Source organism: Bradyrhizobium sp. BRP19 (assembly GCF_020194195.1).
Lineage (GTDB): Bacteria > Pseudomonadota > Alphaproteobacteria > Rhizobiales > Xanthobacteraceae > Bradyrhizobium > Bradyrhizobium yuanmingense.
In genome coordinates this window covers 224233-278466 of sequence record NZ_JADYVZ010000007.1, presented here as the reverse complement: position 1 = coordinate 278466, position 54234 = coordinate 224233, and the positions used below count along the sequence as shown (strand labels likewise).

At 65.6% G+C, this 54234-nt stretch carries 60 protein-coding genes and 1 riboswitch (2 of these 61 cut by a window edge); of the genes, 28 read left to right on the top strand and 32 right to left on the bottom strand.

Annotation, left to right across the window (positions count from 1 at the left end):
- The 5 genes from I6F36_RS22965 to I6F36_RS22945 form a co-directional block, all read right to left on the bottom strand.
- Nucleotides 1-179: the start of an outer membrane protein gene (locus tag I6F36_RS22965; RefSeq protein ID WP_036009512.1), read on the bottom strand. The gene continues 709 nt to the left of window position 1, outside the view; the window shows 179 of its 888 coding nt (coding positions 1-179); it begins with the start codon at nucleotides 177-179; its stop codon lies off the left edge, out of view.
- Nucleotides 180-345: 166 nt separating this feature from the next.
- Nucleotides 346-1176 carry an outer membrane protein gene (locus I6F36_RS22960; RefSeq protein WP_036009511.1) on the bottom strand — a complete coding sequence of 277 codons (831 nt, stop codon included), beginning with the start codon at nucleotides 1174-1176 and terminating at the stop codon, nucleotides 346-348.
- A gap of 237 nt (nucleotides 1177-1413) precedes the next feature.
- The gene (locus I6F36_RS22955) at nucleotides 1414-2658 is read right to left on the bottom strand and encodes an MFS transporter (protein ID WP_276573734.1); all 1245 of its coding nucleotides are present in this window, start codon (nucleotides 2656-2658) and stop codon (nucleotides 1414-1416) included.
- A gap of 247 nt (nucleotides 2659-2905) precedes the next feature.
- A complete protein-coding gene (glmM, locus tag I6F36_RS22950) occupies nucleotides 2906-4249 on the bottom strand; it encodes a phosphoglucosamine mutase (RefSeq protein WP_036009507.1) in 1344 nt (447 codons plus the stop codon).
- A 221-nt stretch (nucleotides 4250-4470) separates the two neighbouring features.
- Nucleotides 4471-4638 (bottom strand): hypothetical protein, encoded by a 168-nt coding sequence (locus I6F36_RS22945; RefSeq protein WP_225172209.1) that lies wholly within the window; start codon nucleotides 4636-4638, stop codon nucleotides 4471-4473.
- 129 nt (nucleotides 4639-4767) lie between these two features.
- Here I6F36_RS22945 and I6F36_RS22940 point away from each other — a divergent pair, with 129 nt between their 5' ends.
- Entirely contained in the window at nucleotides 4768-5904 is a 1137-nt protein-coding gene (locus I6F36_RS22940; protein WP_036009502.1) for an alpha-hydroxy acid oxidase, read from the top strand.
- 227 nt (nucleotides 5905-6131) lie between these two features.
- Here the strand turns inward: I6F36_RS22940 and I6F36_RS22935 are convergent, their stop codons facing one another.
- The 7 genes from I6F36_RS22935 to I6F36_RS22905 form a co-directional block, all read right to left on the bottom strand.
- The gene (locus I6F36_RS22935; RefSeq protein WP_225133859.1) at nucleotides 6132-6758 is read right to left on the bottom strand and encodes a hypothetical protein; all 627 of its coding nucleotides are present in this window, start codon (nucleotides 6756-6758) and stop codon (nucleotides 6132-6134) included.
- A gap of 64 nt (nucleotides 6759-6822) precedes the next feature.
- Nucleotides 6823-7662 (bottom strand): shikimate dehydrogenase, encoded by an 840-nt coding sequence (locus I6F36_RS22930; protein WP_225172208.1) that lies wholly within the window; start codon nucleotides 7660-7662, stop codon nucleotides 6823-6825.
- A 66-nt stretch (nucleotides 7663-7728) separates the two neighbouring features.
- Complete coding sequence (locus tag I6F36_RS22925; RefSeq protein ID WP_225172207.1) at nucleotides 7729-9471, bottom strand: SulP family inorganic anion transporter; 1743 nt, start codon at nucleotides 9469-9471, stop codon at nucleotides 7729-7731.
- 105 nt (nucleotides 9472-9576) lie between these two features.
- Nucleotides 9577-9849: a helix-turn-helix domain-containing protein gene (locus I6F36_RS22920; protein WP_008566993.1), complete on the bottom strand. Its 273-nt coding sequence runs from the start codon at nucleotides 9847-9849 to the stop codon at nucleotides 9577-9579.
- A 366-nt stretch (nucleotides 9850-10215) separates the two neighbouring features.
- Nucleotides 10216-12264, bottom strand: a complete 2049-nt coding sequence (locus I6F36_RS22915) for an elongation factor G (RefSeq protein WP_225172206.1) — start codon at nucleotides 12262-12264, stop codon at nucleotides 10216-10218.
- 155 nt (nucleotides 12265-12419) lie between these two features.
- Nucleotides 12420-12899 carry a DUF992 domain-containing protein gene (locus I6F36_RS22910; protein WP_036030909.1) on the bottom strand — a complete coding sequence of 160 codons (480 nt, stop codon included), beginning with the start codon at nucleotides 12897-12899 and terminating at the stop codon, nucleotides 12420-12422.
- A 385-nt stretch (nucleotides 12900-13284) separates the two neighbouring features.
- Nucleotides 13285-14487: a pyridoxal phosphate-dependent aminotransferase gene (locus tag I6F36_RS22905; protein ID WP_225172205.1), complete on the bottom strand. Its 1203-nt coding sequence runs from the start codon at nucleotides 14485-14487 to the stop codon at nucleotides 13285-13287.
- Nucleotides 14488-15080: 593 nt separating this feature from the next.
- On the opposite strand from I6F36_RS22905, the gene I6F36_RS22900 reads away from it, so the two are divergent.
- From I6F36_RS22900 to I6F36_RS22880, 5 genes are all read left to right on the top strand, one after another.
- Nucleotides 15081-15731, top strand: coding sequence for a glutathione S-transferase family protein (locus tag I6F36_RS22900; protein WP_025032208.1), 651 nt, complete (start codon nucleotides 15081-15083; stop codon nucleotides 15729-15731).
- A 153-nt stretch (nucleotides 15732-15884) separates the two neighbouring features.
- Entirely contained in the window at nucleotides 15885-16061 is a 177-nt protein-coding gene (locus I6F36_RS22895; RefSeq protein ID WP_162832045.1) for a hypothetical protein, read from the top strand.
- A gap of 73 nt (nucleotides 16062-16134) precedes the next feature.
- On the top strand, nucleotides 16135-16284 hold the full coding sequence (locus tag I6F36_RS22890) for a hypothetical protein (protein WP_036009463.1): 150 nt from the start codon (nucleotides 16135-16137) through the stop codon (nucleotides 16282-16284).
- A gap of 229 nt (nucleotides 16285-16513) precedes the next feature.
- Complete coding sequence (locus I6F36_RS22885; protein ID WP_225172204.1) at nucleotides 16514-17326, top strand: PAS-domain containing protein; 813 nt, start codon at nucleotides 16514-16516, stop codon at nucleotides 17324-17326.
- Nucleotides 17327-17412: 86 nt separating this feature from the next.
- On the top strand, nucleotides 17413-17868 hold the full coding sequence (locus I6F36_RS22880) for a GNAT family N-acetyltransferase (protein WP_036030968.1): 456 nt from the start codon (nucleotides 17413-17415) through the stop codon (nucleotides 17866-17868).
- Between the two features lie 177 nt (nucleotides 17869-18045).
- On the opposite strand, the gene I6F36_RS22875 is transcribed toward I6F36_RS22880, so the two are convergent.
- The 3 genes from I6F36_RS22875 to I6F36_RS22865 form a co-directional block, all read right to left on the bottom strand.
- Nucleotides 18046-18369, bottom strand: a complete 324-nt coding sequence (locus I6F36_RS22875) for an antibiotic biosynthesis monooxygenase (protein ID WP_036030903.1) — start codon at nucleotides 18367-18369, stop codon at nucleotides 18046-18048.
- A 167-nt stretch (nucleotides 18370-18536) separates the two neighbouring features.
- Nucleotides 18537-19754, bottom strand: coding sequence for a DUF1501 domain-containing protein (locus I6F36_RS22870; protein ID WP_225172203.1), 1218 nt, complete (start codon nucleotides 19752-19754; stop codon nucleotides 18537-18539).
- Nucleotides 19755-19756: 2 nt separating this feature from the next.
- Nucleotides 19757-21298, bottom strand: a complete 1542-nt coding sequence (locus I6F36_RS22865; RefSeq protein ID WP_225172202.1) for a DUF1800 domain-containing protein — start codon at nucleotides 21296-21298, stop codon at nucleotides 19757-19759.
- A gap of 118 nt (nucleotides 21299-21416) precedes the next feature.
- On the opposite strand from I6F36_RS22865, the gene I6F36_RS22860 reads away from it, so the two are divergent.
- On the top strand, nucleotides 21417-21632 hold the full coding sequence (locus I6F36_RS22860; RefSeq protein ID WP_036009451.1) for a cysteine-rich CWC family protein: 216 nt from the start codon (nucleotides 21417-21419) through the stop codon (nucleotides 21630-21632).
- A gap of 63 nt (nucleotides 21633-21695) precedes the next feature.
- On the opposite strand, the gene I6F36_RS22855 is transcribed toward I6F36_RS22860, so the two are convergent.
- From I6F36_RS22855 to I6F36_RS22845, 3 genes are all read right to left on the bottom strand, one after another.
- Nucleotides 21696-22394: a glutathione S-transferase family protein gene (locus I6F36_RS22855; RefSeq protein WP_225172201.1), complete on the bottom strand. Its 699-nt coding sequence runs from the start codon at nucleotides 22392-22394 to the stop codon at nucleotides 21696-21698.
- Nucleotides 22395-22509: 115 nt separating this feature from the next.
- Nucleotides 22510-22740, bottom strand: a complete 231-nt coding sequence (locus tag I6F36_RS22850) for a hypothetical protein (protein WP_225172200.1) — start codon at nucleotides 22738-22740, stop codon at nucleotides 22510-22512.
- Complete coding sequence (locus tag I6F36_RS22845; protein ID WP_109145303.1) at nucleotides 22737-23516, bottom strand: sulfite exporter TauE/SafE family protein; 780 nt, start codon at nucleotides 23514-23516, stop codon at nucleotides 22737-22739. The genes I6F36_RS22850 and I6F36_RS22845 overlap by 4 nt, the downstream gene beginning before the upstream one ends.
- Nucleotides 23517-23823: 307 nt before the next feature.
- On the opposite strand from I6F36_RS22845, the gene I6F36_RS22840 reads away from it, so the two are divergent.
- From I6F36_RS22840 to uvrB, 4 genes are all read left to right on the top strand, one after another.
- A complete protein-coding gene (locus I6F36_RS22840; RefSeq protein WP_225148094.1) occupies nucleotides 23824-24738 on the top strand; it encodes a LysR substrate-binding domain-containing protein in 915 nt (304 codons plus the stop codon).
- 104 nt (nucleotides 24739-24842) lie between these two features.
- The gene (locus I6F36_RS22835; protein ID WP_036009439.1) at nucleotides 24843-25067 is read left to right on the top strand and encodes a hypothetical protein; all 225 of its coding nucleotides are present in this window, start codon (nucleotides 24843-24845) and stop codon (nucleotides 25065-25067) included.
- Between the two features lie 52 nt (nucleotides 25068-25119).
- Nucleotides 25120-25347, top strand: coding sequence for a hypothetical protein (locus I6F36_RS22830; RefSeq protein ID WP_109145304.1), 228 nt, complete (start codon nucleotides 25120-25122; stop codon nucleotides 25345-25347).
- Between the two features lie 93 nt (nucleotides 25348-25440).
- The gene (gene uvrB / locus I6F36_RS22825) at nucleotides 25441-28398 is read left to right on the top strand and encodes an excinuclease ABC subunit UvrB (protein ID WP_225172199.1); all 2958 of its coding nucleotides are present in this window, start codon (nucleotides 25441-25443) and stop codon (nucleotides 28396-28398) included.
- Nucleotides 28399-28435: 37 nt separating this feature from the next.
- Here the strand turns inward: uvrB and I6F36_RS22820 are convergent, their stop codons facing one another.
- Nucleotides 28436-28822: a hypothetical protein gene (locus tag I6F36_RS22820; RefSeq protein ID WP_225140461.1), complete on the bottom strand. Its 387-nt coding sequence runs from the start codon at nucleotides 28820-28822 to the stop codon at nucleotides 28436-28438.
- A gap of 346 nt (nucleotides 28823-29168) precedes the next feature.
- On the opposite strand from I6F36_RS22820, the gene I6F36_RS22815 reads away from it, so the two are divergent.
- From I6F36_RS22815 to I6F36_RS22795, 5 genes are all read left to right on the top strand, one after another.
- The gene (locus I6F36_RS22815; RefSeq protein WP_057027692.1) at nucleotides 29169-29609 is read left to right on the top strand and encodes a nuclear transport factor 2 family protein; all 441 of its coding nucleotides are present in this window, start codon (nucleotides 29169-29171) and stop codon (nucleotides 29607-29609) included.
- 200 nt (nucleotides 29610-29809) lie between these two features.
- On the top strand, nucleotides 29810-30250 hold the full coding sequence (locus tag I6F36_RS22810) for a nuclear transport factor 2 family protein (protein ID WP_109145308.1): 441 nt from the start codon (nucleotides 29810-29812) through the stop codon (nucleotides 30248-30250).
- 371 nt (nucleotides 30251-30621) lie between these two features.
- Complete coding sequence (locus I6F36_RS22805; RefSeq protein ID WP_225172198.1) at nucleotides 30622-31530, top strand: hypothetical protein; 909 nt, start codon at nucleotides 30622-30624, stop codon at nucleotides 31528-31530.
- Nucleotides 31531-31747: 217 nt separating this feature from the next.
- Entirely contained in the window at nucleotides 31748-32170 is a 423-nt protein-coding gene (locus I6F36_RS22800; RefSeq protein ID WP_036040066.1) for a hypothetical protein, read from the top strand.
- A gap of 327 nt (nucleotides 32171-32497) precedes the next feature.
- The gene (locus I6F36_RS22795) at nucleotides 32498-32635 is read left to right on the top strand and encodes a hypothetical protein (protein WP_007614812.1); all 138 of its coding nucleotides are present in this window, start codon (nucleotides 32498-32500) and stop codon (nucleotides 32633-32635) included.
- Nucleotides 32636-32673: 38 nt separating this feature from the next.
- Here the strand turns inward: I6F36_RS22795 and I6F36_RS22790 are convergent, their stop codons facing one another.
- From I6F36_RS22790 to I6F36_RS22780, 3 genes are all read right to left on the bottom strand, one after another.
- Nucleotides 32674-32820, bottom strand: a complete 147-nt coding sequence (locus I6F36_RS22790; protein ID WP_036009412.1) for a hypothetical protein — start codon at nucleotides 32818-32820, stop codon at nucleotides 32674-32676.
- Between the two features lie 197 nt (nucleotides 32821-33017).
- A complete protein-coding gene (locus I6F36_RS22785; RefSeq protein WP_057027689.1) occupies nucleotides 33018-33497 on the bottom strand; it encodes a MaoC family dehydratase in 480 nt (159 codons plus the stop codon).
- Nucleotides 33497-33949 (bottom strand): MaoC family dehydratase, encoded by a 453-nt coding sequence (locus tag I6F36_RS22780; RefSeq protein WP_057027688.1) that lies wholly within the window; start codon nucleotides 33947-33949, stop codon nucleotides 33497-33499. The genes I6F36_RS22785 and I6F36_RS22780 overlap by 1 nt, the downstream gene beginning before the upstream one ends.
- Nucleotides 33950-34128: 179 nt before the next feature.
- Between I6F36_RS22780 and I6F36_RS22775 the strand changes: the two genes are divergently transcribed.
- Complete coding sequence (locus tag I6F36_RS22775) at nucleotides 34129-34425, top strand: DUF4282 domain-containing protein (RefSeq protein WP_028134403.1); 297 nt, start codon at nucleotides 34129-34131, stop codon at nucleotides 34423-34425.
- A 115-nt stretch (nucleotides 34426-34540) separates the two neighbouring features.
- Here I6F36_RS22775 and ychF read toward each other — a convergent pair whose 3' ends face one another.
- The 4 genes from ychF to I6F36_RS22755 form a co-directional block, all read right to left on the bottom strand.
- The gene (ychF, locus tag I6F36_RS22770; RefSeq protein WP_225172197.1) at nucleotides 34541-35638 is read right to left on the bottom strand and encodes a redox-regulated ATPase YchF; all 1098 of its coding nucleotides are present in this window, start codon (nucleotides 35636-35638) and stop codon (nucleotides 34541-34543) included.
- Nucleotides 35639-35786: 148 nt separating this feature from the next.
- A complete protein-coding gene (pth, locus tag I6F36_RS22765) occupies nucleotides 35787-36392 on the bottom strand; it encodes an aminoacyl-tRNA hydrolase (protein WP_225172196.1) in 606 nt (201 codons plus the stop codon).
- A gap of 58 nt (nucleotides 36393-36450) precedes the next feature.
- A complete protein-coding gene (locus I6F36_RS22760; protein ID WP_057027685.1) occupies nucleotides 36451-37167 on the bottom strand; it encodes a 50S ribosomal protein L25/general stress protein Ctc in 717 nt (238 codons plus the stop codon).
- 339 nt (nucleotides 37168-37506) lie between these two features.
- Nucleotides 37507-37770 (bottom strand): accessory factor UbiK family protein, encoded by a 264-nt coding sequence (locus tag I6F36_RS22755; RefSeq protein WP_057027684.1) that lies wholly within the window; start codon nucleotides 37768-37770, stop codon nucleotides 37507-37509.
- A gap of 198 nt (nucleotides 37771-37968) precedes the next feature.
- Between I6F36_RS22755 and lgt the strand changes: the two genes are divergently transcribed.
- The 5 genes from lgt (at nucleotide 37969) to I6F36_RS22730 (ending at nucleotide 42669) form a co-directional block, all read left to right on the top strand.
- A complete protein-coding gene (gene lgt / locus I6F36_RS22750; protein WP_036027175.1) occupies nucleotides 37969-38814 on the top strand; it encodes a prolipoprotein diacylglyceryl transferase in 846 nt (281 codons plus the stop codon).
- A 20-nt stretch (nucleotides 38815-38834) separates the two neighbouring features.
- The gene (locus I6F36_RS22745; protein ID WP_225172195.1) at nucleotides 38835-39953 is read left to right on the top strand and encodes an SAM-dependent methyltransferase; all 1119 of its coding nucleotides are present in this window, start codon (nucleotides 38835-38837) and stop codon (nucleotides 39951-39953) included.
- A complete protein-coding gene (gene pgeF, locus I6F36_RS22740) occupies nucleotides 39950-40717 on the top strand; it encodes a peptidoglycan editing factor PgeF (RefSeq protein ID WP_225126825.1) in 768 nt (255 codons plus the stop codon). Before I6F36_RS22745 ends, pgeF begins: the two co-directional genes overlap by 4 nt.
- 186 nt (nucleotides 40718-40903) lie before the next feature.
- Entirely contained in the window at nucleotides 40904-41521 is a 618-nt protein-coding gene (locus I6F36_RS22735) for a hypothetical protein (protein ID WP_225172194.1), read from the top strand.
- A 194-nt stretch (nucleotides 41522-41715) separates the two neighbouring features.
- A complete protein-coding gene (locus I6F36_RS22730) occupies nucleotides 41716-42669 on the top strand; it encodes a ribose-phosphate pyrophosphokinase (RefSeq protein WP_036009398.1) in 954 nt (317 codons plus the stop codon).
- Between the two features lie 123 nt (nucleotides 42670-42792).
- Here I6F36_RS22730 and I6F36_RS22725 read toward each other — a convergent pair whose 3' ends face one another.
- A complete protein-coding gene (locus I6F36_RS22725) occupies nucleotides 42793-43350 on the bottom strand; it encodes a 6,7-dimethyl-8-ribityllumazine synthase (protein ID WP_036027167.1) in 558 nt (185 codons plus the stop codon).
- 78 nt (nucleotides 43351-43428) lie between these two features.
- Nucleotides 43429-43588: riboswitch (FMN riboswitch) on the bottom strand.
- A gap of 430 nt (nucleotides 43589-44018) precedes the next feature.
- Between I6F36_RS22725 and I6F36_RS22720 the strand changes: the two genes are divergently transcribed.
- The 3 genes from I6F36_RS22720 to I6F36_RS22710 all read left to right on the top strand — a co-directional run bounded on the left by I6F36_RS22720 (nucleotide 44019) and on the right by I6F36_RS22710 (nucleotide 46987).
- Nucleotides 44019-44519 carry a YbjN domain-containing protein gene (locus tag I6F36_RS22720; RefSeq protein ID WP_036009392.1) on the top strand — a complete coding sequence of 167 codons (501 nt, stop codon included), beginning with the start codon at nucleotides 44019-44021 and terminating at the stop codon, nucleotides 44517-44519.
- A 214-nt stretch (nucleotides 44520-44733) separates the two neighbouring features.
- Complete coding sequence (gene proC, locus I6F36_RS22715; RefSeq protein ID WP_225172193.1) at nucleotides 44734-45558, top strand: pyrroline-5-carboxylate reductase; 825 nt, start codon at nucleotides 44734-44736, stop codon at nucleotides 45556-45558.
- 67 nt (nucleotides 45559-45625) lie between these two features.
- The gene (locus tag I6F36_RS22710; RefSeq protein WP_225172192.1) at nucleotides 45626-46987 is read left to right on the top strand and encodes a flagellar biosynthesis protein FlgA; all 1362 of its coding nucleotides are present in this window, start codon (nucleotides 45626-45628) and stop codon (nucleotides 46985-46987) included.
- Nucleotides 46988-47005: 18 nt separating this feature from the next.
- Here the strand turns inward: I6F36_RS22710 and I6F36_RS22705 are convergent, their stop codons facing one another.
- From I6F36_RS22705 to I6F36_RS22685, 5 genes are all read right to left on the bottom strand, one after another.
- On the bottom strand, nucleotides 47006-47398 hold the full coding sequence (locus I6F36_RS22705; RefSeq protein ID WP_036009365.1) for a thioesterase family protein: 393 nt from the start codon (nucleotides 47396-47398) through the stop codon (nucleotides 47006-47008).
- A 185-nt stretch (nucleotides 47399-47583) separates the two neighbouring features.
- Nucleotides 47584-47838 carry a tautomerase family protein gene (locus tag I6F36_RS22700; protein ID WP_275498569.1) on the bottom strand — a complete coding sequence of 85 codons (255 nt, stop codon included), beginning with the start codon at nucleotides 47836-47838 and terminating at the stop codon, nucleotides 47584-47586.
- 67 nt (nucleotides 47839-47905) lie between these two features.
- Entirely contained in the window at nucleotides 47906-49426 is a 1521-nt protein-coding gene (gene hisS / locus I6F36_RS22695) for a histidine--tRNA ligase (protein WP_225172191.1), read from the bottom strand.
- Nucleotides 49427-49465: 39 nt separating this feature from the next.
- The gene (locus I6F36_RS22690) at nucleotides 49466-49990 is read right to left on the bottom strand and encodes a YegJ family protein (RefSeq protein WP_225172190.1); all 525 of its coding nucleotides are present in this window, start codon (nucleotides 49988-49990) and stop codon (nucleotides 49466-49468) included.
- A gap of 304 nt (nucleotides 49991-50294) precedes the next feature.
- On the bottom strand, nucleotides 50295-51377 hold the full coding sequence (locus I6F36_RS22685) for a branched-chain amino acid aminotransferase (RefSeq protein WP_057027674.1): 1083 nt from the start codon (nucleotides 51375-51377) through the stop codon (nucleotides 50295-50297).
- A 337-nt stretch (nucleotides 51378-51714) separates the two neighbouring features.
- Between I6F36_RS22685 and I6F36_RS22680 the strand changes: the two genes are divergently transcribed.
- The 3 genes in view from I6F36_RS22680 to I6F36_RS22670 are tightly spaced (at most 20 nt apart) and all read left to right on the top strand, a layout consistent with a single transcriptional unit that may run on beyond the window.
- Nucleotides 51715-52257 (top strand): MarR family winged helix-turn-helix transcriptional regulator, encoded by a 543-nt coding sequence (locus I6F36_RS22680; protein ID WP_057027673.1) that lies wholly within the window; start codon nucleotides 51715-51717, stop codon nucleotides 52255-52257.
- Nucleotides 52254-52985, top strand: coding sequence for a response regulator (locus I6F36_RS22675; RefSeq protein ID WP_036009315.1), 732 nt, complete (start codon nucleotides 52254-52256; stop codon nucleotides 52983-52985). Before I6F36_RS22680 ends, I6F36_RS22675 begins: the two co-directional genes overlap by 4 nt.
- Nucleotides 52986-53005: 20 nt before the next feature.
- Nucleotides 53006-54234: the 5' portion of an ATP-binding protein gene (locus I6F36_RS22670; RefSeq protein ID WP_036009312.1), read on the top strand. The gene runs 160 nt beyond the window's last position; only the first 1229 of its 1389 coding nucleotides appear in the window; the start codon lies at nucleotides 53006-53008; the stop codon falls past the right edge of the window.

Below are 54234 nucleotides of genomic sequence, written 5' to 3'. Positions count from 1 at the left end.
TCCGTGGCATCTGCGGTATAACCGCCATGACCGCCGACATAGAAGCCATTCCAATTGACGGAGGTCTTCGACAGACCGTCCGCGAAGCCGCCGCGCAGCACGGGCAGGTCCGGCATGTCGGCCGCTTGCGCGGCAGACACCGTCCCCAACATCGCCGCTGCCAACACCAGCCTACGCATCACCACGCTCCATCGGACTCGAACTGTTGCGATGATCATCGCCTGTTAACCTTAACCAATGGTTGCGCCGGGCGCCTTCGCCGCACCTCGCCATGAAAAATACGCAAAGCAAAACGGCGCGGGATGATCCCGCGCCGTTAAGGAGACCTAACCGATCAGGTTGCGATCAGCCCTTGGTGACCAGCGGCGGCGGCACGTAGGCCGGCGGGCTGTTGAGATCCCAGCGCACGCCGAGCTTGACGTCGTGCGAGGTGATGTCCCTGACCTTGATCGAGGTCGGGCCGGAAGCGCTGTTGTCGAACAAACGGTAGTTGCCGGGCGCGGCATCGCCGAGGTTCATGTAGCTGTAGGCCAGTTCGACGGTGAAGCCGGGATTGACCTTGTAGGCAAGACCGGCGTGAGCGGCCCAGGCGAGGTTCCACTTTCCGTTGTCGGCAAAGTAGGCGACGCTGTTGTTGAGCAGCGGGCTGTAGGACACGCCGTCGTCGCGGAAGCCGCTGAGCTTGTTGTAGGAGCCGCCGACGCCCGCGCCGATGAACGGAGTGACGCACCACCAGGTGCCGAGGTCGACATAGGCGTTGGCCATCACGAGCCACTCGGACTTGCTGCCGCTGTAGTTGTTGACGCCGACGAAGCCGGGTCCCACGACATTGTCGCTACCGTGCAAATTGGCCTTGCCCCGGTACTGGCCGATGACGTCGGCGCGGAACCAGTTGTTGAAACGATAGCCGACGCCGAGGCCGAACAGCGGCGAGGAGTCGAAGCCGAGGCCTTCCGTCGTCTTCGAGTACCCGGCCGGCAGGGCGCTCTCGATGCGCTTCGCGCTCTGGTTGGTCATGCCGATGTCGCCGCGCAGATACCAGCCGCCGAAGTCGGCGGGCGGAGCCGGCGGCGCGTACATCGGAGGGGGGGCGGCGATCGGCATATCGGCGGCGAACGCCATCGACGAGATCAGGGTTGCCGCACCCGCGGCAAGGAGAGACTTAACGCTACGCATTGGCTTCGTCCTTATGGCCGGTGAGGCTGAATACGAGCGCCTCACGTTCTGGAAACTCACGGGGGGACGATGCCAGCAAATGTTTAAGCGCCACTTAACCCTAATTTTTAAGGTTGATTTTTTCTCACCCTACACGCGCGCGCCGTGCGAGCGTTGCAAAAATGCCGCGCCAAATGCGACATCGGCGCCGCATTCCCTAACGATGTGTGAAGCCGCAACGCGGCAAGAGAGGATGCGTTAACGCGCGTTTCGCGGCAGTTTGGGCAGGAACACCGCGAGCAGCCCGATCGCCGGCAGCCAGGCGCAGACCTGGTAGACGAACTCGATCGAGGTGTGGTCGGCGAGCTTGCCGAGCACGGCCGCGCCCAGGCCCCCGATGCCGAAGGCGACGCCGAAGAACACGCCGGAGATCATGCCGAAGCGGTGCGGCACCAGCTCCTGCGCAAACACGATGATTGACGACGTCGTCGAGGAGATGATCAGGCCGATGGCGACGCTGAGCACCGCGCTCGCAACGAGCCCGGCATAGGGCAGCGCCAGCGTGAACGGCAGCGCGCCGAGGATCGAGATCCAGATCACGATCTTGCGGCCGAAGCGGTCGCCCAGCGGACCGCCGAGAAACGCACCCACGGCGTTCGCCGCGAGAAAGACGAAGAGATAGATCTGGGCTGCCTGCGTCGAGACGCCGAAACGGTCGATCAGGTAGAAGATGTAATAGCTCGACAGGCTCGAAACGTAGAGCTGCTTGGAAAACAACAGCACGACGAGCACTGCGAGCGCTACCGCGACACGGCGCGAGCTCGGCGCGCCGGGCTGGCTGTGGACGGGCGCCGCTTTCTTCATCGCGATCTGCGGCGCGTACCAACGCCCGATGCGCCAGAGAATCAGGATGGCGAGAAACGCGATCGAGGAGAACCAGGCGATGCTGCCCTGCCCGAACGGCACCACGATCAACGCGGCGAGCACCGGCCCCATCGAGGTGCCGAAGCTGCCGCCGAGCTGGAACACCGATTGCGCAAAGCCGTAGCGTCCGCCCGAGGCGAGCCGCGCGATGCGCGCCGATTCCGGGTGAAACACCGCCGAGCCGAGGCCGACCAGCGCGGCGGCGACGAGGATGACGAGATATTGGTGCGCGACGCTGAGCAGCAGCAGGCCGAAGAAGGTCGAGGCCATGCCGACCGCGAGTGAATAGGGCTGCGCCTTCTTGTCGGTGTAGTGCCCGACCACCGGCTGCAGCAGCGAGGCCGTGAACTGGAACGCCAGCGTGATCATGCCGATCTGCGCGAAGTCGAGCGCGTAGGCGTCCTTCAGGATCGGGTACACCGAGGCGATCAGCGACTGCATGGTGTCGTTGAGGAAGTGCGAGACGCTGATGCCGGCGAGCACGATATAGGCCGGCCCCTTGGCGGCGGCCGGCGCCAATTCGGCGACGACGACGGGCTCGGTCAGCGTTTCCTCTGAGACGACGACAGGCTTGTTCAAGGCGGCAATCCGGCGCGGCAGATTGCCGCGAGGTGCTGATTACGACGCAAGCGACGGTGGGACCAGCGTCAATCGCAAATGGCTGGGATGCGCCTCTTACCCTCTCCCCTTGTGGGAGAGGGTGGCTCGCCGCGTTAGCGGCGAGACGGGTGAGGGGTTTCGATCCTCACGAGCTGTGTTGCGAGCGGATAGAACCCCTCATCCGGCGCTTCGCGCCACCTTCTCCCGCAAGGGGAGAAGGAAGGACTCAAGCCGCGGCCTGCCCCAATGCCGAAACGATGGTGTCGACGACGTCCTCGACGAGGTGACGGTCCTCGCCTTCGCCCATGACGCGGATCACGGGCTCGGTGCCGGAGGAGCGGATCAAGAGGCGGCCGTGGCCGTTGAGGCGCTTCTCGCCGTCGGAGATCGCCGACTTGACGTCGGAATCATCGAGCGGCTTGCCGCCCTTGTGGCGGACGTTCTTGAGGATCTGCGGCAGCGGATCGAAGCGGTGGCAGACTTCTGACACCGGGCGGCGCAGCTTCTGCACCACGGCGAGCACCTGCAATGCGGCGACGAAACCGTCGCCGGTCGTGGCGTAGTCGGACAGGATGATGTGGCCGGACTGCTCGCCGCCGAGATTGTAGCCGCCGTTCAGCATCTGCTCGAGCACGTAGCGGTCGCCGACCGGCGTGCGCACGAGCTCGAGGCCCTGCCCTTGCAGGAAGCGCTCCAGCCCGAGATTGGACATCACGGTGGCGACGATGCCGGGACGCGAAAGGCGTCCGTCCTCCTTCCAGCTCTGCGCGATCACCGCGAGCAGCTGGTCGCCGTCGACGACATGGCCGCGCTCGTCGACCAGGATGACGCGATCGGCGTCGCCGTCCAGCGCAATGCCGATGTCGGCGCGCATCTCGCGCACCTTCTTCGACAGCGCCTCCGGCGAGGTCGAGCCGCAATCCTTGTTGATGTTGAAGCCGTCGGGCTCGACGCCGATCGGCACCACGTCGGCGCCCAATTCCCACAGCGCCTCGGGCACCACCTTGTAGGCGGCGCCGTTGGCGCAATCGATCACGACGCGCAGGCCCTCGAGCGAAAGGTCGCGCGGCAGCGTGCGCTTGGCGAATTCGATGTAGCGGTCATGCACGCCGTCGATGCGGCGGGCGCGGCCGAGGCTCGCGCTCTGGGCGAGCCGCTTGTCGAGGGATTCGTCGAGCAGCTGCTCGATCTGCCGCTCGACATCGTCGGAGAGCTTGAAGCCCTGCGGGCCGAACAGCTTGATGCCGTTGTCCTCGAACAGATTGTGCGAGGCCGAGATCATCACGCCGAGATCGGCGCGCATCGACTTGGTCAGCATCGCGACCGCCGGCGTCGGCATCGGGCCGACCAGCAGCACGTCCATACCGACCGAGGTGAAGCCTGCGACCATGGCGTATTCGATCATGTAGCCGGACAAACGGGTGTCCTTGCCGATCACGACGCGGTGGCGGTGGTCGCCGCGCTGAAACGCAAGGCCCGCGGCCTGGCCGACCTTGAGCGCGAGCTCCGGCGTGATCAGTCCGTTGGCGCGGCCCCTAATCCCGTCCGTCCCGAAATATTTGCGGCTCATATCGTCCCCCAAGCAGCAACCAGGGACTCCCCTCTACAACCACGGGCTGCCCCAACGGGACCCGCATCCCTGATTTGCCGAGGTCTTATAAAGCTATCGCGGCTAACTTGGCTTCAAAAAATATGATGAATCATTACGGAACCGGCGCCGCGACCGCCCCCGATAACACATTGTTAACATTGCAATTCCGGCGTGACCAGCGAAAAGCGGTGGAACTCGCCTTAATCCGAGCGCTTCACATGGCCGTCCGCGCGGCTGGGCGCCGGCTGGGTGACATTGACGGGATCGGAGCCCGGGAAGGTCTCCTCCAGCCCCTCTTCGAGCGCCTCCTCGAGATCATGCTTCTCCTTGATCTCTTTCGGCGAAGGTCCTGCGTGCGGCTTCGTCATGACGCTCTCCTTGGCACTCTCCTTCCAAAACGTTCTGCAAACGATTTGGCTGTGCATCCAACCATGCTAGATGACCCCGAAATCTTCCGATGCAAGACTGTTTGGTACGTGACGGGCCGGGGAAACGACATGAAGCATATTACCTGTATCGACGATCTTCGCACGCTGCATCGGCGCCGCGTGCCGAAGGCATTCTTCGACTATTGCGACCGCGGCTCCTACGCCGAGGAGACGCTGCGCGCCAACCGCGAGGACATGCAGGCGATCAAGTTCCGCCAGCGCATCCTGGTCGACGTCTCCAAGCGCGACACCTCGACCACGATCCTCGGCGAGCCGTCGACGATGCCGCTGATCCTCGCGCCGGTCGGCCTGCTCGGCATGCAGCACGGCGACGGCGAGATCCACGCCTGCCGCGCCGCGCAGGCCGCCGGCATCCCGTTCACGCAATCGACCATGTCGATCTGCTCGATCGAGGACATCGCCGCCAGTGTCGAGAAGCCGTTCTGGTTCCAGCTCTACGTCATGAAGGACCGCGGCTTCATCAAGGAATTGATCCAGCGCGCGATGGCCGCCAAGTGCAGCGCGCTGGTGCTCACGGTCGACCTGCAGGTGATCGGCCAGCGCCACGCCGACATCAAGAACGGCATGACGGTGCCACCGGAATGGTCGCTGTCGAAGCTGCTGGACTTCGCCAGCAAGCCCGCCTGGGTCTCCGGCGTGCTGCAGGGCAAGCGCCGCACCTTCGGCAATATCGCCGGCCACGTGAAGAACACTGAAGATCTCAACCGCCTCGCCGAATGGACGGCCTCGCAGTTCGACACCTCCTTGAATTGGAAGGACGTCGAGTGGGTCCGCAGCATCTGGCCGGGCAAGCTGATCATCAAGGGCATCCTCGACGTCGAGGACGCCGAGGAAGCCGCCAAGACCGGCGCGCAGGCGCTGGTGGTCTCCAACCACGGCGGCCGCCAGCTCGACGGCGCGCCGTCCTCGATCGAGGTCCTGCCCGAGATCGCGGACGCGGTGGGCGACAGGATGGAGATCATGTTCGACGGCGGCATCCGCTCCGGCCAGGACGTGATGCGCGCGCTGGCGCTCGGCGCAAAGTCGTGCATGATCGGCCGCGCCTATGCCTATGGCCTCGGTGCCGGCGGCCAGGCCGGCGTCGCCAAGGCGATCGACATCATCCAGAAGGAGCTGCTCACCACGATGGGCCTGTGCGGCGTCAACCGGGTGGACGAGATCGACGATCACGTGATTGCGGTGTGAGTGCGTCTGCCGGGATGCCGCAGCAATAATCACTGTCGTCGGACAAGCGCGCCCAAAGCGCGCGCCGATCCGGGACCCATAGCCACAGGCGGGTGTGGCTACGGGGACTCGGAGTAACCAGCTTCGCGTAACAACTTTTCCCTGTGGTTATGGGACCCGGACCTGCGCTGACGCTTGTCCGGAACGACGGCGGCATTTGAGGCGGCAGGTGCGCGTCTCACAGCCCCTCACATCGGCGGCGTCAGGCCGTCGCGGCCGACGCTGACGCGGTTGGTCTCGAACGAGCCGTCGGGCAATTGCTTCATGAAGGCGATCACCTTGGCGCCGGGCTTCAGCTCGGATTTGTCGCCGGGCACGAAGGTCACGACCGGCGTGTCGTCGGCGACGAACACCTTCTTCTCGCCGTCCTTGTACTTGACCAGCAGCGTGTGACCGTCATTGCCGACGACGCTCTCCGCCACGGTCGCATTGGTCATGCTGGAGTTGGGCTTGAGGTCCCAGGGTCGCGAGCCTTCGCCAGTGCCGCGCATGCTTTCCGGAAACACGTGCACCTCGACGGCGTTCTGGCTGCCATCCGGTCCCGGCACGGTGGTGGCGCCGATGAACGAGCCCGGCTTGATGTCGGCGAGCGAGATCTTGGTAACGCCCGACACGTTCACGTCGGAGGCAAGGCGAAGCTTGACCTCTTCACCGCTGCGCGACTTGACCTGCATGGTGTCGCCATTGACGCTTTCGATGGTGCCGCGCACGCGCGTCGGCACCGGCGCTCTCTGGGCGAAGGCGCAGTAGGTCGAGACGATCACCATCGCGACGGCGATCAGGGGGCGTGTGAAAGTTGCACGTTGAACAGGCATGACGGTCTCCGATTGTCCCACGACGTAGAACTCCAGAGATGGTGTGCTATTCGCCGCGCCCCTCTCAAGTCTTCGTGAGATCGGCTTCGACCAATGCGCGCAGCTCGGCGGTGACCTCGGGCCGCCGCCCGAACCACAGCTCGAAGCCGCGCACCGCTTGATGCAGCAGCATGCCGAGCCCATCGGCGGTCTTCAGGCCGCGCGCCGTCGCCGCGGCGAGCAGCGGCGTCACCAGGGGAACGTAGACGAGGTCGGCGACGACGGCATCTTGCGGCAAGCGCGCGAGGTCGACGTCGAGTGAAGGCTGGCCATGCATGCCGAGCGAGGTCGTGTTCACGAGAAGCTTTGCGCGCGGCAGCACCTCGCCGATCGCGTCCCACGGCAGCGGATGCACGTTCGATCCGAACTGTTGTGCCAGGGTCTCGGCCCGCGCGATGGAGCGATTGGCGACATGCACGCAGCTGATGCCGCGTTCCAGCAGGCCGAACACGACCGCGCGCGAGGAGCCGCCGGCGCCCAGCACCAGCGCCGCCTCGGCCATGTTCCAGCCGGGCGCGCTGGCATCGAGATTGTTGATGAAGCCTTCGACATCGGTGTTGGTTGAGCGCAGCTCGCCGTCGGCGAACCACAGGGTGTTCGCGGCGCCGACGGCCCCGGCGCGCGCGTCGGGCGTCGACAGCGCCAGCACGGCTTCCTTGTGCGGGATGGTGACGTTGGCGCCGACGAAGCCGCGCAGCGACAGCCGCAGCACGAAATCGCGCAGATCCTCGGGCGGCACCGCCTCGATGACATAGCCGCCCTCGATGCCGAGCGTGCGCAGCCAGTGATGGTGGATCAGCGGCGAGCGCGAATGCGCGGCCGGCCATCCGATCAGACAGGCTGCAGGGGGCTTGGGCGCGGTCATCTTTCCCTCGGGTCGTTTCCGAGGCGATCCATTTCGCGTCGCGCCCGCTCTGTCAAGCGCGCGCGGTCAGCTCGCAGCTGTCTCGTCGGCGGCCCGGCCCTTGATGTCGGCGATGGCGCGCTCGAGGCTCGTGCGGTAACGCGCGCGCGGCGGCGTGACGCCATGGGTGAGCAGCGCGCGGCGGACCGTGGGCGAGGCCCCCGTGATGAACAGCCGGATTCCCTGGCGGTGCGCCTTGGCGGCGACGCGGCCGAGCACGTTGGCCGCGGTCGAATCCAGGAACGGCACCGCGGCGAAATCGACCACGAAGGCCTTGCGCCGGTCGGCGATGCCGTCGAGCACGCTGCCGATCGCCGAGGCCGCGCCGAAGAAGAACGCGCCGGTGATGCGATAGACCAGCACGTCGCGGTCGACCGCAAGCGCGGGATCGTAACGCACACGGTCGCCGTTGCCGTCGTCGGGGCGATCATCCGCAACCAGTGGCGTGCGCTCCTCGATGCCCGTCATCTCCGCCATGCGATGGATGAACAGGACCGCGCCCAGCGCGAAGCCGACCAGGATGCCCTCGGTGAGATCGCGAAAGATCGTGAGCAGGAAGGTCGCGAGCAGCACCACCGCATCGCCCCATGACGAGCGCAGCAGAGTTGCGAATTCATGCTTCTCCGCCATGGTCCAGGCCACCACCACCAGCACCGCGGCGAGCGCGGCCAGAGGGATGTAGCTTGCAAGCGGCGCCGCGACCAGCATGAACAGCAGCAGGAACACCGAATGCAGCATGCCCGCGAGCGGCCCGCGCGCGCCGGCGCGGATGTTGGTCGCGGTGCGCGCGATCAGCCCGGTGACGCAGATGCCGCCGAACAGCGCCGAGCCGATATTGGCCGCACCTTGCGCCACCAGCTCGCAATTGGAACGATGACGGCGCCCGGTCATGCCGTCGGCCACCACCGCCGACAGCAGCGATTCGATCGCCGCCAGCAACGCAAAGGCGATCGCATCCGGCAGCACCGCCCTTGCCTTCTCCAGCGAGAATGCGGGCAGCGCCGGCGATGGCAATTCGCGCGGGATGCCGCCGAAGCGCGAGCCGATGGTCTCGACCGGCAACGACAGCACCGCGCTGGCGACGGCTGCAAACACGACCGCGATCAGGATCCCGGGCCAGGACGGCCGCCAGCGGCGCAAGGCGGCGATAATGCCGATGCTGACGAGGGCGACCGCGACGGCGGACGGATTGATCGTGTTGAGGCCGCCGGCGAGCGCGACGAGCTTGGGCACGAACTCGCTGGGCTCCTTGCCCACGAGCGTGATGCCGGAGAGATCGCGGAGCTGGCTGGCAAAGATGATGACGGCGATGCCGGCGGTGAAGCCGACGGTGACGGGATAGGGAATGAACTTGATGTAGGTGCCGACCCTGAGCAGCCCTGCGCCGATCAGGAACAGGCCCGCCATCATGGTCGCGAGGATGACTCCGTCGACGCCATGCCGCTCCGCAGTCGCCGCGACCAGAACGATGAACGCACCGGCCGGCCCGCCGATCTGGAACCGGCTGCCGCCGAGCAAGGAGGCGATGAAGCCGCCGGCGACGGCGGTGTAGAGGCCGCGGTCCGGCGTCACGCCCGAGGCGATCGCGATCGCCATCGACAGCGGCAGCGCGACGATCGCGACCGTGAGGCCTGCGAAGACGTCGGCGCGGAAATCCGCGAGGCCGTAGCCTTCGCGAAAGACGGTGACGAGCTTCGGCAGATACAGTTCGGCAAAGGTCGGCTGACGCAGCTGGTGCAGCCGTCCTGCCTGATCGCTCGTGATGCTCATGTCAGCAAGGTGCTCCGCTGGCCCCACAATGCTCCGAAGCATCGTGCGTCCTAAGGTGCGACGATGCGCTAGCCCATCTTGATCCCGGGCATGATCAACGCGCGATCATGCTCCGACACGGCGCGGCGGCCCCGGCTCCTTCAAGCGAACGCCACGTCCGCCGCTGTCGCTGCGGGCCTGCTCGCCGATCAGCTCGACGCCGGCCCGGTCGAACGCCTCGACCACCTTGATCAAGGTCTCGACCACGCCACGAACATTGCCGGTGGAGGCCTCCATCCGCTGGATGGTCGGCAGCGACACGCCGGCGAGCTCGGCCAGGGTTTTCTGGTCGATGCCGAGCAACGCGCGGGCTGCCCGCATCTGGAACGAGGTGATCACCTTGGCCTCACTTACGAGCAGTTATAAGTGATATCTAGAACATATACAATGATGTAAAATACATCATCCGGTGGCGAAAGCAAGGGAGGCGTCGTCCATAGCCTCCGTCATTGCGAGCGTAGCGAAGCAAATCCAGAATCTTTCCGCAGAGGGATTTCTGGATTGCTTCGCTGCGCTCGCAATGACGGAGTGTGGTGCGGTGGCATACGAGAATCTCGTGTCCCGGACGCGCTGCAACGCTCTTGGCGTTGCTGCGCAGAGCCGGGACCCGGAAATTCCGAGCACGCTGATACGTGGGCCCCGGCTCTGCAGCGCACCGCTGAAGGAGCGCTGCGCTGCGTCCGGGGCACGAGATCGCCTACCCGATCACGCCGCGTGCTGATGTGCGGCGATGATCTGGTCGGCGGCGCGGCCGGTGACTTCGGCCATGTGGTCGAACTGGCGCGTGAAGCTGCCGGCGCCGGCGGTGGCCGAGCGCAGCTCCACGATCAGCTCGCCGATCTCCGCTTCCGGCATCATGGCGCGGACACAGTCCCAGCCGGTCCAGCCCTCGCGGGTGTCAAAGCCGAGAATCTGGCCGCGCCGCGCCGACAGGATCGCGTTGATCTTGGCGGTGGCGTCGGTCGGGCAGACGATCTCGACCATGTGGATCGGCTCCAGCAGCACCGGCTGGCATTGCGGCAGGCCTTCGTTGAGCCCGACCCGCGCGGCCGTGCGGAAGGCGAGATCGGAGCTATCGACGCTGTGATAGGAGCCGTCGGTCAGCGTCACCTGCACGTCGGTGACGGGGAAGCCGAGCGGACCGCGCGCCAATCCATCGACGACGCCCTCCTCCACCGCCGGGATGTAGTTGCGCGGCACCGCGCCGCCCACCACCTTCTCGGCGAACTTGAAGCCGTCGCCGCGCGGCAGCGGCGTGATGTCGAGCACGACATCGCCGAACTGGCCGTGGCCGCCGGACTGCTTCTTGTGACGGCCGCGCTGGGTGATCGGCTTGCGGATGGTCTCCTGATAGCCGATCGCAGGCGGATGCGAGGTGATCTTGACGCCGAAGCGGTCGCGCAAGCGCTCGCTGGCGACGCGCAGATGCATCTCGCCCTGGCCCCACAGCACAGTGTCGTGAGTCTTGGCGTTCTGCACGATCATGAGCGAGGGATCCTCCTCATGCAGGCGCGTCAGCGCCTGGCCGAGCTTGACGTCGTCCTTGCGGTCGGTGGCCGCGACCGAGATCGCGAGCACCGGCGGCGTCGGCTCGATCGTGATCAATGCCGCGGGCGCCGTCTTGCCGCTCGAAACCGTGTCACCGGTCTTGACCGGATCAAGCTTGGCGAGGGCCACGGTCTCGCCGGCTTCGGCCGAGGCGCGCTTGGTGTCGTAGGCGCCGTTGACGGCGAGGATGCCGGAGATGCGCCCGGCACCGCCGGATGAGGATTGCAGCGTGGCGCCGTCGTCGAGATGGCCGGCGAGCAGCCGCGTCAGCGACAACTTTCCGCCGTGCTGCGAATGCAGCGTCTTGAAGACATAGCCGAGCGCGTCCCTAGCCTCGGGTACGCCAAGACGCTTTGCGGTCTCCGCAACCCCGGGCGCCTCGTGACGCAACGCCTTCATCAGGCGCAACACGCCGTTTTCGCGCACGGCGGCGCCCAGCAGCACCGGGCAAATCAGCCCTTCCCGCAATTCGCGGGCGAGATCGTCGAAGACGGCATCGCGCGGCGGCTGGATGTCCTCGAGCAACTGCTCCATCAGCGCATCGTCGTGGTCGGCGAGCTTCTCCAGCATCGAGAAGCGGGCTTCCTTCTCGCGATCGAGATTGCCGCCTTCGAGCGCGATCACCTCGGAGGCCTTGTGCTCGCGATAGATGAAGGCGCGCTCCAGTGCGAGATCGACGAAGCCCTCGATCAGCTCGCCCTTCCAGATCGGGATCTGGCGCAACACCAGCGGCACGCGCGAGGCGGGCTGCAGCATCGCCAGCGTCTCGCGGATGCGCTGGCTGGCGCGGTCGATCTTGTTGAGGAATAGGAAACGCGGAATCTTCAGCTCTTCCAGCTCGCGCAGGATGATCTGAAGCTGCGGCAGCTTCTTCTCGTCGGCCTCGCAGACCACGATTGCGGCGTCGACCGCCGGCAACGCGGCGCGCATGTCGTGGGCAAACTCGACGGAACCGGGACAATCGAGGAAGGTGTAGCTGTCGCCCATGAAACTCGTGGTGGCGGCAGTGAGGCCGACGGTCATTTTGTGATGACGGGCCTCGGGCGTGGCGTCGCCGACGGACGTTCCGGCATCGACGCTGCCGGCGCGCGGGATTGCACCCGTTCGCGCCAATATTGCTTCCAGAAGTGTGGTTTTACCGCTTTGGAAAGGGCCCACCAGCGCGATGCACCGTGGACCTCGGGGACTTCTGACGTCTTGTCCCATTTCGCCGCCTCCTTGGTGTGGAGCTCGGCCCGTGATTGGGTCGGCAAACGCCGATGCTCTGCCCCTCCCCGAGATTTGGCAAGCATCAAACGTCGCTGCGGTGCGTCGTCAGCAAAATCGCGCCGCTTCGCGCGGCGCGATCACACGCAGAAGTGTCAACGGCCCGGACGGAGTTCCAGGCTCTCGAGGCCGGCGGCGATGTTGAGGCCGACTTGGCCCTGCACGCTCAGCGGCTGCAGCGCGATCGAATTGTTGGAGCCGCCGACCAGCACGTTGCCCCCCAAGCCGACACCGACCGAGGCGCTGCCCTGCGCGCCGACGTAATTGCCGGAGAGGTCGCCGGGGCCGAGCCGGTCGACCGGCGCGAACACGCCCCAGGCCAAAGCCGTCTCCTGGGTGATGCCGATGTCGAGGCCCACTTTCCGGATGGTCGCGACGTAGCGGTCGTCGGGCAAGCCGTCGGCGCGCAGCACGCAGCCGAGATGAGTCACCGATCCCACGATGAAGCCGACGCTGGCGCCGCCGCGGCATTCGAGAACGCCGACCCGCGCCATCCGCTGCTGCGCGCCGGTGTTCACGACGGAGGCGATGAGGCCGGCAGCGGTGAGTGCGGCGAAGAGGAACGAACGGCGCATGAATGTCTCCGGCAAAAAATGTGATGCGAGCAGAGAGAGCGCCCCACCCGTGTTGCGGGTCTATGCCACAAGAGCCGCGGCCGTGCCAGCTCGCGCGCGTTTAGAATCGAACTTGCGGAGAGACCCCTCACCCCACCCTCTCCCCGTAAGAACGGGGCGAGGGAGTGAGAGAGCCGTGCGTCCCTCACAATGCAACGTCGCCGGCCTTGCTTAACCTCTCCCCGCTCTTCCGCGGGGAGAGGTCGGATCACATCGCAGATGTGATCCGGGTGAGGGGCCGGGCACAACGCCGACCAGAAACAAAAAGTCCATCCGACTCCTCTTATCGAAAAACAACAAAAAAGGCCCGCCGAAGCGGGCCTTTCCGATTCTTGTCGCGACCGTCTTACCGCAGATTGCCGCAGAAGCGCTGGATGCGCTTGCAGGCGTCTTCGAGGTCCGAGGTCTTGGTCGCGTAGGATATGCGGAACGCCGGTCCAAGGCCGAAGGCCGACCCCTGCACCACGGCGACGCCTTCGGTCTCCAGGAGCTCGGTGACGAAGTCCTCGTCATTGGCGATCACCTTGCCCGACGGCGCGGTCTTGCCGATCGTGCCGGCGCACGACGGATAGACGTAGAACGCGCCTTCGGGACGCGGGCACTCGATTCCCTTGGCCTGATTGAGCATGGAGACGACGAGGTCGCGCCGCTCCTTGAACACCTTGTTGTTGGCGGAGATGAAGTCCTGCGGACCGTTCAGCGCCTCGACCGCGGCCCATTGTGCGATCGACGACGGGTTCGAGGTCGACTGCGACTGGATCGTCGACATCGCCTTGATGAGCTGCGCGGGACCGCCGGCGTAGCCGATGCGCCAGCCGGTCATGCAATAGGCCTTCGAGACGCCGTTCACGGTGAGCGTGCGGTCGTAGAGTTTCGGCTCGACCTGCGCGACCGTGGTGAACTGGAAGTCGTCATAGACGAGATGCTCGTACATGTCGTCGGTCATCACCCAGACGTGGGGATGCTTCACCAGCACGTCGGTGAGCGCTTTCAGTTCCGAACGCGTGTAGGCAGCTCCGGTCGGGTTCGACGGCGAGCACAGGATGACCCATTTGGTCTTCGGCGTGATCGCGCGCTCGAGCGCCTCGGCCTGGAGCTTGAAGCCGGTCGCGGCGGTGCAGACCACCGGCACCGGCTCGCCGCCCGCGAGCGCGACCATCTCGGGATAGCTGACCCAATAGGGCGCGGGAATGATCACCTCGTCGCCCGGATTGATGGTCGCCATCAACGCGTTGTAGAGCACCTGCTTGCCGCCGGTGCCGACGATGATCTGGTTCGGCTTGTAGGCGACGCCGTTCTCGCGCTGAAATTTCGCGATGATGGCTTCCTTCAGCTCGGGGATGCCGTCGACCGCGGTGTACTTGGTCTTGCCGGCCTCGATGGCGCGGATCGCCGCCAGCTTGATGTTGGCGGGCGTGTCGAAGTCGGGCTCGCCGGCACCGAGGCCGATGACGTTGCGGCCCGCCGCTTTCAGCGCGCGTGCTTTATCCGTGACCGCGATGGTCGCGGACGGCTTCACACGGTCGAGCGCAGCGGCAAGGAAGGACATCATCATCTCCTGGCGAGCGTCGTGAAGCCCTTCGCCTCACGACTCCAATTGTGGGAATGAGCCACCCTAAAACGTGTGCCGCTGGGCCGCAAGAAACTTCGGCCCGATCCCGGAAAAGTTTACGATTTGGAGCGCTGCGAGGCGCGGTTTCCCGCAATATTCCGTAACTTTTGCCTCCGGAATTGCTCATATCCGACAAGGCCTGTCCTCGGAGCAATTCTGGATGGTGCACGTCTCCAGGAAACCGCTCGTCGTCATGCCCGGGCTTGTCCCGGGCATCCACGTTCTTCGTGCGGCAAGTGAGACGTGGATGGCCGGGTCAAGCCCGGCCATGACGATGCGGAAACACTGGCGTCCTAATCTCGATCGTCTATGCGGTAGCCTACGTAGAGCGATGTGTCCGCAGATTGACGTACATGTGAACTGAACTGCATCGTCGCGAAAATGATCTTCCCCTCCTTTGCAGTGCGGTAGGGTTTTCGAGTTTTTCTATCGGCCGGCACTTGCGGCGGATTCGCATCGGCATCATTGTTTAACCGCCTCGCGGGGCAACGGGCGCCGCGTCTTCTCGTCCTCGGATTTCGAACGCCAGAATGTACAAGCTCTATTCGATGCAACGCTCGGGCAACAGCTACAAGGTCCGCCTTGCGCTGGCGCTGCTCAACCTGCCTTACGAAGCGGTGGAGGTGGACATTCTGCGCGGCGAGAGCCGCACGCCGGATTTCCTGTCCAAGAACCCGTCGGGGCAGGTGCCGCTGCTCGAGGTCGGCGAGGACCGCTACCTCGCCGAATCCAACGCCATCCTCTGGTACGTTGCCGTCGGCACGCCGCTCGCGCCGGAAAACCGCATCGACCGCGCCGAGGCGCTGCAATGGATGTTCTTCGAGCAGCACGCGCTCGAGCCGAACATCGGCGCGGCCTATTTCTGGCTGTCGCTGGTCAAGGGCGGCCGCGACCTGCAGACCCATTCGCTGGAGGACTGGATGGAGCGCGGCTATGGCGCGCTCCAGGTGATGGAGAATCACCTCAAGACCAATTCCTATTTCGCCGCGCGCCAGCTCACGGTCGCCGACATCGCGCTGTACGGCTACACCCACCTCGCCGACCGCTGCGACTTCGACCTCCAGGCCTTCCCGGCGATCCGGGACTGGCTCAAACGCGTCGAAGCCGCGCCCGGCTTCGTGACCATGGACTGGCGCCCGGCCGACATCGACGACCCCGCCAGCATCGCCGCGAGCGCCTGAGGCGCGTCCGCTCCGGCGAATAGCGGGCATAAGGGCCGCCTCTGCCGCAATCCCGCCACTTTCCGCGCGGTCGCCGCCGCAATATTGCCGGTTGAAACTGGGAAATTCTGGAAAGTCGCGGGTGATTCGCTCGCGTGTTGAAGGATTTAGACCATGATGCGGGCGTCCGGCACAGCGGGGTTTCAGAGCCCATCCGCTACCGTCGCGTCTTCCCGGCTCACCCATGCGGTCGCGGCTTCGCTCGCCGTCGCCGCGCTTTCGCTGTGCCTGATCGTCACCCTGACGGTGTTGTCGACCAAGGCGACCATGGCGATGGGCCTGCCGGTCTGATTCCCGTTTCATCCTGGACCAGCCTTCAGGGCGCCGTGCGGCCCGCGCCGACCGGCATCGCGACAGGACGTCGATGAAATCACCTGTGGTAGTCGTTGCAATCACCCTGACTGCGGCCATCCTGGTCGCGGCCTCGCTGCTGATCATCGTCGGCACGCGCAAGGGCACGGGCACGTCGACGCTGCATGCGCCGACGCTGCAGCAGCGCGCGCACATGGTCTAAAGCGCGATGCGATTAGGATGAATCGTCATCGCGCTTTAGGTTATTGTTTGAGCATGATCTTTTCGGAAAACCGCTTCACACTTTTCCGGATCATGCTTTAAAATCATCCGAAAGCCTTACGCTTCCACGCAACCGCGCCTTAAGCACGCCGCACGAAATCGCATCGCAGTCACGCAACAATCAGCCAGTGTTGCGGCCTTACCTCTTTCGGGAGGAGCGAGACAGGTCCATGCGGTTCGGATGGCGTGCGATCTCCGGTCCGGCGCTGACGGCAGCGACCCTGCTGCTGGCGATGCTGCTCGATCGCTTCGTCCCCGCGCCCTCGCCCGCCCCGCTGTTCGTCGCCATCGTGGCTCTCGCCGGCGCGCTCGCAGGTCTCGCCTCCGCCGTGACGACCGCGATTGTCGCGGTGATCGGCGCGGCGCTGTTCTTCCTCAATCGCCACGGCGTCTCCGGCCATGGCGCCGCCGATCTGGCGCCGCTCGGCCTCCTGGCCGTCACCGTTTTCGGAACCGCCGGCATCACCGGGCTGATGCGCGAGCGGCTGCTCGGCAGTTTCGCGGCCGAGCGCCGCAGCCACGCCATTGCCGCGCGGCTGTCGGCCGCGCTCGACAAGGTCGATATCGGCATCGTGCTGCTCGATGCCGAGACCCGGGCCGAATTCATCAACCGCGCGTTCCGCGACTATTTTGCGGTGCCGGACGAGGTCGCCGAGGCGAAGCCACCCTTCATCGCGCTGATGTATCACGGCCGCGACACCGGCGCGTTCGCGCTGCCCGAGGACGAGCTCGGCACTTTCATCGCGCAGCGCATGGAGATGGTGCGGGTCGGCGATGCCACGCCGATCAACGTCGCGCTGCGCAACGGCGAGGTGCTGCGCTTCGTCTGCGCCGCACTGCCGGACGGCGGGCGGATGCTGAGCTACACGCCCGTGACCGACCTCGTGCGCCACACCGATGCGCCGGCGCGCGCCGACTACTACCGCTCGCTGCGCGATCCGACCGGCCGCAAGCTGATCCAGTACTTGCGCGTTGCGGAGTGAGGCGAGTGTGCGATTGATCGGCAATACGATCATCACGTATGAAGGACATCCCTTCATCGCGCACCTCCGAGATCGCGGAAATTCACATGTCGCTCATCATTCGCGCCGTCACCAGGCAGGATTACGATCAATGGCTGCCGCTGTGGGACGGCTACAACGCCTTTTACGGCCGCTCCGGTCCGACCGCGCTCGCGCCCGAGATCACTGCGATGACGTGGCAGCGCTTCTTCGATGCTTATGAGCCGATGCATGCGCTGGTCGCCGAGGACAACGGCCGCCTGCTCGGGCTGACGCATTATCTGTTCCATCGCAGCACCACCGCGATCGAGCCGTCCTGCTATCTGCAGGACCTGTTCACCTCCGAGGCCGCGCGCGGCAAGGGCGTCGGCTCGGCGCTGATCCATGGCGTCTACGAACGGGCGAAGCTGGCGGGATCGCCGCGTGTCTACTGGCAGACGCACGAGACCAATCTCACGGCGCAGCGCCTGTACGACAAGGTCGCGGAGCGCTCCGGCTTCATCGTCTATCGCAAGATCTTCTGAGGCGTGCCGGGAGCCTGTGGATAACTCCACCTGTCACCCGCGCGTAACACAGCAAGGCTAGGCTGCCCCTGCGTCTGGTCAGGCCCCCCGTCACCGATCATGCGCCCCAGCGGTCCCCGTCAGTCGCCGCGTCTGACAGGGGCCGCATTTTTTTGCTGGCAGCGCTACTTGGCAGCGTTACTTGGCGCCGCGCCCCACGGTCTGCATCACCTCGAAACCTTCGAACTGGGGATGGCCGAGATAAAGCGGCTTGTTGTCGCCGGCCTTATGATGCGCGGCGCGAAACGCTTCCGACTTGGTCCAGGCCTCAAACGCCGCATAATTCGCCCACACGGTGTGCGAGGCGTACAGCGTGTGGTCCTCGGCTTCCGGCCCGCGCAGCAGGTGAAACTCGATGAAGCCGGGCACCTTGTCGAGATGGGTGTCGCGCGTGAGCCAGACCTGCTCGAAGGCAGCCTCGGAGCCCTTGGCGACGCGGAAGCGATTCATGGCGATGTACATGGGGTGGTGTCTCCTGATACTGCGCCATTATCTCGTCATTCCGGGACGCGCCGCAAGGCGCGGGCCCGGAATCCATAACCCCGATCGGGAGTATGGATTCTCAGATGCGCAATTGCGCATCATAGCTCGCGCCAAGAGGCGCGCCCTGGAATGACAGCATCTGTGGGTTAGGTAACCAGTCCCTTCATCGGCCTTGCGCTTGCGCTGTCGGGGAACACCGTCTCGGCCAGCGTGCGATCGGACAGGCCGAACTGATCTTGCAGCACGCCCTTGATCACCGAGCGCAGATCCGTGGTCGGCTTGAGGTCACGGCCCTCATACAGGTTCGCGAGCTTGAGGCCGGGCCAGTCCGCGATCACCCGGCCGCCTTGCACCGCGCCGCCGGCAAGCAAGGCGACCGTAGCCGTGCCGTGATCGGTGCCCTCGGTGCCGTTGATGCGCGCGGTGCGGCCGAACTCGGTGGCGACGACCACGACGGTGTCGCGCCAGCGATCCCTCAGGCTGCTCTCGACTTCCGCGAGCGCGCCGTCGAGGCCGCCGAGCAGGAAAGCGAGACGCCCCACAGGGCCGCCTTCATTGGCATGCGTGTCCCAGCCGTCGAAGGCGAGCGCGGCGATGCGCGGGCCATCATCAGCCGCCATCAGCTTTGCGGCGCCGCGCGCGACCTGGCGCATCTGCGCGACCGCATTGCCGCGCGTCGCTTTCATGTCGTCGCCGCTCGCGACCTTGTCGAGCTGGAGGCCTTGCGACAGCGCGGAGGCCAAAGCGGGATCGCGATGGCGGTAGAGCTCGACGAGGCGCATGGCCGTGTCGTCGTCGGCCTGCGGCAGCGCGACCGGCGCCCAGCCGACGGTCGGCGCATTGCCGCGCAGCACCAGCGGCGTAGTGGGCCCGACCGCAAGCCCGCTCGACACGCGCTCGCCGCTCGGCAGCGCTTCCAGCGCGCGGTTGAGCCAGCCGGACTGCACGCGGCCAGGGCCGGCATAGCCGCTTTCGAGCACGTCCTGGCCGTCGAAATGCGAGCGGTCGCGATAGGGCGTCGCAACCGCGTGGATCACGGCAGCGTGCTTGTCGCGATACATGCGCGCAAACTCCGGCATCGCCGGATGCAGGGCGAAGAACGAGTCGAGCATGATTGCGGGATGGGCACCGTCGGCGCTGAGCGCGATCGATCCATGCAGGCCGGGATAATCGGGATCGCCCAGCGGCGCGACGGTCGAGAGCCCGTCCAGCGCCCCGCGCAGGATCACCACGATCAATCGCGGATCGCGCCCGTCGGCCGCGCGGGCGAATTTCGGCAGGTAGGCCCAGGCTGCAAAGGACGCGCCGCCGAGCAGGAGACCGCGGCGGGACGTGAGGAGCCGGTTCTCGACGCAGTCGGTCATCATCATCTCCTCTGCATTTCCGGCGACATCAGCAGCAGCGCCAGCGCCTGCTGCCGCGACTCCGCGCGCTCGATGGTCCGCCGCGTCTCGGCCGAGGCGGCATCGGCGGCGGCGAACTCCAGGAGGTCGAGCGGATCGATGTTGTTGCCAAGCCGCGCGCCGATCTGCGCCGCGATGTCGAGCCTGAGCTTGATGCCTTCCGGCGCGCCCCAGGCGGCATTGCTGTCGGGAAAGCCGTTGGGACCCGGCGGCGACCACAGCGGCTGGCCGAGCAGATTGAGGTTGTTGAGATAGGCGCCGGGATCCTCCGGCACGCGCGCCAGCAGCCGGCCGCTCGCGACCAGGAAATCGTATGGCGAACGCAGCTTCGTGAGCGGCGCTTTCCATGCTTCATCGGAATCGAGGAGCGTGGTCGCCATCGCCTTGAGATCGCCGTCGGTCCTGACGAAGACGTCGCGCAGGCGCGCAACGAGCGCCGGCGGCGGCTCGTCCGCAACGAAGTGACGGACGAATTTGGTGGCGATGAAATTCGCGGTCGAGGGATGCCGCGCGAGATCGGCGAGCGCGGCTTCGCCCTGCGCGAGGCCCGCCTTATCGTAGGTCTTGCCGAGCAGCACCTGCGGCCCGGGCTGATGCGCATTGGTGTTGAAGACAAAGGAGCCGGGAACCCCGAGCTGCCCTTGCCTGCCGGCAAAGGTCCAGCCGGTGATGATGCGCGCGAGCGAGGTGACGTCGCCTTGGGTGTAGCCGCCGCCGACGCCAAGCGTATGCAGCTCCAGGATCTCGCGCGCGAGATTTTCGTTCAGCCCGCGCTTGCGGTTTTGCCCGGCGCGCGAGTCAGGTCCAAGCGATTGCTGGTTGTCGAGGAAGAACAGCATCGCCGGGTGCTGCTCGACCGCCCTCAGCATGTCGGCGAAGCGCCCGAGCACGTGCGGCCTGATCGCCTCGCGCTCGAACGCCCCGGCCCAGATCCGCGCCAGCTCGCCCTTGCTGGCGGAGATGCAGAAATGATTGGACCAGAACGCGACCAAGCGCTCGGTGAAGCCGCATTCGGCGAGCGTGGCGCGCTGCAGCCGCGCCAACGCCTCGGCGCGAAAGGTTTTCTGGATGACGTTGAGCGGCTGCGGCGCTGGCTTGGCAGCAGGCGGCGCGGCGTTCGGCTGCATGGCCTCGGGCCGAACGGTGTTCTCGGCGGCCTTTGCATCGGCCATTTGGCCGGTGATCTCTGCCGCTGCATTCAGCGAGAGATTGCGGCGCAAGGGCGCGTTCTGATCGGCGGGCGGCGTCTCGGCGGGCGCAGCAGCCTTCGCCGCCTCACGCGCCTGCTTGACCTGGTCCTGATAGGCAAACACGGCCTGCCCGAGCTGCGGCGTCGATTGCAGACCCGGCGCTTCCAGCAGCACGCCATTGATACGCGAAAGCTCCGCCTTCACGAAGCCGCGCGGGTCGGAGCTCGCATTGACGAGATCGCCCGATGCACCGCCGCGGGCGCCGAAGCCGAAGCGGTTGAGCGCGACGAGGGCGGCTTGCGAATCGCGGGCCATCGATGCTCTGTCCTTCGCGCGTTGCGAGGTGCTTTCCTTTCGACGCGGTCGGCGCGTAATATACTGCAGCGGCAGATGAACCCGCCATGAAAATGACGGCGAAGCTTCGACGTAAAACATGACAAATCCGAAAGAAATCCCGTCAGCGCCGGCACTTGCGCGCCGTCTCACCTGTTCCCGTTGCGGCAGCGAATTCGGCTGCGATCTCTCAGGGACTTGCTGGTGCGCGGAGGAGACGGCAAAACTGCCGATGCCGCTCGAGGGCGAGGACTGCCTGTGCCGGGAGTGCTTGCGGAAAGCGGCGGCGCGTAGCCCGGATGGAGCGCAAGCGTAATCCGGGAATCGTTCCGCTAGCACCGGCCCCGGATTTCGCTGCGCTCCATCCGGGTTACGAAGTTTACACCTCATGTCCCGGCGACTTCCGCGCCATGCGGTCGAACGCATCCAGCAGCCTCTCGCGCCAGGCATAGACTGGATCATCCGCTTCGAGCAGCTTGAACGGGCTGACCACGCGCGCCCATTGGAATCCGCCGAACACGATGTAGTCGGCGTAGTTCGGTGCCTGCCCGCCGAGAAAAGGTTGCGTCTTGAGCGTCTGCCGCATGATCTCGAGCGATTTGCGGAACGCGACGATGCCGGTGTCGCGGCCCGCCATGATCTCCTCGAGCGTCTTGCCGCCGAAGCGCGCCTCGCGCGACTTGCGGAAATAGGCGGCATCGACCTCATTCAGATTGTTCGGGATGTCGGCGATGAGGAGCGGAAAGATGCCGCCGACGATGGCGATGTCGCCCCACGCATTGATCATGCGCGCCATGGCGCGGCCGCCCTCGCCGCCGAACAGCGACGGGCGATCCGGAAAATGGTCCTCGAGATAGTTCGCAATAGTCCAGGAATCGACGATCGGCTTGTCATGATGCAACAGCACCGGGACCTTCTCCGAGCCGTGCGGCGCGATCGCGCTCTTCTCGGTGAAGCGCCAGGGCAGCGATTCCGCCGCAAGGCCCTTGTGCGCGAGCGCCATCCGGGTGCGCCAGCAATACGGGCTGAAGGGGCGCGCGGGATCGGTGCCGACGAGTTCGTAGAGTTTGAGCGACATTGAGCAGTGCTCCGTCATTGCGAGCGCAGCGAAGCAATCCAGGCTGCTTCCGCGAAAGACATTCTGGATTGCTTCGCTGGCGCTCGCAATGACGATGTGGAGAGAGGTGTCCGCGTCACCGCCCGTTCGCGCGCAACAGCCTCTCGCCGCCTTCCGTCACCGCGATCACCAGCCCGAGACCGGCAATCGTCTCGCGCGCGACGTAGCCGCGCTCGGCGGCGTCCTCCCAGATGGTGAGGCGCGGGCACGAGGTCTTCCAGGTCGCGAGCACCTCGGCGTAGACGCGCGGCTCGCGCGCGACCCATTCGACGAAGTCCAGCACCAGCGGATCGGCGGCCTCGCTCATTGCAAACCTCCCTTGTCGAAGGCGGCAAGAACCGGCGCACGCAGCAACAGCCAGCCGCCGTGGACGATGTAGTAGCAGGCGATGGTGGTGATCAGCTTGTTGGACCAGGCGATGAACTGCTGGTCGGTCATGGCTTCGAGGATGCGCCGCGCCAGCGTGGTGCCGAGCATCGAGGCTGCGATGGCGACGGCAGCGAGCACGGGATCGAGGCCCGCGGCCTGGTCGATGATGCCGCCGAAATAGATCAGCTTGGTGAAATGGCTGACGACCTGGCACATCGCCTTGGTCGCAACCTTCTCGCGCCGGCCGAAATCGCCGCCGAGGAAAAAGGTGTCGAGCAGCGGGCCGGAGACGCCGGTCATCAGCATCAGGCCCATGCAGATCGTGCCGTAGACCGTGCCCTGCCAGAGGCTATCAGGGTCCGGCTTGATGTTCGCCGGCAAAAGCCGCGCCATGAACGGGGTGATGCCGAGCAGCAGCAGCGCGACCGGCTTATCGGGCACGTAGCGGGTCAGCGACCACGCCGCGAGCGCGACGGCCGCGCCGACCATGTAGTTCGCAACCGGCCGCCAGCGGATATGCGCCCGCCACAGGAACGCGCGCCAGCCGTTCGAAGCCATCTGCGTGACCGCATGCAGCACCATCGCGGTCGGCAGCGGCATCAATGCCAGCAGCACGCCGATCAGGATCAGCCCGCCCGCCATGCCGAACAGCCCCGACAGGAACGCCGTGGCCACCATCAGCAATCCAAGGGCAGCGATCATGATGGGCGTCACGTGAAAATTCTCCTGCGGTGGCTCAACGTAAGGGACGAAGGCTGCATCGCTCCCTCGCCCCGCTTGCGGGGAGAGGGTGGGGTGAGGGGGAGTCTCCGCGGGGACGGTGAGAGTTGGACTCGCGGAGAATCCCCCTCACCCGGAATTTGCTAGCGCAAATTCCGGCCTCTCCCCGCAAGCGGGGAGAGGCGAAGAACACGGCCGCCTGGAACACAACTTGGAATTACTCGTTGTTGTGCCTCGCTTGCGCCTCTTCCGCAAACTGAGATATCTTGCCCTGGCATCAGCTTTCCTGAGGGTGGGTCATTTGCGGCGGTTGCTGTTTCTCAACGGCATCAAGGCGTTCGAGGCGGCGGCGCGGACCGGCAGCTTTGCTGCGGCCGGGCTGGAGCTGAGCGTATCGGCGGCCGCCGTCAGCCGCATGGTGCACCTGCTCGAAGAGCGGCTCGGCGTCGCCTTGTTCGAGCGCAAGGCCAACAGGCTCGTGCTGACGCAGGCGGGCCGCGCCTATCAAAGCGGGCTGACCCCGATCTTCGATGCGCTGGCGAGCCTCACGGCGCAGGTGACGGCGCCCGCCAGCGTGCGCGTGCTCACCATCGGCGTCGGCCACACCTTTGCGATGCGCTGGCTGATCCCGCGCCTGTCGGAGTTTCGCAGCGAGGAGCCAGACATCGAGGTGCGCTTCACCACCGGCGGCGCCGCGGTGCCGTTCGGCGAAGACTGGAACTGCGGCATCAAGCTCGGCACCGGCGACTGGCCCGGCCTCGTCGCCGAGCCGCTGTTCGCGGGCGACCTCACCCCCGTCTGCGTGCCGCGCCTTGCCGGCGGATTGAAGCGCCCGGGCGACCTAAAAGGACCGAGCCTGATCCGCGTCGCGCACTCACCCGAGGACTGGCCGATCTGGCTGAAGGCGGCGGGCACGGCGAGGATCAACGCGCGCGGGCCCGAATTCCAGTTCTACGGACAGGCACTGCAGGCCGCGGCCGACGGGCTCGGCATCGCCATGGGCATCCGCCCCTATATCGACGACGATCTTGCGGCCGGCCGGCTGGTGGCGCCGTTCGACCTGTCAGTGCCCAAGGGCATGCGCTGGTACCTGCTCTATCGCAGCTTCCAGACCGAGCAGCGCGACTTTGCCGCCTTCCGCCGCTGGATCATGCGGGCGGCATCGGAACCCGCCGCCCGCCCGCGCCGGATCGGCCGCGCCGCAGCGCGGAACTGAAGCCCGGCGGGCAAAAAAGCCGCCCGCTTGTGAACGGCTTCACATCCCAAAATCCGCAGACGTGGTCTCGTGACCCTCCGAAAAGAAACGTGGGACCTACACTCATGACGACCCTCTACGACGGCTTTGACATCGAATCCTTCGAAGCTGGCAAGGGGCTGTGGCACGCGCGGATCCGCCGGGCCGATCTCAGCCCGGTGGCCATCGACGGCGTGCTGTTTCCGGCCATGGAAGTCGGCTTCGCCTGGCCCGATCGCGATGCCGCGATTGCCGATGCCAAGCACCACATCGATCGTTTTCGGCTGCGGACCGGCGGCGACGACGAATAGGCGGTCCGCAGGCCGACCAGAGACAGGGCGGCGAAAAAAGGGGGAACCGGTCATGTCCATCATCGAAACCGATGCAGCGCGGCCGCGGATCTACGCCCGCGCAGTGCTGTCCAACTGCCCGGAATGCGACAGCGATCTCACGGTGCTCCGTGTGATCGGCGGCCGCGCCGGATGCGAGTACTGGACCATGCGCTGCACCGATTGCGGCGGCATTCATCTCGACATCCTCGAGCCGAATGTCGCGGCCGGAGACGACGAGGGGCCGCTGCCGGCGGCTTGAACCGCAAGGCTGCTGCCAACCTGCTGTCAGCAGCCTGCATCGCTCGAGGCATTCACCCTTTATCGCGGGGCGGACTCGTCCCATATTCGCCTCATGGCGAAGAAACCTGCATCCTCCGAAAAATCCGGCAAATCCCCCAAGGCCAAGGCTCATCGCCCCGACGTGCAGCCGATCGGGCCGGCGCTGGCTGAACTGCTGAATCCCGCGATCAATCGCGGCGATGCCGGACTTGGCTCGGGCACCGGCCTGCAGCCGCCGCCGGACAATTCGCGCGACCGCCGCGCCGGGGGCGAGGCCGCCGCGCATCGCGCGCGGGCTTCGACGTCGAAGGAGTTTCCGCAAGATGCGGCGCGGCCGATGCCGCTGCGGCCCAATCCGCAGCCGCCGGGCGCCCGTCAGTCCGGCGAGCTTGCCGGGCTGGAGGAGGCGCCGCAGGCCAATTACGGAACTGCGGCCACCATCCCGACGCTCGATCCGGAACTGGCGCGGCAGCTCGGCCTGCCCACCGAGGAGGACGATGCCGAAGCGCTGGCGCGCCCGCCGCGTTCCAAGATGGAGGCACTGGGCGTCAAGGCCACTGCCGACGCGCTGGAATCGCTGATCCGCGAGGGCCGGCCGGAGTTCCGCAAGGGCGACGGCTCCATGAAGGTGTGGACGCCGCACCGGCCGCCGCGCCCGGAGAAGTCCGAAGGCGGTGTCCGCTTCGAGATCAAGTCGTCTTACGAGCCCAAGGGCGACCAGCCGACCGCGATCGCCGAGCTGGTCGAGGGCATCAACCGCAACGACCGTTCGCAGGTGCTGCTGGGCGTCACCGGCTCGGGCAAGACCTACACCATGGCCAAGGTGATCGAGGCGACGCAGCGCCCGGCCCTAATCCTGGCGCCGAACAAGACGCTGGCCGCCCAGCTCTATGGCGAGTTCAAGAACTTCTTCCCCGACAACGCAGTCGAGTACTTCGTCAGCTATTACGACTACTACCAGCCGGAAGCGTATGTGCCCCGCACGGACACGTACATCGAAAAGGATTCCTCGATCAACGAGCAGATCGACCGCATGCGCCACTCGGCGACGCGCGCGCTGCTCGAACGCGACGACGTCATCATCGTCGCCTCGGTGTCCTGCATCTACGGTATCGGCTCGGTCGAGACCTACACCGCGATGACCTTCGCGCTGAAGAAGGGCGAGCGCATCGACCAGCGCCAGCTCATCGCCGACCTCGTCGCGCTGCAGTACAAGCGCACCCAGGCCGATTTCACCCGCGGCACGTTTCGCGTGCGCGGCGACGTCATCGACATCTTCCCGGCGCACTATGAGGACCGCGCCTGGCGCGTGAACCTGTTCGGCGACACCATCGAGACCATCGAGGAGTTCGATCCGCTCACCGGCCACAAGCAGGACGAGCTCGAATTCATCAAAATGTACGCCAACTCGCACTACGTGACGCCACGGCCGACGCTGGTGCAGGCGATCAAGTCGATCAAGTTCGAATTGAAGCAGCGGCTCGACCAGCTCCACAACCAGGGCCGCCTGCTGGAGGCGCAGCGGCTGGAGCAGCGCACCACCTTCGACCTCGAGATGATGGAGGCGACGGGCAGCTGCGCCGGCATCGAGAACTATTCGCGCTACCTCACCGGCCGCCGCCCCGGCGAGCCGCCGCCGACGCTGTTCGAATACGTGCCCGACAACGCGCTGATCTTCGCCGACGAGAGCCACGTCACTATCCCGCAGATCGGCGCCATGTTCCGCGGCGACTTCCGGCGCAAGGCGACGCTGGCCGAATACGGCTTCCGCCTGCCCTCCTGCATGGACAACCGCCCGCTCCGCTTCGAGGAATGGGACATGATGCGGCCGCAGACCGTCGCGGTGTCGGCAACCCCGGGCAGCTGGGAGCTGAACGAGAGCGGCGGCGTGTTCGTCGAGCAGGTCATTCGTCCCACCGGACTGATTGATCCTCCCGTCGACATCCGCCCCGCGCGCACGCAGGTCGACGACCTCGTCGGCGAAGTGCGCGCCACTGCGCAAGCGGGCTATCGCTCACTGATCACGGTCCTCACAAAGCGCATGGCGGAGGACCTCACCGAATATCTGCACGAGCAGGGCATCCGCGTCCGCTACATGCACTCGGATATCGACACGATCGAGCGCATCGAGATCATCCGCGATTTGCGTCTCGGTGCCTTCGACGCGCTGGTCGGCATCAACCTCTTGCGCGAAGGTCTCGACATCCCCGAATGCGCCCTGGTCGCCATTCTCGACGCCGACAAGGAAGGTTTTCTGCGCAGCGAGACTTCGCTGATCCAGACCATCGGCCGTGCCGCGCGCAACGTCGACGGCAAGGTGATCCTCTATGCCGACCAGATGACGGGGTCGATGGAGCGCGCCATCGCCGAGACCAACCGCCGCCGCGAGAAGCAGGTCGAGTATAACAACGCCAACGGCATCACGCCGGAGAGCGTGAAGAAGCAGATCGGCGACATCCTCAACTCGGTCTACGAGCGCGACCACGTGCTGGTCGAGGTCGGCGGCCACGACATGACCGACGACGTCATCTCGATCGGCCATAATTTCGAAGCCGTGCTCGCCGATCTCGAAACGAGGATGCGCGAGGCCGCCGCCGATCTGAACTTCGAGGAAGCCGCCCGCCTGCGCGACGAGGTCAAGCGCCTGCGCGCGACCGAGCTCGCCGTGGTCGACGACCCCACCGCCAAGCAGCGCACCGTCGCGACCAAGGCGGGCGCCTATGCAGGAGCGAAGAAATACGGCGATGCCGCCAACCTCCCGGTCAGCGCCATGAAGAACAAGAGTGCCGCAACCGCGCTGAAGGCCGGCGGGGCTAAGGGCTCCCGCGTGCACAAGCCGCATCTCGACGAGATGCACGGCCCGGAGTCGTTGCCCTATCGCGAGAGCCGCGCGCTGCCGTCAAAGCCGTTCGGCAGCACCAGCAGGATCATCCAGCCGACGGATTCGCGGCAGTCGGGACCGGAGTTCGGGCCGGCGCCGAAGTCGACGGGCGGGGCACCGGGGCGAAGGGGTGGGTGGAAGAAGAGGTAGACGCGTAGGTTTATCGGCGACGTTCGTGGTTACCCCCTCACCCCACGCTCGCCGCCACCACGGCCATCACCGACAGCAGCAGCACGATCGTCACCAATTGCAGCGAGGCGACGGGCTGGGTGCGCCAGGCCGTGATTTTGTCGGAGAGCGACAGATGGGCCTCGAAGAATTTCGGCTCGTAGACGGTCTTGAACAGGTGCGGGAAACTCGGGCCGAGGGTCACGGCGATCAGGGCGTGGGTGAACGAGGCGAAGGCGACGAAGATGGCGACGCCGGGATCGCCGACGAGGTCGTGGTTGCCAACGAGCTTGAGCAGGAAGGCCGCGGTGGCGAAGGTCGGGAAGCTCTGCAGGGCCGCGGTCAGCGCGAGGCCTTCGAGCGCGTTATGCAGGCGGGACTTTCTCGTGGCGGCGATGGTGGCCATGGCACGTCTCCCTGATGACTTGGGGATGACGGTAGCGGCGTCTGGACAGGCGCGACGTGAGATGGATCACGCAGGCCGGCGATGCCGGCTGCGTCTCTCCCCTCCACGTTCACGCAAGCTTCGGCGCACGAGAGCGGGCCGCCTATGTTCCCGGCGCGCGGCTTTGCGGGTTCGTCCACGCGGGCTTGCACACCAAGCAGCCGAAGACGCCGCGAACCCCATGAACCGGGCATTGCGCTCGCACGTCAAAACCTCTGCAAACATCCCTGTGATCTTGCGGATTGCGCCGGCGTGAGACCACGCGCTAGGCTTGCAAAAGGCACAAGACCAGGGAGAGCGGGCGGGAATGACGGTGGAGCAGCTGAATCGCCAACGCGTCGTGCACCTGCTCGATGCCTTCGCGCGCGGCGATATCGAGACGGCGCTGGCCTGCTGCACCGATGACGTCTATTTCCTCACCCACGCCCCGATCGACGTGCTGCCACATCTGGTGCCGCGCCACGGCAAGCAGGAGCTGCGCGAGCTGTGGCAGACGGTCTGGTCGCGCTATTCGGAGGTTCGTTACAAGACGCCGCATATCGTCGCCGAGGGCGAGGCCGTCGCGACCTACATGCACGCTTTTTTCAAGAAGCGCAGCAACGACCGCATCGTGCAGTTCGACATGGCGGTGTTCTACACGTTTCGCGGCGGACTGGTGGCGGAGATGCGCGAGATCATCGATTCCTACGATTTGGTGCAGCAGGTGCTGGAACGGGAGATCGGGCCGCTGATTGCCGGGGCGGACTGAGCGCCGGGACCCGGACAATTACGGGGTTGTATTGTAAATCTCACAAAACCCGTTCAAGTGTGCATTGCGAAAACGTGAATTGCGTTTTGGCCGAAATCTGCTAATTTGTTCGTATACAAATGAGTTGAGCCCTGGCGCCTTGGTGCGCATGGGGTTGTTTGCCGTTTTTTTCCGTAAAGCCAGCTTCAGGACTGCCCCAAATGACAGAGCACAGCCTCTGGCGTTTCTCGCGTGCGTTGCACCGCGCGATCAACGACCGGGATTTTAGGGATATCGAGGCCCTGATCGACGAGGACGTCGAGTGGGCGCTCTACGGCCCGATCGACATGTTTCCGTTCCTCGGCGCGCGCCAGGGCAAGGATGCCGTGCTCGACGTCATCCGCCAGCTCGCCGACAATTTCCAGGTCCGCCGCTTCGACCGCGAGAGCATCATGCTGGGCGTCGATTCCGCCGCCTCGATGGTGCGCTATTCGCTGACGGCGCTGGATTCCAACAAGCCGATCAGCCTGCGCGTGGCGCAGTTCGCCCAGTTCAAGGCCGGCAAGCTGATCAGCATGCGGGTGCTGATCGACACCTTCGACCTGGTCGAGCAGGCACTCGGCCGCGCCATTCATCTGCCGAAGATGACCAGCGTCGGCTAACGCATGATCCGGCTCCGAAGGGCCGCGTTAGCGCAAAGTGCGAAGCGGTTTTCCGAGAAGATCATGCGCAAACAACAACCTGAAGCGCGATGATGATCATCGCGCTTCAGGGGGACGCCAACGGGCCCCGCTGTTCGGGACCGATGACGAGGCGATCGCGACGTCCTGGCCTCCAGCCCCGCCGGATGCCGTCGCATCACGAACCTGTCATCGGGCGCGCGCCTTTCGCGCGGCCCGTTGGTTCGCCTCCCCTTGCGAACCGCCACAATTCCGCAACGATAAATCGGCACTTTCAGTACCGGAATGGCGCATGGTCGTCGCGGCCGCTATAGTGGGGCGGACAGCATGCGCTGGGGTTCGTGGGCAGGACGATGGAATTCTCGACAGGGTTTGGCTGGACCAGGCTGCCGTTGCTGGCGGCCGCATTCATCTTGGGCTCGGTGCTGACCTTACAGGCACAGATCATTCCGCCCTTCTCCTCACCCGCATCCGACGACGAGACCGAGGCGGCCGAAGCCCCCGACGTCAATGATCCCGACATCATGAAGGGCATCGACGTCGACAAGCTCGACTGGAGCCAGATCGCGGTCGATGCGGGGACCGGCATCGACCCGATGGCCGCCAAGAAGCGCGCGCAGGCCGCCGCCAGGGAAGGCCTCGACTGGTCGTCGAATCCCAATGCCAACGGCTCCTCGGCGGTGACCGTGAAGCAATCGGTGTCCTCGTTCTGGGATACCCGAGTCGGCGCCGACATGACGCTGGCGAGCGAGCCCAGGACGATGTCCGAGCTGCTGGCGCAGAAGGCCACCAACGGCGGCAACCTGCCGCAATCCTCGGGCAGCGCCTGGGCGACGGCAACCGCGCCGGGCGCGGGCGCGATCTGGGACAAGACCGCGGTGGAAGCCAGGGTCGATCCCGGCGCCGAGCACAGCAAGATCGGGGCGTCACTGACCAAATCGGTGCCGCTGTCGGGCGATACCTCGCTGACGCTGCAGAACGGCTACAGCGTCAACCAGCACGGCACCACAGCGGTCCCCGGCATCGGCGGCCACGTCACGCGCAATTACGAGACCGACCAGAGCGCCAAGGTCACCGTGACCGACACCGGCACCAGCATCGTTGCCGGCCAGACGCTGTCGACCACCGACGACAAATGGCTGCGCAAGCTCGGCGCCGAGCAGAAGCTGTTCGACAACGTCACCGTATCAGGCTCGGTCGGTGAAACCTCGCAAGGCACGCTGAACAAGAGCGTGACGGCGGGCTTCAAGAAGAGCTGGTGAGGCCGGCGCCTCTCCCCGCCTGCGGGGAGAAGGCCATCACCGCGGCAGCATTCACCCTTCCCTAACCATACGCCACGGCAAAACCCCCGAATGGTCCGGCCTTGCCGCATCTTGGCCCATTTGCGGTCAAAATCGGACGCCCTGATGCAGCCTGCCTCACAGACGTCGTCGTGCGGGGGACACTCGCGCTGCGCTCAACGCGAACAGGGGAATAACGATGAACGCCATGCGTCCCGAAAAGATCGAAGCCACCGAGACCGAGACGGTCGACACCAACCTCGCCGCCGTGACCGAGGTCGAAGCCGGCATCCGCGACTTCGTCCGCAACGACATCGCCTATCTGCGCCGTCCGGCCGCGACAACCGCCGACGCGCCGCCGCTCGACCCGAGCGCGGAAGCCACCGTCAACAACGTCAACTCGCTGATCCAGCGCGTCGCCGGCACCTCGCTCGCCGAGATCGAGAATTTGATCTCCGAGCTCGAGAGCCTGCGCGACCTGCTCCACGCCGAAGGCCAGCGCGTCCAGCGCGAGATCTCCGGCTACGCCCAGCTCAGCCAGGCCGCGATGAAGTCGACCCGCATGATCGCCGACAACGTCGCGCAGTGGAAGCGCGCCGCCGACGGCCTGCGCAACAGCTGATCGCCGGCACGAACGCATCATTGGCCGCCGCGTTCCGGAAGGGAGCGCGGCGGTTTTGATTTGTTGGTGGGTCACGCAGCCGTTTCTCCAACACAGGTGTCATCACCCGCCTAGTGCGCAATTGCGCACAGGGGCGGGTGATCCAGTATTCCACCAGCGCCGGTGATTGAATCGATAGGCCGCGGCGTACTGGATGCCCCGGACAAGCCGGGGCATGACAGCGGAGAATGTGGCGCGGCCAACGGCCACCATTGAACCCTCCGGCCCACCCCGGCGACCAACGCCAAGCGCCCGTGCAGCTACGGCCGGGCTCAGGGGACATTTCAGATGGAAAGCATTCGGCCCGACACCACGGACCCGATCCCGTTACGGCCCGCGCCGAATCAATTCGGCACGATCATGCTGCGCTTTGTCGGGCTGCTGGCGGTTGCGATCGCCATCCTGGCGTTCGTCTATAGCCGCTGAGCTGCGGCCGGATGCCGGCCGCGATCGTTAACGAATTCTTACCGGGCCGCTTCCGCGGTCGAGGCTTCCAGCGTGTAGGCGCCATCGGCGTAGCCCTTCGCCACCATGCCCGCGACCAGCATCACGGCCAGCGTCGCGGTCGCGAAGATGAATCCAACAAATTTGAGTGCGCCGCGATCAGCCATGGTCCTCGTCCCCTGTCGTCTGCCTATTCGTTTCAAATAGACAGCGACAGGTTCATAATTAGTTAGCAACTGACTGGTTCCGCGAAACTGCTTCGCCGTAACCATGTTGCGCAGGCTTATGGCAGCCACCCGGAATCGCGTCCATAGCGCGCGGGCAACACTCGCGCACTCATTTGCCCGTTCATCTTGGAACAGATCTAACCGCCCTTGCGCAGCGGCACGAAGGCGGAGGCGGTGATGGAATAGACCTCCTCGCCGCGCTGGTTGGTGCCGGTGGTGCGGGCCGTCAAAATGCCCCAGCCGGGACGGGAGGCCGAGGTGCGCTTGTCGATGACGACGTTGACGTAAGAGACGGTGTCGCCGGCGAGCACCGGCCTGATCCAGCGCAGGTCGCGAAAACCCGGCGACGGGCCCCACACCGCGACCTCCTCGCCGCGCGAGGCGGCCTCGCGCGCCAGACGCTGGCCGTCGGCGACAAGCAGGCTCATGCAGGCCGAGCCGACATGCCAGCCCGAGGCCGCGAGCCCGCCGAACAGCGAGTTCTTGCCCTCCTCCTCGTCGAGGTGAAAGCGTTGCGGATCGAACTTGGCGGCGAAGGTCTTGATCTTTTCCGCGGTGAACGTATAGGCGCCGATCTCGCGGCGCTGACCGATCGCGATGTCTTCGAAGAACCGCATCAGGCCGCTCCCTCGCGCCGCTTGATCAGGATCGGCGAGATCATCTCGGCGAGCGCCTGCCCCGCCGCATTGCGCGCGGTGCATTTGAACTTGACGATGCCGAGCTCAGGTCGGCTCTTCGAGGCCCGCGCTTCCAGGACATCGACGTCGAGCGTGAGATCGTCGCCAGGCCGCAGCGGCGACAGCCAGCGCACCTCGTCGACGCCGGGAGATCCCAGCGACGCGGCGCGGGTGATGAAGCCGTCGGCCATCATCCGCATCATCAGCGAGCACAGGTGCCAGCCCGAACCGGACAGGCCGCGCAGCATGCTCTCAGCTGCTGCCGCCTCGTCGAGGTGCATCGGCTGCGGATCGAACTCGGCGGCAAAGGCCAATATCTCGTCGCGGGTGACGTGGCGCGGGCCGAACGTTCCGAACCGGCCAGGCGGGAAATCTTCGAAGGTCAGGGTCATCTCGGGAAAGCTTTGCGGGAATGACAGATTGTGGCCGCACTTTGCGGCAATCTCAACCCGCCGGCCCGCATGGCTCGTGCTACATACTTGAGATCGGCGTTGATTTGAGTCGGATCGATCGACGGCCGAAGCCCGATTTGAAGTCCCGATTTGCCTTGCGATTTGCCTTGGGGAGAGCAATGTTCTCATTCAGCGACCTGTTCCAGTGGGACCGCTTCATCACGCCGACGATCATCAAGACCTTCTACTGGCTGGTGATCGCGCTGATCTGCCTGTTCGGGCTCTCCGGCATCTTCTCAGGGTTGGCCGCGATGGCGATCAGCCCATTCGGCGGCTTCCTGGTGCTGCTGTCGTCGATCGCCAGCGTCGTGGTCGGCATCGTGTTCTCGCGCATCGTCGCGGAGCTGATCCTGATCGTCTTCCGCATCAACGAGCATCTCGGCGCGATCCGGGACCAGGGATCAGGGATGCGGTGATTCCCGTCATTCCGGGGCGCCTCGAAGAGGCGAGCCAGGGAATCCATTGAGCCACAGAACAAGCGTATAGATGGATTCCGGGCTCGCGCTTCGCGCGCCCCGGAATGACCAGCTCCTACGTATTAAACCTGAAATGCATCACGTCGCCGTCGGCGACGACGTAGTCCTTGCCTTCAAGGCGGAGCTTGCCGGCATCGCGGGCACCGGCTTCGCCGCCGAGCGCGACGTAATCGTCATGCGCGATGGTCTCGGCGCGGATAAAACCCTTCTCGAAATCGGTGTGGATCACGCCGGCCGCCGCCGGCGCCTTGGTGCCGCGATAGATGGTCCAGGCGCGCGCTTCCTTCGGGCCCACGGTGAAGTAGGTGATGAGGTCGAGCAGGGTGTAGCCGGCGCGGATCAGGCGATCGAGGCCGGCTTCTTCGAGGCCCAAGGTCTCCAGGAAGTCCGCGCGCTCGTCACGCGAGATGGTCGCGATCTCGGATTCGATCTTGGCGGAGATGACGACGGCAACCGCGCCCTCCTTCGCCGCCTGCTCCTCGACCGCCTTGGAGAAGGCGTTGCCTGTCGCGGCCGAGCCTTCCTCGACGTTGCAGACATAGAGCACGGGCTTGGACGACAGCAGGCCGAGCATCGAGAAGGCCCGCTCCTCCTCCGCCTTGCGCTCGACGAGGCGCGCGGGCTTGCCTTCGCGCAAGAGCACCAGGGTGCGGTTGACGAGATCGAGCTGCTCCTTGGCGTCCTTGTCGTTGCCCTTGGCCTTCTTGGTGAGATTGTCGACGCGCTTCTCGAGGCTGTCTAGGTCCGCGAGCATCAGCTCGGTCTCGATGGTCTCGATGTCCGCGAGCGGGGCGATCTTGCCTTCGACATGGGTGATGTCGGAATCTTCAAAGCAGCGCACCACATGCGCGATGGCGTCGACCTCGCGGATATTGGCGAGGAACTGGTTGCCGAGGCCTTCGCCCTTGGAGGCGCCGCGCACGAGGCCGGCGATGTCGACGAAGGTCAGCCGGGTCGGGATGATCTGGCCCGACTTGGCGATGGCCGCGAGCTTGTCGAGCCTGGGATCGGGCACGGCGACCTCGCCGACATTCGGCTCGATGGTGCAGAACGGATAGTTCGCGGCCTGGGCCGCGGCCGTCTCGGTCAGCGCATTGAACAAGGTCGACTTGCCGACATTAGGCAATCCGACGATCCCGCATTTGAATCCCATGGTGGTCCTCTATCCGTATTCGTCATGGCCGGGCTTGACCCGGCCATCCACGACTTCAACTCGCTGCACCAAGAACGTGGATGCCCGGGACATCTAGCGCGAAGACGCGCTTTCGCGCTTCTGCCCGGGCATGACGGAGAACCTAGCTCTAGTCCTTGCCGTTCTCGTCCTTGGTCAAAAACCCCTTCGCCTGCATGGCCAGATGCACCCTGTTGGCGAAGGTTGCGTCCGTGCCCTTGGCAAGCAGTGCGGCGTGCTCGGCCACCGCATCGCAGAGCGTCGTCACCCATTCGTTGTCGGCCTTGGCGAAGTCCGACAGCACATGGCCGTGCACCAGCTCCTTGACGCCGGGATGACCGATGCCGAGGCGCACGCGGCGATAATCGTTGCCGATATGCGCCGAGATCGAGCGCAGGCCGTTGTGGCCGGCAATGCCGCCGCCGATCTTCACCCGCACCTTGCCTGGCGGCAGCTCGAGCTCGTCGTGGAACACGGTGGTGTCGCCCGCGGCGATCTTGAAGAAGCTCGCCGCTTCCTGAACGCTGCGTCCGGACTCGTTCATGTAGGTCGTGGGCTTGAGCAGGATCACGCGCTCGGGTCCGAGCGCACCTTCCGAGGTCTCGCCCTGAAAGCGGCGGCGCCACGGCGCAAAACCATGACGCCGCGCGATCTCGTCGACGGCCATGAAGCCGATATTGTGGCGGTTACGTGCGTATTTCGCGCCGGGATTGCCGAGCCCAACAAAGAGTCGCATGACGCGGCGCGCCCCCCGCTCGGCGCGCGGTCAAGGACCGCGCGCCAGCTTCGAGAGATTACTTCTTCTTGTCGCCGCCGGCGGGAGCCTTGGCAGCAGCGGCAGGAGCAGCAGCCGGAGCCGCAGCACCAGCGGCCGGAGCAGCCGCAGCGCCCGGGGCCGCACCAGCAGCGGCAGCCGCAGCAGCGGCCTTCTGCTCTTCGGCGTAACCGGACGGCGGCACGATGGTGACGAGGGTCGCGTCCTCGCGGGTCAGCGCCTTGACGCCGGCCGGCAGCTTGACGTCGGCCAGATGCAGGGAGTGACCGATCTCGAGCGAGCCGACATCGGCCTCGATGTACTGCGGGATGCTCTCGACGCCGCATTCGAGCTCGATCGCGTGGGCGACGATGTTGACGGTACCGCCGCGCTTCACGCCCGGAGAGGTTTCCGCCTTCACCACGTGCAGGGGAACGCTGATGCGGATGGTGGCGCCTTCGCCCAGCCGCATGAAGTCGACATGGATCGGGAAGTCCTTGACCGGATCGAGGTGATAGTCGCGCGGAATGACGCGGTGCTTCTTGCCCTCGAGGTCGATGTCGACCAGCGTGGTCAGGAACCGGCCGGCAAGGATGCGCTGGCGCAGTTCACGATCCTCGATCGAGATCGTCAGCGGGGGCTGGTTGTTGCCGTAGATCACTCCGGGCACTCGCCCGGCGCGACGCTCAGCCCGGGCGGCCCCCTTGCCGCTCTTCGGACGCGCGGTCGCCTTCAATTCCTTGACGGTCGTCGCCATGTCGTTAAGTCCTTGTTTTTGCAAAAGTTAATGGGCCGCAAGGCGGCCCATGGCATAGTCCACAGCAAGCCTCCAGGGGTGCGGGGGCCGCGGACGTGGCGGGCTTTTACCCGGAAGCTGCGGAAATGACAAGGAGAATGGGCTGGTACCCTCCCCTGGGAGGCCCGGGTCCTTACCCTCCCTTGGAGGGGGAGGATCGGCTCATATGGAGCGTAGCAAAACGTGAGCCGGGGTGGGGTGACAGTCTCTCGATCGAGGCGGTGCCCGAGTGGAGAGATCACCCCACCCCGGCGCTACGCGCCGACCCTCCCCCTCCAGGGGAGGGTAAGAGACCGCGCTTTACGACGTCGGGGTCCCCCCGAGCTTCGCCTCCAGCGCTGCGAGCCGCGCCTTCAGGGCTTCGTTCTCCTCACGCGCAAGGCGCGCCATGTCCTTGACCGCCTCGAACTCCTCGCGCTTGACGAGGTCCATGTCGCGCAGGAATTTTTCGGCCTGGCTGCGCATCACGGAATCGAACTCGCGCTTGACGCCCTGGGCAGCACCGGCGGCGTCGTTCATCAGGCGGCCGATCTCGTCGAAAAACCGGTTGTTGGTCTGGGTCATTGTGGGCCTCCGATAAACTTTGCGCGAACACGCAGAATGACAATGGCAATCCGACGGGGCCGGTTCAAGAGCGAAGCGGCGGTATCCTTGTCATGCGCCGGTTTCCTTGCAATCGTATTCAACGTCCCTGCATAAGAGGAATCACGGGGCGTCTGCCGGCGCCGACCGCCGCGATCCCGCTTGGACACAGAAGGCGCGATGCCGTTTCTGCTCATCGACTTCCCCGCCTTCAACCCGATCGCGCTCGAGATCGGTCCGTTCGCGATCAAATGGTATGCCTTGGCCTATATCTGCGGCATCGTGTTCGGCTGGCTTTATGCCCGCGCCCTGCTGAAGAGCGAACGCCTGTGGGGCGGACCCGCGCCGATCTCGCTGCTTCAGATCGACGACTTCATCCTGTGGGTCACGCTCGGCATCATCGTGGGGGGCCGCGCCGGCTACGTGCTGTTCTACAACCTGCCCTTCTTCATCGATCATCCCGCCGCGATCTTTAAGTTGTGGGAGGGCGGGATGTCGTTCCACGGCGGCTTCCTCGGCTGCGTCGTCGCGGTGATGTGGTTCGCCTGGCGCAATGGCATCTCGATCCTGTCGCTCGGCGACATCACCACCGCGGTCGCCCCGGTCGGGCTGTTGCTCGGACGCATCGCCAATTTCATCAACGGCGAATTGTGGGGCCGCGCCACCGACCCGACCCTGCCTTGGGCGATCATCTTCCCCAACGATCCGACGCAGTTGCCGCGGCATCCGAGCCAGCTCTACCAAGCCGGCATGGAGGGCATCCTGCTGTTCACGGTGCTCGCGATCATGATCCGGTTCGGTGCCTTGAAGCGCCCCGGCATGATCCTCGGCGCCTTCATCCTGGTCTATGGTCTGGCCCGCATCGCCGGCGAGCATTTCCGCGAGCCGGACGCGCAGCTCGGTTTCCTCTGGGGCGGATTAACCATGGGCATGCTGCTGTCGATCCCGATGCTTATCGTCGGCCTCATTCTTATTGTATTGGCAGTGAGGCGCGGTGCGCCGACGCCCGTCCAGGCCATTCGTTAATTCATTTCGAGAAGATCGCCGTGACCGACCAGCCGCTGCTCAACGAGATCAAGGCGCTGATCAAATCTTCCGGGCCCATGCCGGTCTGGCGGTACATGGAACTGTGCCTGATGCATCCGCGCTACGGCTATTACGTCTCGCGCGATCCGCTCGGGCGCGAGGGCGACTTCACCACGGCGCCCGAAGTCAGCCAGATGTTCGGCGAGCTGTTGGGGTTGTGGACCGCCTCGGTCTGGAAGCAGATGGGCTCGCCGCCATTCCTGCGGCTGATCGAGCTCGGCCCCGGCCGCGGCACCATGATGGCGGATGCGCTGCGCGCGCTCCGCGTGCTGCCGCCGCTCTACCAGGCGCTCCACATCCACATGGTCGAGGTCAATCCCGTGTTGCGGGACCGGCAGAGCGCGACGCTGGCGAACGTGCGCAACATCGCCTGGCACGACAGCATCGACGAGGTGCCGGAGGGCCCCAGCATCATCCTCGCCAACGAATATTTCGACGTGCTGCCGGTCCACCAGATGGTCCGGCTCGAAAACGGCTGGCATGAGCGCGTGATCGAGATCGATCCCAACGGCAAGCTTCAGTTCGGCGCGGCGCCGGAGCCGACGCCGCGCTTCGACGTGCTGCTGCCGCCCCTGGTGCGCGCCGCCCCGATCGGCGCCGTGTTCGAGTGGCGGCCGGACGGCGAGATCATGAAGCTCGCCGCGCGCGTGCGCGACCAGGACGGCGCGGCGCTGATCATCGATTACGGCCACCTCCGCAGCGACGCCGGCGACACGTTCCAGGCGATTGCGCGCCACAGCTTCGCCGATCCCTTGAAGGCGCCGGGCCAGGCCGACGTCACCGCCCATGTCGATTTCCAGGCGCTGGCGCGCGCGGCCGAGGACGTCGGCGCGCGCGTGCATGGGCCGGTGACACAAGGCGACTTCCTCAAGCGGATCGGCATCGACACCCGCGCCGCCGCCTTGATGCAGAAAGCAGCGCCCGACGTTGCCACCGACATTTCGGTGGCACTCAGGCGCCTGACCGATACCGGGCGTGGCGGCATGGGCTCGATGTTCAAGGTGCTCGGCATCTCCGAGCCGCGGCTGGCAAGCCTTGCCGGCCTCAGCGATCTCGAACAGGCAGGAGAGGCCTCATGACGATAGCTTCGTCGCTGCTGTCGGCCGTGCCCGGCCTGCGCCATGCCTTCTTCACCCGCGAAGGCGGCGTCTCCGGCGGCATCTATTCCGCGCTGAACGGCGGGCTCGGCTCCAACGACGACCAGACCCTGGTCGCCGAGAACCGGCGCCGCATGGCCGAGCATGTCGGCGTTGCGCCCGAGCGCTTCCTCAGCCTGCACCAGATCCATTCGCCCGACGTGCTGGTTGCCGAGGCACCGTGGCCGAGCGGGCCACGGCCGAAGGGCGATGCGCTGGTGACGAAGACGCCAGGCATCGCGCTCGGCGTCTCCACCGCCGATTGCGGGCCGGTGCTGTTCGTCGATCCCCAGGCGCGCGTGATCGGCGGCGCGCATGCGGGCTGGAAGGGCGCATTGACGGGCGTGCTGGAAGCCACCATCGCGGCGATGGAGCAGCTCGGCGCCACGCGCGGCGGCATCATCGCCGCGATCGGCCCCTTGATCCGCCAGGACAGCTACGAGGTCGGCAACGAGTTCGTGGCGCGCTTCATCGAACAGGATGCCGAGAACGCTGTGTTCTTCATCCCCTCGGTGCGCGAGGGCCACGCGATGTTCGATCTCGCCGGCTTCATCCGCAAGCGGCTGGAGGCCGCCGGCATCCTGATGATCGACGATCTCGGTCTCGATACTTACGCCGACGAGCGCTTCTTCAGCTATCGCCGTTCGGTGCATCGCAAGGAGCCGGATTACGGCCGCCACGTTCACGCGATCGCGCTGGAAGGGTGAACACAGGGGCAACCCCGTGTCATTCCGGGGCTCGCGAAGCGAGAACCCGGAATCCATCGTGCGGCAATTCACGCCGCGAAATGGATTCCGGGTTCGATGCTTGCGCATCGCCGCGGAATGACAGTGCGGATGTGTCGCGCCTGCCCTAGACCTTAATCGATTTTAACGATATCGCTGCCCTCCATAATGAGGGACGCGTCATTCATCTTCCGCCGCGCGGGTTCGCGCGTGCTGGCGGTCATGCTGCTGGCGGCGGCGGCCGCGCTGGGCGGCTGCGCCGGCGGCGGCGGCACTGCCGCCAATTCCTATGCGATGGCGCCGAGCGCCGGCAGCGGGGCCACTATCGCCTTCGAATCGATCGACGGGCCACCTCCGCAAGTGTTCGACCGCATGGTCGGCGTGCTCGACAGCGAATCCAAGCTGCGCAGCCTGTCCGTGGTCTCGCGCGAAGGTACGGCTGCCTATCGCGTGCGCAGCTACCTCTCCGCCCAGGTGGTGCGCGGCAAGACCGTGATCGCCTGGGTCTGGGACGTCTACGACGCCAATCAGCAGCGCGCGCTGCGTCTCTCCGGCGAGGAACCGACCTCGGCCAAGGGCGGGCGCGACGCGTGGTCGGCTGCCGACGACCTCGTGCTGCGGAAGATCGCCCAGGCCGGATTCAGCGGACTTTCCAACATGTTTAACGGAACGCCGGATGCACCCGGCGCGGCTCCGGCATTGCGCGGACCGGCGGTGGCCAGCGTCGTCAAGGACGCTCCCGCGCCGGACATGCCGGCATCAGCGCTCGGCTATGCCGAGCAATAACCCCCGCTAAACCACGGCCTCAACTTGCGGCCAAGCCGTTGGCCCGACTCAGGATTTTCGAAGGGAAAACGTAGCATCCCGGGTTGCCATCGCGGCCTTCCGCCTGATATTTCCTCGCCCGTCGTAACCGTGCTGCCAGCGGGTATTCTCAGATGTTGAAGGTCGTATCCAGCAAAGCGCGGGAGGAAGCGTCCATGTCGGCCAAAAACGGCTCCATCAAGCTCGTCGCCGGCAACTCCAATCCGGCCCTCGCCCAGGCGATCGCGCAAGGGCTCGACCTGCCGCTGACCAAGGCGGTGGTGCGGCGCTTCGCCGACATGGAGATCTTCGTCGAGATCCAGGAGAACGTCCGCGGCTCGGATGCCTTCGTCATCCAGTCGACCTCGTTCCCCGCCAACGACCATCTGATGGAATTGCTCATCATCACCGACGCGCTGCGCCGCTCCTCGGCGCGCCGCATCACCGCAGTGCTGCCCTATTTCGGCTACGCCAGGCAGGACCGTAAATCAGGCTCGCGCACGCCGATCTCGGCCAAGCTCGTCGCCAACATGATCACGCAGGCCGGCGTCGACCGCGTCATGACGCTCGACCTGCATGCCGGCCAGATCCAGGGCTTCTTCGACATCCCGACCGACAACCTGTTCGCCGCGCCGCTGATGGTGCGCGACATCAAGGACAAGTTCGACCTGACCAAGACGATGGTGGTCTCGCCCGACGTCGGCGGCGTCGCCCGCGCGCGTGGCCTCGCCAAGCGCATCAACACCCCGCTCGCCATCGTCGACAAGCGCCGCGAGCGGCCGGGCGAGTCCGAGGTCATGAACGTGATCGGCGACGTCTCCGGCCACACCTGCATCCTCGTCGACGACATCGTCGATTCCGGCGGCACGCTGGTGAACGCGGCCGATGCGCTGCTCGCCAAGGGCGCCAAGGACGTCTACGCCTACATCACCCACGGCGTGCTCTCCGGCGGCGCGGCGGCGCGCATCGCCGGCTCCAGGCTGAAGGAGCTGGTGATCACCGATTCGATCCTGCCGACCGACGCGGTGACCAAGGCGCCGAACATCCGCACCCTGCCGATCGCCAGCCTGATCTCGGATGCGATCGCGCGCACGGCGGCGGAAGAATCGGTGTCGAGCCTGTTCGACTGATTTGATCTAGCACCGTCATTCCGGGCGGCGCGTCACCGCCGAACCCGGAATCCATCTTGCAGCAATCCGTGTCGATCAATGGATTCCGGGCTCGCGCTGCGCGCGCCCCGGAATGACCATTGCCTACCCCACGATCCCCGCCGCGACCTGGCCGCGCAGGCGCTCCAGGCCGTGCAACGTCTCCGCGCAGGCGGTCGCGACCTCGACGCCCTTGATCGCAAAGTGCTTGCGGAAGAAATCGTAGTGCACCTCGGTCTCGTGGAATTGCTGCGGCGTCAGCACGGCCGAGAACACCGGCACCTCCGTGCGCAGCTGCACGTCCATCAGCGCCTTGATCACGGTATCGGCGACGAATTCGTGGCGGTAGATGCCGCCGTCGACGACGAGACCGGCCGCGACGATCGCGGTGTAGCGCCGCGTCTTGGCGAGGACCTGCGCGTGCAGCGGGATCTCGAACGAGCCCGGCACCTCGAACACGTCGACATGGGTGAGGTGGCGGGCTTCTGCCTCCTTCATGAAGGCGATGCGGGCTTCCGCGACCACGTCGCGGTGCCAGCAGGCCTGCACGAAGGCCACCCGCTGCGGCTTGGCGAAACGCGGATGCGCAGGGGCCGGATCCACGGGAACCGGCGGCGGCGTTTGGGACGTTTCGGTTTGGGGGTCTTGCAGCATCTGATTCATGGCTTTCCTCGGTTTAAGGACCAGAATCAGGGCACACGGAACGACAAACAGCCGCATCGTCTCGATGCGTCTGCCAGCGACCGTTCTCTTTCATCCGGACTTTAACCGTCGGCTTCGGAGTTGCACCGAATCTGCTGACCCTTCCGTTCGGGATAAACCCTTGCGGAAGGCGCTCGCGGGCTTGGGCCTGTCGACCCTTACCGCCGGTGGGGACTTTCACCCCGCCCTGAGAACATCGGCCGTCCGGGATGAACGGCCTATCAGGAAATATGCCGCCGCCGGGCAGTCGCGGCAAGCGTGTTCCGCATGGGCCAAGCGCATGGTCCCATGCCCGCACGGCGGTCCGGCCCTCGCCTCACGGAATTTGCGGCGAGCTTTTTGCCGAATCCGATTCCGGTTTGTTCTCGTCCGTTAAGAATTGTGGCGGAGATGAGCTGTGGACGAACGAGTCCTGGCTTGTGGACGGACTCGCGACCCCGTTGCGCAGATTCCGCAAATCACATCACTTGATCCGCGACAGGCCCGCGCTGATCCGAGGGATCGCAACAGCGACTCCGAGGGATTGCAAAGGCTGATCCGAGGGACGCCGCAGCGACGTTTAGGGAGTGCGCGCCGGGCCCAACCGCGTGCGTATCAAAGACAACAAGAAGGCAAGAGGTCGAGACGGCATGTCCCTGCTCGAAGGCACTATCGATTCCAGAAACCATCCGCTCGCGGTGGTCGAGGACATCGCCGCCAGCAACAACTGGCCGTTCGAACGCTCCGGCGAGGACGAGCTCACGATTGTCTCCAAGGGACAATGGACCGACTACCAGCTCTCCTTCACCTGGATGGGCGAGATCGAGGCGCTGCATCTGGCCTGCGCCTTCGACATGAAGATTCCGCCCGCGCGCCGCGGCGAGGTGCAGCGGCTCGTTGCCGCCGTGAACGAACAGCTGTGGGTCGGCCATTTCGACCTGTGGACCACCACCGGCATGGTGATGCACCGCCAGGCCCTGGTGCTGCCGGGCGGCCTTACCGCCTCGCCGGCGCAATGCGAGGTCATGCTCGCCGGCGCCATTCATGCCTGCGAGCGCTACTTCCCCGCGTTCCAGTTCGTGGTGTGGGCCGGCAAGAGCACGGCGGAGGCGATGGACGCGGCAATGTTCGATACGGTGGGGGAGGCGTAGGGCCGTAAGGGAGCCAACGCTCCGTGCCCACGTCATCCCGGACAAGCGCGCCCAAAGCGCGCGCCGATCCGGGATCCATACTGCGTGATTTCGCTTGTGGCACGCGGCTTGTTGCCGACACCTCGATCCACTAGAACCGCCTGGGGTTATGGGTCCCGCCCCCGTGCGCAATTGCGCACTAGGCGGGGACGACAGCAAACGCGTGGCAACGGCGATGGCAAACAATCCTCTCCAAAGCATCTCCGGCACCATCCTGCTCGCCGGCGCCGGCAAGATGGGCGGCGCGATGCTGACCGGATGGCTTTCGGGCGGGCTCGATCCGCGCCGCGTCGCGGTGATCGAGCCGCACATTGCGCCCGAGATCTGCGCGCTGGCCGCCAAGGGCCTCGCGCTCAATCCTGATGTGAAGACCGCAGGCGCCGTCGAGACGCTGGTCGTGGCGGTGAAGCCGCAGATGTTCCGCGAGGCCGGCGCCAAGCTGAAACCGTTCGTCTCGGACAAGACGTCGGTGGTCTCGATCATGGCGGGCACCACGATCGCTGCGCTCCAGGAGGTCTGTGGCGGCGCCGTGGTGCGCGCAATGCCGAATACGCCGGCCGCGATCGGCCGCGGCATCACCGTCGCTGTTGCCGCGAACGACGTCAGCGCCTCGCAGCGCGCGGTGGCCGATGCGCTGCTGCGCGCGACCGGGGCGGTCGAATGGGTCGAGGACGAAGGCTTGATGGACGCGGTCACCGCGGTGTCCGGCTCGGGCCCGGCCTATGTGTTCCTGCTCGCCGAAGAGCTCGCCCGCGCCGGCGTCGAAGCGGGATTGCCCGAAGCGCTGGCGACCAAGCTCGCCCGCGAGACCGTCGCCGGCTCCGGCGCGCTGCTGCACCAGTCGGAGCTTCCCTCCGCCACGCTGCGCCAGAACGTCACCTCGCCCGGCGGCACCACGGCCGCAGCGCTCAGTGTGCTGATGGGCGAGCCGGGCCTGCGCGAACTCATGATCCGCGCCATCGCCGCGGCCACGCAGCGGTCGAAGGAATTGGCGAAGTAGACGGATCAGAGCGCTTCGGCGGCCGAATGCGCGGCGATCCCGGTCGTTGCCGATAGGGAGAGCAATCGTGAACCTCTACGCGAAACTTCTCGAACGACAGGCCGAGCGGCGCCCCATCAAAATCGGACTGATCGGGGCGGGCAAGTTCGGCGCAATGTATCTCCATCAAGTCCTGCGTACGCCGGGCGTCCATCTCGTTGGAATTGCTGACCTGTCCCCATCGCGTGCCCGCGAAAACCTGTACCGGGTGGGGTGGCGCCCGGAGCAGTTCGCCGCGACCTCACTCGGGGATGCTCTCAAGTACGGCACGACCTTCCTGACCGACGACTGGGAAGCGCTTGTGAAGTGCGAAGGCATCGAGGTGATCGCAGAGTGCACCGGCAATCCTGTCGCGGCGGTCGAGCACTGCCTCGGCGCCTTTTCTGCAGGCAAGGCCGTCATCAACGTGACCGTCGAAGCCGACGCCTTCTGCGGACCGATCCTCGCGCAGAGAGCCAGGCAGGCCGGCGTGATCTACAGCCTGGCCTATGGCGATCAGCCGGCTCTCGCTTGCGACCTCGTAGATTGGGCGAGGGCCTGCGGTTTTCCCGTCGTGGCAGCGGGCCGTGGCCACAAATGGCTGCCGCATTACCGGGAATCGACGCCCGAAACGGTCTGGGATCACTGGGGATTGTCTGCAGAGCAAGCTGCGCGCGGGGGCATGAATCCAAAAATGTTCAACGCGTTCCTCGACGGCTCCAAGCCTGCGATTGAATCTGCCGCGATCGCGAACGCAACCGGCCTGGAGGCGCCCTCGCATGGCCTTGCATTCCCACCGGGATCGGTCGACGACATCCCCACGCTGATGCGCCCCCGTTCGGAGGGCGGCATCCTGGAATCCAAGGGCCAGGTCGAGGTCGTATCCTGCCTGACGGCCGAAGGCAGGCCCATCCCCAACGACATCCGCAAGGGCGTGTGGGTCTGTTTCGAAGGCGACAGCGATTACATCCGCAACTGTTTCCAGGAATACAGCGTCGTCACCGATCCGAGCGGTCGTTACATGAGCTCCTACAAGAAGTGGCATCTCATAGGGCTGGAGCTTGGAATTTCAGTTGCCTCGATCGCTCTGCGCAATGAGGCGACAGGCGTCGCCACGACGTTCAACGCCGATGTTGCTGCCACAGCCAAGAAGGACTTGCGCGAGGGAGACATGCTCGACGGAGAAGGCGGCTACACCGTCTTCGGCAAACTGACGCCCGCCAGCACCTCCCTTGAAAAGCGCTATCTGCCACTCGGGCTTGCGCACAATGTGCGATTGACCAAGGCGGTAGCCAAAGACACGTGCATCACCTGGGCGGATGTGGCGATTGACGAGAGGCTGTCTGCCGTGCGTCTCCGCATGGAGCAGGAAACGTCGTATTCGTCTCCAAAAGCGCGGAAGGTGGATTAGGCGAAATCCACAGCCGCGTTAAGCCCCGAGCCGCTTGTTGAACATCTCGACATTGACGAGCCCGCGGGCGTGGCGGCCTTCGCCGAGCTTGCGCGGGCCCTCGAATGCCTCAACCTCGAAGCGAATGACGCGGCGCTCGACCGCGACCACCTTTGCAGTGGTCCGCACGGTCGCACCGACGAGCGCGGCGGCAAGATGGCGGATGTCGACCTCGGTACCGACAGTGACCCAGCCCGGCTGAAGCGCTGAGCGGATCGCATCACCCGATGCCATCTCCATCTCCAGGATCATCATCGGCGTCGCGTAGACAAAAGGCATGCCTGACACGAAATGCCCGACGGTGCGCTCCACCGGGACCACCAGCGTGCGCTCGGCGCTCATGCCTGTTGTGATGAAGTCGCGTGCGTCCATGGACCCCTTACACTCAGTGTCGTCCCGGACAAGCGCGCCTTAAGCGCGCGCAGATCCGGGACCCATAACCACAGGATCAAGTTTGGCGAAGACTCGGAGTTACCAGCTGGCCCAATACCACTCCCTGTGGTTATGGGTCCCCGCCTTCGCGGGGACGACAGCGGTGAATGCAGAACCGTCGACCGCTACTTCTTCGCCGCCGCCGCACGCTCCACGAAGGTCTTGCCGCCCTTCATCTTGTGACGGAGCGGGGCTTCGTTGATCTGGATGACGACGGCATCGGCATCGACGCCGAGATTCTTCACCAGCGCCTGGGTGATGTCGCGCATCATGCCGGCCTTCTGCTCGTCGGTACGGCCTTCGGCCATGCTGATGGTGATCTCAGGCATTGTTCTCTCCCTGCTGCTGTCGTCATGGCCGGGCTTGTCCCGGCCATCCACGTTCTCTTCTATCAAACAAGACGTGGATGCCCGGGACAAGCCCGGGCATGACGCGGCCTGCGAATAGCTAGCCCCACTTCACGTCATGGCGGCCCAGGACCTCGCGCACTTTTGCGACGAGATCGGCTTCGCTGCACGAGAACTGCGCCGGCCGGGTCTCGCGCCATTCCTGGTTGGAGGCGATCGCAGCGGCCGCCTTGGCGCCCTCGATCAGGTCCTTGACCTGCACTTCGCCGCGCGCCTTTTCATCCGAGCCCTGGATGATGACGCAAGGTGAGTTGCGGCGATCGGCATATTTGAGCTGGTTGCCCATGTTCTTCGGGTTGCCCAGATAGAGCTCGGCGCGGATGCCCGCGGTACGCAAGCTCGCGACCATCTTCTGGTAGTCGGCCACGCGGTCGCGGTCGAACACGGTGACGACGACCGGGCCGAACTCGGGCCGCGTGTCGAGCTTGCCGAGCAGCGTCAGCGCGGCCTGCAGCCGCGACACGCCAATCGAGAATCCGGTTGCCGGCACCGGCTCGCCGCGGAAGCGCGAGACGAGGCCGTCATAACGCCCGCCGCCGCCGACCGAGCCGAAGCGCACCGGGCGGCCCTTCTCGTCCTTGGTATCGAGCAGGAGTTCGACCTCGTAGACGGGGCCGGTGTAATATTCGAGGCCGCGCACGACCGAGGGATCGATCTTGATACGATCCGCGCCATAGCCCGAGGCCGTGACCAGTTTTGCAATCTCTTCCAGCTCGCTGACGCCGGCCTGACCGACTTCGCTCTTGGCGAGATAGGTTTCTGCCGCGGCAATTGCTTCTCTCCAATCCTCGCGCGGCTTGGTGATGGCGAGAACAACATCGGCTTCCGCCGCGCTCAAATTGGCGCCTTTGGTGAAGTCGCCCTTGCCTTCCTCGCCGCCATCCCAGCGTCCGGGACCGAGCAGCTTGCGCACTTCATCCGCGGAAAACTTGTCGAGCTTGTCGATCGCACGCAGCACGGTCAGTCGGCGCGCCGCATTCTCTTCACCCGCGAGGCCAATGGCTTCCAGAACGCCGTCGAGCACCTTGCGGTTGTTCACCTTCACCACGTACTGGCCGCCCGCGATGCCGAGCGCCTCCATCGTGTCCGCCGCCATCATGCAGATCTCGGCGTCCGCCGCCGGCGTCGCCGAGCCGACGGTGTCGGCATCGAACTGCATGAATTGGCGGAAGCGGCCCGGGCCGGGCTTCTCGTTGCGGAAGACGTAGCCGACGCGGTAGCTGCGATAGGGCAGCACCAGACCGTCGGTGCCGTAGCGCTCACCGACATAGCGCGCGAGCGGCGCGGTGAGGTCGTAGCGCAGGCTGATCCATTGCTCGTCGTCGTCCTGGAACGAGAACACGCCCTCGTTGGGGCGATCCTGGTCGGGCAGGAATTTGCCGAGCGCGTCGGTGTATTCCATCGCCGGCGTTTCCACCGGCTCGAAACCGTAGAGTTCGTAGACGGCGCGGATCTTTTCGACCATCTCGCGCGTCGCCCGGATCGCGGCGGGGTCGCGATCCTCGAGCCCGCGCGGCAGGCGCGCCTTCAGTTTCTGGGGTTTTTTGGGTTTCTCGGCCATGCGGGCGTTTACCAGCCGCGGCGCGGGGCGGCAACTGCCCTACGGCTGCTCCATTCGCGCCCGGAGCGCGTCCGCGTCGGCCTTCGGCAGCGATTTCAGCGTCGGCTTGATGGTCTCGCCGCCGACGATCTTGCCGTTGCGCATGAACATCCAGTCCGAGATGTCGGCCTCCGCGAACTTGACCTTATCGCCGGCTCGCTTGCCCGGCAGATCGCGCGGCTCGTTGGCGAAGACACCGGTCAAGCTCCCGTCGGGCTGCTTCTTCACCTCGCCTATCCAGATGTGCTCGCCGCCCTTGCGGGTCGTAAAGCGCACCTTCAAAGCGTGACCGGCCTCCGACGGCTTGGGCGATTCATAAGAGGCCCAGAAGGTCGGCAGCGAGCCGCGGGCGCGAGCGATCGCGGTGTTCATCTCGGGATCGCCGGTGCGCACATCGACGATCGGCGAGCGGTCTTGCGCAGCAACCTCGTGCGTCGGGCCGACGGTCAGGATGCCGAAAACGCAAACGCCGGTGATGGCGGCGAGAACGACCCATTTCATGGGTTGGGAGAGCTTTGTTGCCATGATCGCGATGTCCGGGACGCTTGTTGTGTCCTGGCTTTGTCGCACGTCGGCAGCAGCACGTTCAGTGCGCAATAAGCTACAAACGTTGCGCTTTTTACCCTCCCCTGGAGGGGGCCCGGGACGAGCGTAGCTCGCCCGTGGTCGGCTCGCATCTGAGCGTAGCGAAGATGAGAGACGGGGTGGGGTGAGGGTCTCTCCACATCGAACACTGCCCGTGTTGAGAGATCACCCCACCCCGCTCGCGCTGCGCGCGATCGACCCACGGCGAGCTACGCTCGTCCCGGACCCCTCCAGGGGAGGGTGATCAAAACACCTTGCGGATCCAGTTGTGGGGATCGTTGGTGCGGCCGTACTGGATGTCGACGAGCTGCTTGCGCAGGCCCATGGCGACGGGGCCGGCGGCGCCGCCCGAGATGTCGAAATCGCCGCTGACCGAGCGCACCTTGCCGATCGGCGAGATCACCGCGGCGGTGCCGCAGGCGAAGGCTTCCTTCAGCCTGCCTGAGGCCGCGTCCTTGCGCCACTGCTCGAGCGTATAGGGTTCTTCGCGCACCGTCTTGCCGGCGTCGCGGGCGAGCGTGATGATGGAGTCGCGGGTGATGCCGGGCAGGATGGTGCCGAGCGGCGGCGTCGACAGCGAGCCGTCGTCGAACACGAAGAACACGTTCATGCCGCCGAGTTCCTCGATGTAGCGGCGCTCGACCGCGTCAAGGAAGACGACCTGGTCGCAGCCGTGCTGGATCGCTTCGGCCTGGGCGCGCAGGCTCGCGGCGTAATTGCCGCCGCATTTGACCGCGCCGGTGCCGCCGATCGCGGCGCGCGTGTAGTTCTCCGACACCCAGATCGAGACCGGCGCGGGCCCGCCCTTGAAGTAGGAGCCGACCGGCGAGGCGATCACCGCAAAGATGTATTCGGACGACGGCTTGACGCCGAGGAAGGTCTCGCTCGCGATCATGAACGGACGCAGGTAAAGGCTGCCCTCGCCGCCCGGCATCCAGGCGCGGTCGATGCGCACGACCTGCTCGACCGCCTCGATGAAGACGTCTTCGGGCAGCTGCGCCATCGCCATGCGATCGGCCGAGTCCTTGAAGCGGCGCGCATTGGCGTCGGGACGGAACAGGTTCACCCCGCCGTCGTCGCGCTTGTAGGCCTTCAGGCCTTCGAAGATCTCCTGGGCGTAGTGCAGGACCGCGCCGGCGGGATCGAGCTGGAAGTTGGCGCGCGCCTCGATTTTCGCCTCGTACCAGCCGCCCTTGGCCTGGTTGTAGCGGACGATTGCCATGTGATCGGTGAAGACCCGCCCGAAGCCGGGATCCACCAGCTTGGCGACGCGGTCCTTCTCGGGCGTCGGATTGGATGCGGGCTGGATGTCGAATGTCATGCTCATGTCCTTGCCTCCCGCTGCCGGTGGCGGCGCTGTTTCTCGCGCCCGCCCGCCCGTTCGGGCCCGGCTGGCTTGATTGGTTTCTGGCCGGACCGCCGCCAGCCATGTTACGGCCGGTTTCCGCAGCCAGCATGTCATCGAGGACATGCTTTTGTGGAAGGCGGAAGTCCAGTATGTTTTGCCGAAATGCCGCTCGACAATCGCACGGTAGATCTGCTTCGGCCGTCGCCGCCTGTCCGGCTCTCTCCGGCCGTCCTGCTCCGATGCCACCCGGCGCGAAACGATCTAAAATTTCGTGCGGGTCGATCGTTTTGTAACATTGAACCCAAGATACGTCAATATGCCTGACATAAATTTCGCGACTCCTTCTCAAGACGCTGCCGCGCCCCGGCCGGCCGCAGGCGATGGAGGCAATTTGCGCTGGGATATCATCGAGCTGCTGTTCTTCGCCTATCGCGATTTCGTCGGCGATCCCGACCAGGAGCTGGAGGCGTTCGGCTTCGGCCGGGCCCATCACCGGGTCATGCATTTCGTCTACCGCTATCCCGGGCTCAAGGTCGCCGACCTGCTCGACGTCCTGCGCATCACCAAACAGTCGCTCGGCCGGGTGCTGAAGCAGCTCCTGGACGAGGGGTATATCGTGCAGAAGACCGGCGACAACGATCGTCGCCAGCGCCTGCTCTACGCGACGCCGAAGGGCGAGGCGCTGGTGCAGAAGCTCGCCGGGCTGCAGACCACGCGGATCACCAGGGCGCTCGCGGAGATGGGTCCGCAGGACGCCGAGACGGTCAAGCGCTTCCTGCGCGCGATGATCGACCGCGACGATCCGGACAAGGTGCTGGAGACGATCTTCGCTTCCGTCAAACAAGACGCCAAGGAGTGACCGTGCCGCTCGCAGCCACGCTCGCGCGCCCGCCCGTGCAACCGGCCGACGATGCCCCGCATCTCTTGCTGGTCGACGACGACCGCCGCATCCGCGACCTGCTCTCGCGCTTTCTTGCAAGTGAAGGCTACCGCGTCACCACCGCGGCGAGCGCCGGTGATGCGCGCTCGAAGCTGATGGGCCTGCATTTCGATCTCCTGATCCTCGACGTCATGATGCCCGGCGAGACCGGCTTCGACCTCGCCCGCTTCATCCGCACCTCGTCGTCGGTGCCGATCGTGATGCTGACGGCGCGCCACGAGGCGGAAGCCCGCATCGAGGGCCTGCAGATCGGCGCCGACGATTACGTCGCAAAACCGTTCGAACCGCGCGAGCTGGCGCTGCGCATCAACAACATCCTCAAGCGCGCCGCGCCGCCGCCGCAGGCCACGACGATCGAGAAGATCGCCTTCGGCCCCTATGTCTACCATCTCGAACGCGGCGAATTGCGCCAGGGCGAGGAGGTCATCCACCTCACCGACCGCGAGCGGGAGATGCTGCGGATTCTCGCGGAGACGCCGGGCGAGACCGTGCCGCGCAGCGCGCTGACCGGCAATGGCAGCGTCAACGAGCGCGCCGTCGACGTGCAGATCAACCGCCTCCGGCGCAAGATCGAGACCGATCCCGCCAATCCGCTGTTCCTGCAGGCGGTGCGCGGCATCGGCTACCGCCTGGTGGCCTCGCCCTGAACCGCAGTGAAGCGCGCCAGATGAGCACGATCGATACCGGCCTGACGCTTCTGAAGAGCGCCGCCGGCCGCGTCTCCGCCGCGAACGGCTGGATGGGCAACGCGTTCAAGGGCTGGATGCCGACCGGCCTCTACGCCCGCGCGCTCCTCATCATGATCGTACCGATGGTGGTGCTGCAATCGGTCGTCGCTTTCGTGTTCATGGAGCGGCACTGGAACACGGTGACGCGCCGCCTGTCGGCCGCGGTGGTGCAGGACATCGCCGCGCTGATCGACGTCTACAAGGGCTATCCGCAGGACAAGGACCGCACCGAGATCCGCCGCATCGCGCAGCAGCGACTCGGCCTCGTCGTCGATTTCCTGCCTGCCGGCGACATGCCGCCGCCGGGACCAAAACCGTTCTTCTCGCTGCTCGACCAGACGCTGTCGGTGCAGCTCGGCCGCCAGATCGGCCGCTCGTTCTGGATCGACACGGTCGGCCGCTCCAACCTGGTCGAGATCCGCATCCAGCTCGACGACGCCGTGATGCGCGTGTTCGCGCAGCGCAGCGCCGCCTATGCCTCGAACTCGGAGATCTTCCTGTTCTGGATGGTCGGCACGTCCTCGATCCTGTTGATCGTCGCGGTGCTGTTCCTGCGCAACCAGATCAAGCCGATCCTGCGCCTCGCCGATGCCGCCGAGAGTTTCGGCAAGGGCCGCGAGGCCCCGAATTTCCGGCCGCGCGGCGCGCGCGAGGTGCGCCGCGCGGCCGTCGCCTTCCTGGAGATGAAGTCGCGCATCGAGCGCACGATGGAGCAGCGCACCGCGATGCTCGCCGGCGTCAGCCACGATCTGCGCACCATCCTGACCCGCTTCAAGCTCGAGCTGGCACTGATCGGAGACAGTCCCGAGCTCGAAGGCATGCGCAAGGACGTCGACGAAATGTCGATGATGCTGGAGGATTACCTCGCGTTCGCCCGCGGCGATTCCGGCGAGCAGTCGCAGCCGACCGACATGGCGCAGGCGCTCGAGGAGCTGCGCAGCGATGCCGAGCGTCACGGCCATACCGCGACGGTCGCCTTCAACGGCCTGCCCGTGGTGACGGTGAAGCCGGCTTCGTTCAAGCGCTGCCTCGCCAACCTCGTCACCAACGCAGCGCGCTACGGCAAGAACATCGCCATCACCGGCCAACGCGATCACCGTTATTTGACCGTCACCGTCGATGACGACGGCCCGGGCATTCCCGCGCATTTGCGCGAAGAGGTGTTCAA

Bases quoted from the DNA above. Each gene is read 5' to 3' on its own strand.
- I6F36_RS22960 (WP_036009511.1), bottom strand. From the start codon at position 1,176: ATGCGTAGCGTTAAGTCTCTCCTTGCCGCGGGTGCGGCAACCCTGATC.
- glmM (WP_036009507.1), bottom strand. From the start codon at position 4,249: ATGAGCCGCAAATATTTCGGGACGGACGGGATTAGGGGCCGCGCCAAC.
- I6F36_RS22945 (WP_225172209.1), bottom strand. From the start codon at position 4,638: ATGACGAAGCCGCACGCAGGACCTTCGCCGAAAGAGATCAAGGAGAAG.
- I6F36_RS22940 (WP_036009502.1), top strand. From the start codon at position 4,768: ATGAAGCATATTACCTGTATCGACGATCTTCGCACGCTGCATCGGCGC.
- I6F36_RS22935 (WP_225133859.1), bottom strand. From the start codon at position 6,758: ATGCCTGTTCAACGTGCAACTTTCACACGCCCCCTGATCGCCGTCGCG.
- I6F36_RS22930 (WP_225172208.1), bottom strand. From the start codon at position 7,662: ATGACCGCGCCCAAGCCCCCTGCAGCCTGTCTGATCGGATGGCCGGCC.
- I6F36_RS22925 (WP_225172207.1), bottom strand. From the start codon at position 9,471: ATGAGCATCACGAGCGATCAGGCAGGACGGCTGCACCAGCTGCGTCAG.
- I6F36_RS22915 (WP_225172206.1), bottom strand. From the start codon at position 12,264: ATGGGACAAGACGTCAGAAGTCCCCGAGGTCCACGGTGCATCGCGCTG.
- I6F36_RS22910 (WP_036030909.1), bottom strand. From the start codon at position 12,899: ATGCGCCGTTCGTTCCTCTTCGCCGCACTCACCGCTGCCGGCCTCATC.
- I6F36_RS22905 (WP_225172205.1), bottom strand. From the start codon at position 14,487: ATGTCCTTCCTTGCCGCTGCGCTCGACCGTGTGAAGCCGTCCGCGACC.
- I6F36_RS22900 (WP_025032208.1), top strand. From the start codon at position 15,081: ATGTACAAGCTCTATTCGATGCAACGCTCGGGCAACAGCTACAAGGTC.
- I6F36_RS22895 (WP_162832045.1), top strand. From the start codon at position 15,885: ATGATGCGGGCGTCCGGCACAGCGGGGTTTCAGAGCCCATCCGCTACC.
- I6F36_RS22890 (WP_036009463.1), top strand. From the start codon at position 16,135: ATGAAATCACCTGTGGTAGTCGTTGCAATCACCCTGACTGCGGCCATC.
- I6F36_RS22885 (WP_225172204.1), top strand. From the start codon at position 16,514: ATGCGGTTCGGATGGCGTGCGATCTCCGGTCCGGCGCTGACGGCAGCG.
- I6F36_RS22880 (WP_036030968.1), top strand. From the start codon at position 17,413: ATGTCGCTCATCATTCGCGCCGTCACCAGGCAGGATTACGATCAATGG.
- I6F36_RS22875 (WP_036030903.1), bottom strand. From the start codon at position 18,369: ATGTACATCGCCATGAATCGCTTCCGCGTCGCCAAGGGCTCCGAGGCT.
- I6F36_RS22870 (WP_225172203.1), bottom strand. From the start codon at position 19,754: ATGACCGACTGCGTCGAGAACCGGCTCCTCACGTCCCGCCGCGGTCTC.
- I6F36_RS22865 (WP_225172202.1), bottom strand. From the start codon at position 21,298: ATGGCCCGCGATTCGCAAGCCGCCCTCGTCGCGCTCAACCGCTTCGGC.
- I6F36_RS22860 (WP_036009451.1), top strand. From the start codon at position 21,417: ATGACAAATCCGAAAGAAATCCCGTCAGCGCCGGCACTTGCGCGCCGT.
- I6F36_RS22855 (WP_225172201.1), bottom strand. From the start codon at position 22,394: ATGTCGCTCAAACTCTACGAACTCGTCGGCACCGATCCCGCGCGCCCC.
- I6F36_RS22850 (WP_225172200.1), bottom strand. From the start codon at position 22,740: ATGAGCGAGGCCGCCGATCCGCTGGTGCTGGACTTCGTCGAATGGGTC.
- I6F36_RS22835 (WP_036009439.1), top strand. From the start codon at position 24,843: ATGACGACCCTCTACGACGGCTTTGACATCGAATCCTTCGAAGCTGGC.
- I6F36_RS22830 (WP_109145304.1), top strand. From the start codon at position 25,120: ATGTCCATCATCGAAACCGATGCAGCGCGGCCGCGGATCTACGCCCGC.
- uvrB (WP_225172199.1), top strand. From the start codon at position 25,441: ATGGCGAAGAAACCTGCATCCTCCGAAAAATCCGGCAAATCCCCCAAG.
- I6F36_RS22820 (WP_225140461.1), bottom strand. From the start codon at position 28,822: ATGGCCACCATCGCCGCCACGAGAAAGTCCCGCCTGCATAACGCGCTC.
- I6F36_RS22815 (WP_057027692.1), top strand. From the start codon at position 29,169: ATGACGGTGGAGCAGCTGAATCGCCAACGCGTCGTGCACCTGCTCGAT.
- I6F36_RS22810 (WP_109145308.1), top strand. From the start codon at position 29,810: ATGACAGAGCACAGCCTCTGGCGTTTCTCGCGTGCGTTGCACCGCGCG.
- I6F36_RS22805 (WP_225172198.1), top strand. From the start codon at position 30,622: ATGGAATTCTCGACAGGGTTTGGCTGGACCAGGCTGCCGTTGCTGGCG.
- I6F36_RS22800 (WP_036040066.1), top strand. From the start codon at position 31,748: ATGAACGCCATGCGTCCCGAAAAGATCGAAGCCACCGAGACCGAGACG.
- I6F36_RS22795 (WP_007614812.1), top strand. From the start codon at position 32,498: ATGGAAAGCATTCGGCCCGACACCACGGACCCGATCCCGTTACGGCCC.
- I6F36_RS22790 (WP_036009412.1), bottom strand. From the start codon at position 32,820: ATGGCTGATCGCGGCGCACTCAAATTTGTTGGATTCATCTTCGCGACC.
- I6F36_RS22785 (WP_057027689.1), bottom strand. From the start codon at position 33,497: ATGCGGTTCTTCGAAGACATCGCGATCGGTCAGCGCCGCGAGATCGGC.
- I6F36_RS22780 (WP_057027688.1), bottom strand. From the start codon at position 33,949: ATGACCCTGACCTTCGAAGATTTCCCGCCTGGCCGGTTCGGAACGTTC.
- I6F36_RS22775 (WP_028134403.1), top strand. From the start codon at position 34,129: ATGTTCTCATTCAGCGACCTGTTCCAGTGGGACCGCTTCATCACGCCG.
- ychF (WP_225172197.1), bottom strand. From the start codon at position 35,638: ATGGGATTCAAATGCGGGATCGTCGGATTGCCTAATGTCGGCAAGTCG.
- pth (WP_225172196.1), bottom strand. From the start codon at position 36,392: ATGCGACTCTTTGTTGGGCTCGGCAATCCCGGCGCGAAATACGCACGT.
- I6F36_RS22760 (WP_057027685.1), bottom strand. From the start codon at position 37,167: ATGGCGACGACCGTCAAGGAATTGAAGGCGACCGCGCGTCCGAAGAGC.
- I6F36_RS22755 (WP_057027684.1), bottom strand. From the start codon at position 37,770: ATGACCCAGACCAACAACCGGTTTTTCGACGAGATCGGCCGCCTGATG.
- lgt (WP_036027175.1), top strand. From the start codon at position 37,969: ATGCCGTTTCTGCTCATCGACTTCCCCGCCTTCAACCCGATCGCGCTC.
- pgeF (WP_225126825.1), top strand. From the start codon at position 39,950: ATGACGATAGCTTCGTCGCTGCTGTCGGCCGTGCCCGGCCTGCGCCAT.
- I6F36_RS22735 (WP_225172194.1), top strand. From the start codon at position 40,904: ATGAGGGACGCGTCATTCATCTTCCGCCGCGCGGGTTCGCGCGTGCTG.
- I6F36_RS22730 (WP_036009398.1), top strand. From the start codon at position 41,716: ATGTCGGCCAAAAACGGCTCCATCAAGCTCGTCGCCGGCAACTCCAAT.
- I6F36_RS22725 (WP_036027167.1), bottom strand. From the start codon at position 43,350: ATGAATCAGATGCTGCAAGACCCCCAAACCGAAACGTCCCAAACGCCG.
- I6F36_RS22720 (WP_036009392.1), top strand. From the start codon at position 44,019: ATGTCCCTGCTCGAAGGCACTATCGATTCCAGAAACCATCCGCTCGCG.
- proC (WP_225172193.1), top strand. From the start codon at position 44,734: ATGGCAAACAATCCTCTCCAAAGCATCTCCGGCACCATCCTGCTCGCC.
- I6F36_RS22705 (WP_036009365.1), bottom strand. From the start codon at position 47,398: ATGGACGCACGCGACTTCATCACAACAGGCATGAGCGCCGAGCGCACG.
- hisS (WP_225172191.1), bottom strand. From the start codon at position 49,426: ATGGCCGAGAAACCCAAAAAACCCCAGAAACTGAAGGCGCGCCTGCCG.
- I6F36_RS22690 (WP_225172190.1), bottom strand. From the start codon at position 49,990: ATGGCAACAAAGCTCTCCCAACCCATGAAATGGGTCGTTCTCGCCGCC.
- I6F36_RS22685 (WP_057027674.1), bottom strand. From the start codon at position 51,377: ATGAGCATGACATTCGACATCCAGCCCGCATCCAATCCGACGCCCGAG.
- I6F36_RS22680 (WP_057027673.1), top strand. From the start codon at position 51,715: ATGCCTGACATAAATTTCGCGACTCCTTCTCAAGACGCTGCCGCGCCC.